Origin of the sequence: Enterovibrio sp. FF113 (assembly GCF_041439165.1) — a bacterium.
GTDB lineage: Bacteria > Pseudomonadota > Gammaproteobacteria > Enterobacterales > Vibrionaceae > Enterovibrio > Enterovibrio norvegicus_A.
Map to the genome: position 1 here is coordinate 115,343 of NZ_JBGONO010000006.1, position 57,671 is coordinate 173,013.

A 57,671-nucleotide genomic window follows, 5' to 3' on the forward strand; every position below is an offset into this window, starting at 1 on the left:
GCCAATGGAGTTAAGCTCTAAACGAACATGCTCATGAATACCCAACTCACGCCACAGGCGGGCTGTCATCATGATCAACTCTGCGTCAACATCAGGGCCATTCAGGCCAAAGACTTCAACACCAAACTGGTGGAACTGACGGTAACGACCTTTCTGAGGACGCTCATGACGGAACATTGGACCCATGTACCACAGGCGTTGTTCTTGGTTATACAGCAGACCATTTTCAATACCCGCACGGACACAGCTTGCGGTTCCTTCTGGACGCAAGGTTAGGCTGTCGCCATTGCGATCCTCAAAGGTATACATCTCTTTTTCAACCACATCGGTGACTTCACCGATAGCGCGACAAAACAGATGGGTCATTTCGACGATCGGCATACGCACTTCGCTGTAGCCGTACGCGCTGATCACGTCTTTAACTGTACCCTCAACTTTTTGCCAAAGTGGGGTTTGTGTTGGGAGGCAATCGTTCATGCCTCGAATCGCTTGAATTGTTTTCGCCACGTTTACTCTCGAAACCGATCTTTTATATTCTGTCTTGAAGCAAGCAGCTTGGCTTACTCCTGCGTGTTTACGTCAATGCGGTTGTTCTCATCCAGCATTGAAGCTTTAGCCCGGATCTTCGCTTCCAGCTCATCGATCAGGTTGTCATTATCAAAACGTTCTTTCTGGCGAATCCCGTCGTCATAGTAAGCACTGCGCTTATTGCTTCCGGCCACACCAATATGAGAGACCTCAGCTTCGCCGGGACCGTTAACCACACAACCTATAATGGACACGTCCATCGGTATCACAACATCTTCCAGACGCTGCTCTAGCGCGTTAACGGTGCCAATCACATCAAACTCCTGGCGGGAGCATGTTGGACAAGCAATAAAGTTAACACCGCGCGAACGAATGCGCAGCGATTTCAATATATCAAAGCCAACTTTAATTTCTTCAATTGGATCCGCCGCAAGCGAGATACGCAGAGTATCACCGATACCTTCGCTCAGCAGCATACCTAAACCAACCGCCGATTTCACGGCACCCGCGCGGGCGCCACCAGCTTCTGTAATACCCAGATGTAATGGCTGATCAATGCGTCTAGCCAATTGACGATAAGATTCTACTGCCAAGAAGACATCAGACGCTTTCACGCTCACTTTAAACTGGTCAAAGTTAAGGCGATCTAAAATATCAACATGGCGCATTGCCGATTCCACCAAAGCTTCTGGGGTTGGCTCGCCATATTTTTCTTGAATTTCACGTTCCAACGATCCGCCATTAACACCAATGCGGATTGGAATGTTTTTGTCACGAGCCGCATCAACCACAGATCGAATACGTTGCTCATTACCAATGTTACCTGGGTTGATACGAAGACAATCCACGCCATACTCGGCAACGCGCAAAGCAATGCGGTAATCGAAGTGGATATCAGCAACCAACGCCATGTTGGTTTGCTCGCGGATCAGTTTGAATGCTTCCGCCGCTTCCATGGTCGGTACTGAAACACGAACAATATCTGCACCCACTTTTTCCAGTGCATTAATTTGAGCGACAGTCGCTGCAACGTCTGTGGTTCGAGTATTCGTCATTGACTGAACGGCAATTGGTGCGCCATCGCCGATTGGCACGTTGCCCACATAAATACGCGTTGACGGGCGACGCTTAATAGGAGATTCGGTATGCATTAGGTGTACTCTGAATTACTTCGGAAGGCTCAAACGGGCTACCCGTCCAGAAGGGTAACTACTTAAATCAACTTTGTCGCCATTGTAGACAAGGTTTACAGCAGCGGGTGCGCCAAGCACTACTTTAAACGGCGCTTGACCAGACAGATCTACGTTCTCGCCCGCAGACTTAATTCCGGTCAACAAACGCTTACCACTGGCATCTCGAATGTCTACCCAGCAATCCCCCTTAAACGACAAAGAAAGCGTAGGCGGTTGATTAGCGGCTTCATTGCTGCTCGTCACGGCATTCGATGCGGTGGTCACAGGAGATGGTGTGTTGACCTCAGGGCTTGTTTCAACCTTTGGTTGAACATCAGCAGGAGCCGATGCCGTGATGCTATCTGTTTCGACAACCTCATCTTTTACGGCCATTTCAGGCACGACAACACCAGCGGCACTCACTTCGGCCTCTGGTTCCACAGGCGAGATCAGGGTTGTCTCTGTTTCTGATATTTGTTCATTGTTATCGGCGCTACTCTCCGATTGAGTAAACGCGACAAAATCATCAGACAACGACATCAAGGGATCATTTTGTTGGTTCTGCCACCACCAAAATGTAGTGATGCCAACAACAACGGCCAAAATCACCCAAGTTAAACTCATGACGCGGCTGTCATGCTTATCAAGGCGCGTTTTACGAGAAAAACTCTGCATTTTCTGCGAAGATTCTTCCGATTGTGGCGTTGCTTGATAGCCGCGAAGCAGATCATCTGCGTTCAAGCCAAGGAGTTTGGCATAAGAGCGAATATAGCCACGAGTAAACGTAGCTATTTGTTTGTTATCACAACAATTTTCTTCCAAGTCTCGAATAACGGAAACACGAAGTCTTAGACGATCTGCGACGTCTTGTTCGGAAAGACCTAACGCCTCACGGGCTTGTTTTAGTATCTTCCCCGGTTGAGTAAACTCAACCTCTAACACTTGCTCTTCGTTTTGTTCAGTATTCATTCGCTAAGTACTGTCTATATTCGTTAGATTCAGGATATTGTCTGGCCAACAAATTGGCATATCTTGCCACTTCGCTAGGGCGTTCAGCTTTATGCTCCAGCTCAATGAGTGTGTAGAGAGAGCCCGCTCGATAGCCGTACCGCTTATGAAATTTGAATAAGCGCAAACGTGCATCGTTGAACTGGTTATCTTTGACTTCCAGTCGCGCAAGCTGTACCGAAGATAAAGGTCGATTCGGTTCGTGATCGACAGCCTTGGCAAACCACAGCTTGGCATCCTCTGTTTTACCGGCTTTCAATGCGCAGAGTGCCGCATTTTCAAAGCTTCCAGACAACTTGTAATAGTAAGGCTGTGCAATGGCCTTCGCAAATGCCTTTTGCGCTTCATCATAACGTTCTTGGCGACATAAAAAGACGCCATAGTTATTCTGAACGTCCCCGTTTTTTGGAGAGTAGCGAAGGGCCGTGATGTACTGTTCTTCTGCCTGTTCGAACTCTTCTACTTGCTGCAAATAGTGAGCAAAGGAGATCAAAGAACGGTAATACCTAGGGGCAAACTGCACTGCCATTTCGAGGTTTTCCCTCGCCCGCTCCCACTGGCCTGCATTCAAATAAGCAATACCCAATGCGATTCGGGATTCAGCAGCATCAATACTATCAAACTTAACGTTACTTTGCTTATCCGTTACTGTGACACAGCCTGCTAATAATCCCATCAATAACAGTGTACTAAGCGTCCTTGCCATCATCCCATCCTATCAGTCTATGCGATCAGACTGATTTTACTGGGATTTGCTCCTCAACATTCAGTCTGCTCTGCGTACGTTTGGTGCGGTCAATAACATCACCAACAAGCTGACCACATGCTGCATCTATATCATCGCCTCGAGTTTTGCGCACGGTGACCGTGTAATTGTATTCCATCAATGTTTTCATGAAACGGTCAATGCGAGAGTTACTTGGCTTCTTGTATGGTGACCCAGGATAAGGGTTAAAAGGAATCAAGTTTATCTTTGCAGGGGTATCTTTTAACAGCTCTGCGAGTTGACGCGCATGGTCCATATCATCATTAACATGATCCAGAAGCACATATTCAACAGTCACTCGACCACGGTTCGCATTTGACGATGCGATGTAACGACGAACTGATTCCAAAAACGTCGCAATGTTATAACGATCGTTGATCGGCATAATCTGGCTACGCAACTCATCATTAGGTGCATGCAATGAAATGGCCAATGCCACATCAATTTTGTCTGTCATCTGATCCAAACCAGAAACCACACCCGATGTGGATACGGTGACACGACGCTTAGAAAGGCCGAACCCCAGATCATCGAGCATCAGATTAAGTGACGGGATCAGGTTTTTCATGTTAAGCAGTGGTTCGCCCATGCCCATCATTACGATATTGGTGATAGGACGACGACCTGTGTCCTTCTCGATACCAATCTCTTTCGCTGCACGCCATACCTGACCGATAATTTCAGACACTTTCAGGTTACGGTTGAAGCCTTGTTGAGCGGTCGAGCAGAATTTGCAGTCAAGCGCACAGCCTACTTGTGAAGAAACACATAACGTTGCGCGGTCTTCATCCGGGATATAAACGGTCTCTACGTCTTGGTTGCCGACACGCATTACCCATTTGATGGTGCCATCGCTTGAATGCTTTGCAAGCGTAACTTCTGGCGCGCGGATTTCGCATTTCGCTTTTAGTTTTTCACGAAGCTTTTTATTGATGTTGTTCATCTGATCGAAATCATCAACACCAAAATGGTACATCCACTTCATGATCTGATCAGCACGAAACGCCTTTTCGCCTAACTCGTCAGCGAAAAACGCTCGCATTGCTTGCCGATCAAAATCCAGTAGATTGATTTTTTCCGTTGTCATCAGATTGCCTCGTGAAACAGGTTATATACGGGTTGATAAGGGGCTTACAGCCTTAAATCAAGGCGCGAAATTGTACAGTCTTTGTGATCTGGATTCCACCTGTTACTTGTAGGCTTATTATATGCCAAAAATAAAAAAGGGAGCGCAAGCTCCCTTTTTCCTGTTCCTTCACAGTAGATTACGCTTTGCGAGGGCAAATCTCATCACTGGCGAAAAAATAGGCTATCTCACGTTCCGCAGAAGCTGGGGCGTCAGAACCGTGTACCGAGTTAAAACGCATGCTAACGGCATAATCTGCACGTAGTGTGCCGCATGCTGCTTCTTCAGGGTTGGTTTTGCCCATCAACTCTCGGTAATTTGCGATTGCATTTTCGCCTTCTAGAACCTGCACCATCACAGGGCCAGACGTCATAAATTCGACCAGATCATCAAAGAAAGGTTTGCCTTCATGCTCTGCGTAAAAGCCTTGCGCTTTTTCTTTGTTCAGGTGAAGCATTTTGGCTGCGACAACTCGCAGTCCAGCGGCTTCAATACGCTGATAGATAGCGCCAATCAGATTGCGTTCAACGGCGTCGGGCTTCACGATTGAAAAAGTGCGCTCAATAGTCATTCTATCTTCCTTATTATATTTTCAGACAGCAGGTAGAAAACGAGCTATCTGCTTGTAATGTCAAAGGTAGCCTACCAGAGCACAATGTCAGACCCTAGACTGACATTGCGGAACCGTTAACTGTGTTGATAATTCAAGGGAACTTTTGTTTGAATTATCGTGACGATTCATCCATCAAAATACGGGACAAAGACTTCACGCCCATGCCTGTTGCGCCTACGGCCCACTTATCGCTAGCGCCTTTCCGGTACGTACCTGAACAATCCAAGTGAATCCAACCGTTTTTGTAATCATCCACGAAATAGGACAAGAACGCCGCTGCGGTACTGGCACCCGGTGAGTATTGCCCTGCTCCTACGTTAGCGAGGTCTGCAAAACTTGACGGCAACATGTTGCGATGAAAATCTGCCACTGGCAGTTGCCACATGCCTTCGTTTTCCGCATCCGCCGCTGATAAGCAGCGTTGTGCCAATGATTGGTCAAAGCTGAACAGTGCGTGGTAGTCATTCCCCAGCGCCATTTTCGCCGAGCCGGTCAGTGTTGCACAATCAATCGTGAGGGCGGGTTTGAATTGGTTGGCATACAATAGGCCATCAGCCAGCACCAAACGCCCTTCAGCGTCAGAGTTGAGCACTTCAACCGTCACACCGTTTTTGTAGGTAATGATGTCACCTAGTTTATAGGCGTTACTCGAAATCATGTTCTCAGCGCAGCAAAGGATCAGCTTCACACGCTTGTTCAGGCCTTGAGCGATAGCCAAACCCAACCCCCCCGTGGCCATCGCCGCCCCGCCCATGTCTGCTTTCATTGCATCCATGAAGCTAGATTGCTTGATGCTGTACCCCCCCGAATCAAAGGTAATGCCTTTGCCGATAATACAGGCAAACACTTCCGCGTTTTCATCACCCGTTGGGTTGTAATCCAGTTGCAGCATAGCAGGCTTGCGGGCAGAGCCACGGCCTACCGTATGAACACCGACCCAACCATGCTCAAGCAAATCTGCGCCAGACACTATTTTGTAGCTAACATTCTCAGGGCTCGGCGCTTGTGATTTGATGAATTCCCCAGCACGCACAGCCAGTTGCTGTGGCCCCACTTCTTCTGCCGTCTCGTTGATAACCTGACACACCCAATCAATCGCAGTGATACGGTCATTCAAGGCTTTCAGTGATTTTTGTTCGAGCGCTGGCGGCTCAAACTCAAAACCTGATTTCGGGCCACGAAGTCCCTGATAGAAAGCCCACGCGGTTTCAAGATCCCAGTTATCACCCATCAGGCTGACTTTGCGAATGCCTTGTGACTCGAGCTTGCGCGCGGCTTGTTGTACAGGAGAAAGGGTATCTTCCCCAGTAGCGTGAACGGTGGCGCCATCTTGGCCAAAAGAAACAACGGCATTGGCGCCCCAAACATCTGCAGCAGATTCATGGGATAGCGCGATACGCATTTTGTCGGTCATGCTGAACTCCTTTTTCAACTCGCGTTGCCAATCTCGGGCAAGGCGTTTCTATTTTTTTGACTGATTATATTTTTTATTTTACGCCACTTGTATGACGTTTTTATCAGATAAAACAAAGCGGGCATTAGCCCGCTTCAATATGATCAATGTGCCTGCATTAAACGACTAACACAAGGGCTATACCCAAAGATTAATCCATTTCGTCCATCCAGCACAGGATGATCGCCTCCAATATTTTCTCATTGGAGTGATTAGGGTCATCAGAGAAGTCTTCCAGCTCCATCACCCAACGGTGCAGATCAGTAAAACGCACTGCTTTAGGGTCAGTTTCCGGAAATTTTTCTACAAGCTCAATCGCGATGTCGCGAGAGTCAATCCATTTTAAGCTCATTGTTCTGCTCCCTAGGGTTGAATTAGTGGTGCTCTGACGCGTGATTTAAGGTGTAGCGAGGTACTTCTACCACTAAATCTTTATCAGCCACTTTAGCCTGACAACCCAAACGTGATTCAGGCTCAAGACCCCATGCTTTATCAAGCATATCGTCTTCCAGCTCCTCACTTTCATTCAGAGAGTCAAAACCTTCACGAATGATCACATGACACGTAGTACATGCACACGATTTCTCACAAGCATGTTCAATCGCGATACCGTTACGCAGCGCTACATCCAGCACTGTCTCTCCAGTTTTCGCTTCCAACACCGCCCCTTCCGGACAGAGATCCTGGTGTGGCAGAACAACAATCTTTGGCATGTTTAAACCTCATCAATGGAATGGCCAGCCAGTGCTTCGCGGATGGATTTATCCATACGACGCGATGCAAATTCCTGACTCGCTTTGTCTGTATCTTTAATACCTTGCTCAATGGCTGCGGCATCGTCGCCGTTACGCAGCGCAATCAGTGCTTCAATCGCTTGCACCAAGGCTTTCTGTTCTATGTCTGTCAGCAATACTTGCGCATCAGCTTGAATGGCAACCAGCAGACCCTCGATCACGCGATCAGCTTCAACCCGCTGTTCGGCAAGGTAGCGAGCATCTTTGTCATCTTGCGCGTGAGTAAACGATGATTTGATCATGTTAACCACTTCATCATCACTCAAACCATAAGATGGCTTAACCTGAATCGATGACTGCACTTGCGTGCTTTTCTCCATCGCTGTGACAGAAAGCAAACCATCAGCATCCACTTGGTACGTCACGCGAACATGCGCAGCACCCGCGGTCATTGGCGGAATACCTTTCAAGGTAAAATTGGCGAGTGAGCGGCAATCATCGACCATCTCACGCTCGCCCTGTACCACATGCACTTTCATGCCAGTTTGACCGTCTTTAAACGTGGTGAACTCTTGAGCGCGCGCAACAGGAATGGTGGTATTGCGTGGAATGATTTTTTCCACCAAACCGCCCATGGTTTCAATGCCTAACGACAGAGGGATAACATCCAGCAGCAACATTTCGCCATCCGGCTTGTTGCCCACCAAAATATCAGCCTGAGTCGCTGCACCCAGCGCAACCACTTTGTCGGGATCAATACTGGTTAGTGGTGTGCGGTTAAAAAATTCACCCACTTGTTCGCGAACCAAAGGAACACGCGTTGAACCGCCGACCATCACCACTTCGAGTACTTCATCAGTACTGACACCAGCGTCTTTTAACGCACGGCGACAAGAAAGTAAGGTTTTCTTAACCAATGCGCCAATTAAATCATCAAACTGCGCACGAGTCAGTGAGCCTTTCCAACCCAGCACATCAATGTCAGTGCTGGCGTTGTCACTCAATGCCACTTTTGTAGCCGTCGCCACATTGTGTAGTCGACGACGATCATCGCCAGACAATTCGGCAAAGCCTGCTTGCTCAGCAATCCAATCTGCGACTAAGTGGTCAAAATCATCCCCACCTAACGCTGAATCACCGCCAGTCGCCAACACTTCAAACACGCCTTTAGACAGTCGAAGAATGGAGATATCAAAAGTGCCACCGCCCAAATCATAAACCGCTATCACACCTTCTTGGCCTGAATCTAGACCATAAGCAATCGCTGCAGCCGTGGGTTCATTGAGAAGGCGAAGAACGTTAAGACCTGCCAGTTTGGCAGCATCTTTCGTGCCCGCACGCTGCGCATCATCAAAGTAGGCAGGAACGGTAATCACCACGCCTTCAAGCTCACCACCTAATGACGCTTCCGCTCGTGCATTCACAGCACGCAATATATCGGCAGAAACTTCAATCGGGTTTTTTGCGCCTAAACGGGTATTGATCAGCGGTAAGCCATTTTCTGACGCAGACAGCTGGTAAGGCAGATGCGAATAGCGTGATTGAACGTCAGAGAGTGAGCGTCCCATCATGCGTTTAATAGAAATGATGGTATTGGCGCTGTCTGTTTCAGACATCGCCAGTGCGTCATAACCCACAGTGACGGTGTCGCCATAATGCACCACTGATGGGATCAGTGATCGGCCATCCAGATCATCAAGGGGTGTTGAGGTGCCGCTGCGAACTGATGCCACAAGCGTATTGGTTGTCCCGAGGTCGATACCCACTGCGAGCTTATGCTCATGCGGTGCAGCACTTTGACCAGGTTCTGCAATTTGTAACAGTGCCATGTTGGTTCCTGTAGCCTGATCTGCCACTGCGCCGTGAATTAACCCAGCAGCCGATCTTCGATTCGTTCGATTTCTTGCTTGAGTTTGACTAAGAATTTGAGCTTACGTACCGTCACTGCCGCATCTGGCCAATGCTGAGTATTGAGTTGTTCTATCAGTTCACTCAGCAGCGCTTGATGAAGTGTCGATACCTGCTTCTCAAAGTCAAACAACAATACATCCGGCTCATCACTATCTGCAATCTCTTCGAGCTCTTCACGCAGTTCCATTTGCTGCATTAAAAACTCAGGATCCTGCATTGTCTGCTGTTCGTCGCGCAGTTCTAGCCCATTCAGTGAAAGGAGGTATTCCGCGCGGCGAACGGGGTCGCGTAGCGTCTGATAGGCATCGTTGATTTGCGCCGCTTTCTGAACAGCTAGCAGGCGCTCTTGAGCTGAGGCCGTAGCAAATTTGTCCGGGTGAAAACGTCGTTGGAGTTCGCGATACTGCGAAGAAAGAGAGCTACCATCCAGTTCAAACTCAGATGATAGCCCGAATAGTTCGAAATGATTCATGTCATCTCACGTGTTAAACGTTAAAGCTTTCGCCGCAACCACACTCACTGTTTACGTTAGGGTTGTTGAATTGAAAGCCTTCATTCAAGCCTTCTTTTGCAAAGTCGAGCTCCGTACCTTCAAGATACAACATACTCTTGCTATCAACGATCACTTTCACGCCGTCATACTCAAACACTTGGTCTTCTTCTTGGAGTTCGTCAACGAACTCCAAAACATAAGCCATGCCTGAACAACCAGAGGTACGAACACCTAAACGTAGTCCGATGCCTTTACCTCGGCTTTCAAGAAAAGTGCGGACACGTGATGCCGCTGCGTCTGTCATAGTAATGGCCATAAGTACAACAACCCTTCTTACGTATTAAGCTTCGTGCTTTTTCTTGTAATCGCTAACAGCGGCTTTGATTGCGTCTTCCGCCAGAATTGAGCAGTGAACTTTCACTGGTGGCAATTCCAACTCTTCAGCAATTTCGGCGTTCTTGATAGAAGCCGCTTCGTCCAGAGATTTGCCTTTAACCCATTCTGTTACCAGAGAGCTAGATGCAATCGCAGAACCACAACCGTAAGTCTTGAACTTCGCATCTTCGATGATGCCTTGATCGTTCACTTTGATTTGTAGCTTCATCACATCGCCACACGCGGGGGCGCCAACCATGCCACTACCCACATTTGGGTCGTTTTTATCAAAGCCACCCACGTTACGTGGATTTTCATAGTGATCGATTACTTTTTCGCTGTAAGCCATGATCTATTCCTCAATATCCTTTGACCGATTAGTGATGTGCCCACTCAACGGTGTTTAAATCAATACCTTCTTTGTACATGTCCCAAAGAGGTGACATTTCACGAAGCTTGGTAACCGCTTTCAGTACCTGCTCAATCGCGTAGTCCACTTCTTCTTCCGTGGTAAAACGACCGAATGAGAAACGAATTGAGCTGTGTGCCAATTCATCGTTCAGGCCTAGAGCGCGCAGAACATAAGACGGTTCAAGGCTTGCAGATGTACATGCGGAACCTGAAGAAACAGCCAAATCTTTCAGTGCCATCAGCAGTGACTCACCTTCTACAAAGGCAAAGCTCACATTTAAGTTGGCGGCAACACGCTGTTCCAAATCACCGTTTACGTAAACGGCTTCTAAATCTTTTACGCCATCAAGGAAACGGTTACGCAATGCCAGTGAGTGTGCTTGATCTTTTTCAAGCTCTTCTTTTGCAATACGGAACGCTTCACCCATGCCCACGATTTGGTGGGTCGGTAGCGTACCTGAACGCATACCGCGCTCGTGACCACCACCGTGCATTTGTGCTTCTAGACGAATACGTGGCTTACGGCGTACATACAATGCGCCGATACCTTTAGGGCCATAGGCTTTGTGTGCACTCATCGATACCAAATCAACTTTGATTTCTTGCGTATCGAGTGGCAATTTGCCAACAGATTGCGCGGCATCAACGTGGAAAACCACTTTACGCTCACGACATAATTCGCCGATGGCTGCGATGTCCTGAATGACGCCAATTTCGTTGTTCACATGCATGATAGAAACAAGAATGGTGTCTTCGCGAATCGCGTCAGCCAATTTGTTCAAATCAACAATGCCGTTTGACTCAGGCTCAAGGTACGTGACTTCAAAACCTTCACGCTCTAGTTGACGGCAAGGGTCCAAAACCGCTTTATGCTCGGTTTTGCACGTAATAATGTGCTTACCTTTTTTGCCGTAAAAATGCGCAATACCTTTGATTGCCAAATTGTCTGATTCTGTTGCACCTGACGTGAAGACAATTTCACGTGGGTCAGCATTCAGATAGTTCGCAATGTTTTCACGTGCAGTATCAACCGCTTCTTCCGCTTGCCAACCGAAACGGTGCGAGCGAGATGCTGGGTTACCGAACACGCCATCCAGTGTCAGGTGTTGCATCATTAATTCTGCAACACGCGGATCTACTGGGCATGTTGCTGAATAGTCAAAATAAATTGGCAATTTCATTTGTGTCTCCAAGTACTCCGGCACGACTCATTACGAGCGAAAATTCACACCCATAGTGACTGAGTTTTCACTGCCACTGGAGTTTAAACCGTGTCTAACAATAGTGGTTGACTCACGAGTTGAGTCTTGACGCCCGGCGACCTGCTTGACTTCGTTGTCTTGCATGAGTTCGCCAAGCGTTATGTCATTTAAAAAGCTGCTAATACGCGAGCTTAAATCACGCCAAAGCGTGTGTGTCAGGCAGCGTGTTCCGCCTTGGCAGTCGCCTTTACCTTGACACTTAGTTGCATCTACCGATTCATCCACCGCCGCGATAACCATACCAACTGCGATTTCATTTGCGCTAACACCTAGGCGGTAACCACCACCAGGGCCGCGAACACTAGACACAAGTCCAGCTTTGCGAAGACGCGAGAAAAGCTGCTCAAGATATGACAAAGAGATACCTTGACGCTCAGAAATGTCAGCCAGAGGCACGGGCCCCATTTCGGAGTGCAGCGCGACATCAAGCATCGCTGTAACGGCATATCTGCCTTTAGAAGTCAGTCTCATAACATCCTACCTGTGAGCGAGTAATGCAATGAGTCTGACATACCCGACTAAAACGGTCAAGTATTTAACCTACCATTTTAGTCAAGCTTTTAGCCCTAACTAAAAAGCGGTTATTCTTGTGTCTTTTTGATTGTTTTTTCAACAGCAGAAAGCACACCACGCAATATATTTAGCTCCTGACTTTCAGGGCGCGCGCGATTAAACAGACGACGCAGTTTAGTCATCACCAAGCCTGGGTGTGATTTATTGATGAAGTCTGTTTTATCTAACACCTGCTCAAGGTGCGCATAGAAACGCTCTAAATCTTCAGCCATTGGATAAGGTTGTTCTTTCACTTCCCCTTGATAGGCTTGGCTGTCTAGCCATGCCATACGCGCTTCGTAACAAAGGGTTTGCACAGCCATCGCAAGGTTTAGCGAGCTGTATTCAGGATTGGCGGGGATCGCCACATGGAAATGACAAGCTTGAAGCTCTTCATTGGTTAATCCAGTGCGTTCTCGACCGAAGACCAAAGCGACGGGATGTTGGCTTGCTTCTTCAATGGCTTTTTTACCGCACTCGCGAGAATCCAACATTGGCCATTCAAGAGTTCGGCTTCGCGCACTTGTGCCGACGACCAAACCACAATCTGCGACGGCTTCTTCAATGGTATTTACAATGCGCGCATTGTTGGCAATATCGCTTGCACCCGCAGCGAGCGCGATAGCTTGACCGTCTACTGTGCAGTCGGGAGCAACGAGCACCATGTTTTTTAGCCCCATCACTTTCATGGCTCGGGCAGCCGAGCCAATGTTGCCAGAGTGGGTGGTGCCAATCAGTACAATTCGAATATTATCTAACATTTAGCGATCACTGAATTACGTCGGGGAATTCAACCCAAACGACCACCAAATGGCGTTTGAGCATTGAGCCGCGCGATTCTACCACACTGGTATTTGTTTTACCCTTTTTACACTACAGTACGAAAATGGGTGCGCAAAAATTCACCACTTCCCTTTTGGCCCAGCTCTGATATACTCGCCGCCGCTTTCCGTTCTTTAACATCCGTTGGGAAAATTGTATGCATCCAATGCTAAACATTGCCATTCGCGCTGCGCGAAAGGCTGGCGACTTTATCGCTAAATCTGCTGAAAACCCTGATAACGTAGAAGCCACTCAAAAAGGCACTAATGACTTCGTTACCAATATCGATACTTCTGCTGAGCACATTATTATCGATGTAATCAAGAAATCTTACCCTGACCACAGCATCGTTTCTGAAGAAGCGGGCGTGATTAAAGGGAAAGATGCTGATTACCAATGGATCATCGACCCACTGGATGGCACGTCAAACTTCATTAAAGGTATTCCTCACTTCTCAGTCTCTATTGCACTACGCATTAAAGGCCGTACTGAAGTCGCTTGTGTTTACGATCCAGTTCGTAATGAGTTGTTCTCTGCTCAGCGCGGTTCAGGCGCACAGCTAAACAGCAAACGTCTTCGCGTGAGCAGCCCTAAAGATTTGAATGGTACGATTCTGGCGACAGGTTTCCCTTATAAAGCGAAGCAACACTCAGAAGGCTTTATGAAAGTCGTTAGCGCACTGTTTGTTGATTGTGCTGACTTCCGTCGTACCGGCTCAGCAGCACTAGACCTTTGTTATGTTGCAGCTGCTCGCTTTGACGGTTTCTTCGAGCTTGGCTTGAAACCTTGGGACATGGCAGCAGGTGAGCTGATCGCACGTGAAGCGGGTGCACTTTGCACAGATTTCGCAGGTGGTACTGATTACATGCAAACCGGTAACATTATTTCTGCTAGCCCGAAAGTACTGAAAGGTATGCTGGCGAAAGTTCGCGATAACGCGAACGAAGCAATGAAGAAATAAGATTGTTCTGAATTAAAATACGGCGTCCTTCGGGACGCCGTTTTTGTTTGGGGAAAAGAATAGAAAAATGGAGCCTTTCGGCTCCATTTTTGTTACCACATAGGTATGCGTTACGGCATTGCGTCGAACTCTTCGCCTTCTTTATCCACTGGCGGTGGAGGAAGAAGGTGCTCACGGGTGATGCCCAATTTGAGCGCCAGTGCCGAAGCCACATAGATAGAAGAGTAAGTACCGATGGTAATACCAATCAACAATGCTGCTGCAAAGCCGTGGATCATCGCGCCGCCTTGCATAAACAAAGCGATAACCACGAACAAGGTTGTGCCTGACGTGATCAAAGTACGGCTCAATGTCTGTGACACTGAGGAGTTAATGATCTCAGCAGCGTCACCTTTACGCATTTTGCGGAAGTTCTCACGGATACGGTCATAAACAACAATCGTATCGTTCAAGGAGTACCCCACTACCGTCAGCAATGCTGCCACGATGGTTAGGTCCACTTCGATTTGCATGAACGAGAATATACCCAGCGTGATGATCACATCGTGCGCCAAAGACGTTACCGCACCTGCCGCTAGACGCCATTCAAAACGCACAGAGACATACAGCAAAATACACAGCAACGAAGCAATAATGGCCAAGCCACCCGCTTCGGTCAGTTCATCACCCACGTTCGGGCCAACAAACTCGATGCGGCGCATTTCAACGGCTTCACCTGTACCGGTTTTGATCGCTTCAAGGATTTGAGTCCCAAGCAGTTCACCCTTAACGTTTTCACGCGGGCGAAGGCGCACCATCACATCACGAGAAGTACCAAAGTTCTGAACAATCGCATCCCCAAAGCCTTCAGCTTGAAGAGAGTCGCGAATAAGTTGCAGATCAGCCGGTTTCTCAAAACCCACTTCAATCAGCGTACCGCCGGTAAAGTCGAGTCCCCAGTTCAACCACTTTGTTGACAAGCTGAACACAGACGCCGCAATCATCAAGGCCGAAAAAATAAAAGCCGGCTTGGACCAACGCATGAAATCGATATTCAGGTCGGGTTTTAAAAGTTGAAACATTTTAATGCCCCCTTAGATCGATAGCTTATCAATGCGCTTACCGCCGTAAACCAGGTTAACCAGGCAACGGGTTCCGATAATAGCAGTGAACATTGAAGTGAGAATACCGATAGACAGTGTCACAGCGAAACCTTTCACCGCACCCGTACCAACAGCAAACAGAATGATTGCCGTTATTAGGGTGGTGATGTTGGCATCAGCAATGGTGCTAAACGCATTCGCATAACCTTGAGAAATCGCTTGTTGAGGGTTTCGCCCTTCATGCAATTCTTCACGGATACGCTCAAAGATAAGCACGTTAGCATCGACCGCCATACCGACCGTGAGTACGATACCGGCAATACCTGGTAGCGTCATTGTCGCCCCCGGGATCATCGACATTACACCGATGATAAGCACGATGTTCGCTGCCAGTGCACAGTTAGCAAATAGACCAAATCGACGGTAATAAACCAAGGTGAAGAGCATGACCGCAACTAAGCCCCAAAGACAGGCTTTAATACCCATGTCGATGTTCTGTTGACCCATAGATGGACCAATGGTGCGTTCTTCAACAATCGAGATTGGCGCAATCAATGCACCTGCACGTAAAAGCAGTGCTAGGTTATGTGCTTCAGCTTGCGAATCGATACCAGTAATACGGAAGTTACGTCCCAGCGCCGTTTGAATGGTCGCTTGGTTAATCACTTCTTCATGCTTAGCAAGAATGATCTTACCGTTTTCATCACGCTTGCCGCTATCTTTGTATTCAGCAAACACTGTCGCCATCAATTTGCCGACATTGTTCTTACTGAACGCAGCCATCTTGCTACCGCCGTCACTGTCGAGCGAGATGTTAACTTGAGGACGGCTGTATTCATCAAAGCTAGAACTTGCATCCGTGATGCTTGAACCGCCCAGAATAACGCGTTTTTTCAATACTGCCGGACGACCGTCACGCGTGTATTTTATTTCGCTACCTGGCGGCACACGACCCGCTGCGGCTGCCGCTAAATCTGCACTGTCATCCACTTCGCGGAATTCCAGTGTTGCGGTCGCACCCAAAATTTCTTTTGCACGCGCGGTATCTTGAACACCTGGCAACTCAACCACGATACGGCTTGAACCTTGACGCTGAACCAATGGTTCGGCGACGCCCAATTCGTTAACGCGGTTACGTAGAATCGTAATGTTCTGATTCACAGCGTAGTTAAGGATTTCTTGAAGACGCGCTTCGGTGTAGGTCGCTGATACTGCAAAACGGGCACTGTCGGTGGTAAACACCATATCTGGGTGCAGTTTCGCGAGCTCTGTCTCCGCTTGATCCATATCGGCTTCATTGCGCAGCATGACTTCGACATTGTCGTTGCTGCCAACGCGAAGACCACGATAGCGGATTTTCGCTTCACGCAATTCGGTACGGAAAGTGTCTTCCTGCTGGGTAAGAAGCTTCTCCATCGCCGCGTCCATGTCCACTTCCATCAGGAAATGCACACCGCCGCGAAGATCCAACCCTAACTTCATTGGGTTTGCACCAATGACTTCAAGCCAATGAGGGGTGGCTGGCGCAAGGTTCAACGCAATAATCAAACCGTCGTCTTTGAGCGTGCTATTTAACGCGTCGCGGCCTTCAATTTGAACTTCAGTGTCGGAAAAGCGAACCAGTACTGTGCCGTTTTCTAGCGCAATAGATTTATAAGGAATGCTGTCTTTTTCGAGGGTGGTTTTTACGGTATCCAGAGTTGAAACATCAACCGAGGCGCCACGCGCCCCGGTGATTTGAACCGCTGGATCTTCACCGTAAATATTGGGAAGTGCATAAAGGGCGCCGACAAATAAGACCAACACCACCATGATGTACTTCCACAAAGGATAACGGTTTAGCACTGCTATGATCCTTTATGGTTATCAGATTACAGCGACTGAATCGTGCCTTTTGGCAGAACAGCAGTCACAAAATCCTTTTTGATAGTTACTTCGTTGTTGTCGTTAAGCGCGATAACGATGAAGTCGTTTTCTTCTGAAATCTTAGTGATTTTGCCAACTAGGCCGCCACCAGTAAGAACTTCATCCCCTTTACCCATCGCTGCCATCAGGTTTTTGTGTTCTTTAACACGTTTTGCCTGCGGACGATAAATCATGAAGTAGAAAATAACAGCAAACAGGCCAAGCATAATAAATAGCTGCATACCGCCACCCTGTGGTGCGCCTTCTGCTGCTGCATGAGCTTGTGAAATAAACATTCAGTCACGTCCTCGTATTAATTTGAATATTGTTGCGATTTTACCTCTCCCAAAGCGAACTTTCGAAGAGGCAGAACTTCTTAGTCTTCTTTCAACGGTGGCACTTCACGGCCACGACGTTCGTAGAATTCTTTAACGAAGGTATCTAATCTACCTTCGTCGATAGCGTTACGCAAACTCTCCATCAGACGCTGGTAATAGCGTAGGTTGTGGATAGTGTTGAGACGAGCGCCAAGAATTTCATTACAGCGATCAAGGTGATACAAATACGCCTTGCTGTAGTTGCGGCAAGTGTAACAGTCACACTCTGGATCCAGTGTAGTTGTGTCACTTTTATGCTTCGCATTACGGATCTTGATCACACCTCCAGTCACAAACAGGTGGCCATTACGCGCATTTCGGGTTGGCATCACGCAGTCAAACATGTCGACACCGCGGCGCACGCCTTCAACTAAATCTTCTGGCTTGCCCACACCCATCAGGTAGCGTGGCTTGTCTTCAGGCAGTTTTGGACAAGTATGTTCCAATACGCGATGCATATCTTCTTTTGGCTCACCGACCGCCAAACCGCCAACGGCATAGCCATCAAATCCAATCTTGGTGAGGCCTTCAACAGACACGTCACGCAAGTCTTCATAGACTGAACCTTGCACGATACCGAATAGAGCATTCTTGTTGCCCATTTTGTCGAAATGGTTACGGCTACGTTGTGCCCAACGCAAGCTCATTTCCATCGACTTTTTCGCTTCGTCATGGGTAGCAGGATATGGCGTACATTCGTCGAAAATCATCACAACGTCTGAACCCAAGTCGTACTGGATTTCCATTGATTTCTCAGCATCCATGAACACGCGGTCGCCGTTCACTGGATTACGGAAATGCACACCTTCTTCGGTGATTTTTCGCGTTTTACCCAAGCTGAAAACTTGGAAGCCGCCTGAATCGGTCAAGATAGGACCTTGCCAATGCATAAAATCGTGCAAGTCGCCGTGCGCGCGCATCACTTCCTGACCAGGACGCAACCAAAGGTGGAAAGTGTTACCTAGCAAGATTTCCGCACCGGTTTCAGCCACTTCTTCTGGCGTCATCCCTTTTACAGTGCCGTAGGTACCAACAGGCATAAATGCCGGGGTTTCCACTGTACCACGTTCAAAAACCAGACGGCCACGACGGGCGCGGCCATCTTTTTTAATCAGTTCGTATTTCACGATACCTCCGAAATGCCAGATAAACAGTCTGGCGAATATGTGTTTAATACCAATCGGATTAAGTAGGTGGTCATAAATTTGCGAAGGGAAAATCGTCAAGAGCCAGGAAGAGATTGCAGTAAGTAGTTACTCTACTTGCAAAATATCTGACGCAGCTATTGTCGATTTTAACCAGCAAGAATGACTGAATATTTAATCTGATTGGTATAATGACACAGAGACAAAACTGGCTGCCAACTTATTCAGTGGACAGCCAATCAAAAATTATCGTCCGTGTTTGCCAAGGTTTTCACGCAACAAACTTGGGCATTCTGACTTCAACCGCAGATTATACCTCAGTCTGGCGCGTGACAAACATCGCATCGCCATAACTAAAGAAGCGATATTCATTCTTTACCGCCTCATGGTAGGCATTAATGACATGATCGTAACCTGCAAACGACGATACCAGCATGATCAATGTCGATTCTGGTAAATGGAAATTGGTCACCAACGCATCGACTAACTGCCACTCATAACCTGGGTAGATGAAGATCTGCGTGTCATCGAAGAAAGGCTTAAGCGCTGTCCCCTCTTGCTTGGCACGCTGTGCGGCGCTTTCCAGAGAGCGGACTGACGTCGTGCCAACAGCAATCACACGGCTACCGCGCGCTTTTGCCGCAATCACTGCATCAACCACATCCTGTGGGACTTCGGCGTACTCTGAGTGCATGATGTGATCGTTAATATCGTCCACGCGCACTGGCTGGAATGTACCTGCCCCAACGTGCAAAGTAACAAAAGCGGTTTCAACGCCTTTCTCTTTTAGAGCAGCCAGCATTTTTTCGTCAAAGTGGAGACCAGCCGTTGGCGCAGCAACAGCACCTGGCTTTTGGTTATACACCGTCTGATAACGCTCTTTGTCAGAATCTTCATCTGGGCGATCAATGTATGGCGGCAGAGGCATGTGACCAACTTGATTCAGAATATCAAGCACGGCTTGATCGCCGCTGAAGCGGATCTCAAACAGCGCATCATGTCGCGCCACCATTTCCGCTTCGAATTCGTCATTTTCGCCAAGAAGCAACAGGTTGCCAGGCTTAGGGGATTTAGATGCACGCACATGCGCAAGGATCGATTTATCGTCCAGCACTCGCTCCACCAGCACTTCAATCTTGCCACCCGATGCTTTTCGCCCGAAGACTCGTGCAGGGATCACGCGGGTGTTGTTAAACACCATAAGATCGCCAGGTTCAACAAGGTCGAGGATATCAGTGAATTGCGTATGGCTCAGTTCACCGGTATTGCCGTTCAGTTGCAATAGACGGCTCGCCGTACGATCCGGTTGCGGATAACGTGCGATAAGTGAATCTGGAAGGTCAAAATGAAAATCGGATACTTGCATTGAAAAAGCCCCATTCTGCAGCAGCCCGCTAGTATAGGGACACACGCTGCAATATCAAGCAAGATGGAGCTTGCTCGCCGAAAATCTGGCGAGCAAATTTGTCAGGAATTATGAAAACGGTATGCGTCGGCGAAGCGCAACTGCACCCGCAAAAATGAACGAAAGCCAACCGAAAGCACCACCACCACCGCCAGATGAGGGGGGCACGACATTGTCATCGGATTCATCGGAAGGGTATTGAGGCTCAACTGGCGGGTTATCAAATGGATTGTAACCACTAGACTGATCAAAAATATCTTCTTTAAATGATGGGCTTGGCGATTGATAACCACCAATCATGTTTTGACCAATCCAATCGTAGTAAGTGCTAATTTGGGTAAAGCCATCTTCAGAACTGGTGCTGCCGCAACCATAATTACGATTAGAGAAACTCACAATGCCGACAGCTCGGTATCCACGGTCTGCATCACCAGCGTAATCTTTATCTTGCCAAACAAGCGGCCCACCAGAATCTCCCGAACAGATTCCCGCAGTGTATGATTGATCAGCACAAACATAAGCGGCTGAAAGTTCACCGCTCACTGCGCCCGATACCTTCGTCCAACTACAGGTATCATCACTCACGCCATTCATTGTTGTTTTTAATAACGCCTCGGTGACACTCCCACCCGTGTATGTCGCTCCCCACCCAGACACATATAAATTGTCTTGTGCAGCACCAACAAATTCTTGGTCTAAATCGTCTTGCCTATCCGGTAGAAGAACTTTGATCGGTTGGGCGTTAGAGGGAAGTCCTTCTGCTAATCGAACGAGTGCAATATCACCAGTCAACATTTCATCATCGTAGTCCGGATAAACCTTAACACTCGCGACAGCAATTCCAGTTCCTGCGAAGCTAAGCTGTTCAAAGCCTGCATAAACTCTAACGTCAGCAGCAGAGAATCCATTGACACAGTGAGCTGCCGTGATCACGTAGTCATCAGAAATAATGATACCGCCACATGCATAATAGCCAGTACGGCTATTGCCAATGCTAAGAAATGCCTGCCAAGGTGTCGATTCAATGGAGGCATAGCTGCCGCTGATTATTCTTGCTTCTTTCACGCCCTCGGCAAACACTGAGCCAGCCGCGCTCAACATCAAAAGAGCCAACGTTGCATTCCCTTGCCAACTTCTCATTATTATTCCTCGCCAACATTTTCTTTACCGCAATCAAGAACCGTATCTCAAGATTGCATAAAGAAAAAGCTGACAAGGTCGATCATGCGGTCTTTTTCTCGACTTTACAGCGATGTGTAAAAAGTAAGACTCACGACAAGGCGTCACAGATCTAATTAATGGAAGACGGAATAAGAAAACGCCCACTAAAAAGGAACGTTAGGGGTTATTCGAACAAAGAAGATCGCGAAGAAAGTATCTGCGGAAAACGATGATAACGAAAAGCCAAAGCAGTGCACTCAGCCCTACTTCCCCACCTCCACCACTCGACGGTGGAGAAACCGTCACCACCTGCGAGCTATTACTGGCACAACTACCATTCTGGCAACTGCTTATCCAGTTAGTATAGCTAGACACTTGTGTATACACATCAGGGAAGGCTGCGGCTGCGCATTGAAAGTTAACCCCGAAACTCACAATACCGACTAAGGTTGCCCCGCCATCCGAATCCGCAGCGCGGGAAGGATCAAACCACACCAAGGGGCCACCAGAATCGCCATTACACGCGCCTTTCCCTGGCGCCTGCGCACAGAAATATTTGGTTTGATAGCCAGAAACATCGGTTAATGTCGTGCCCCAACTAGAAGCGCAAGAAGCATCAGAGACAGTAGAGAGCGTCGCTTTTTGCAAGGCCGTCGTCGAGGTGCTGCGGTTAGCGTCGATATATCCCCAGCCTGTCAGTTGCAAATCTTGTTGGGATAAATCTGCTGTGGCATCGACGGCGGTTTGCACAGAGGTACTTGCAAGCACAACGCTTGACGCATTGGCATGAAGAGACGCTGAAAGTTTAATAAGGGCTATGTCATTAGCGAGTGTTTTCTTGTCATAACTGCTGTTGGCATAAATCGAATCAACCGTGGATTGATAGTTGGCAAAATCCGAACCATAGAGTTGCGTGGTTCCTGTGTAAACAGACACAGTATTGGCAGAAGCTAACTCAAACGGGTCATTCTCTTCGGCAGTGTCTAGGCAATGCGCAGCGGTAAGCACCCAGTCATCCGCAATAACCACGCCTCCACAATAGGAATTTCCTATACGGACAAATGCCTGCCATGGCGCATCAGCGATCTCAGCACTTGAACCACCCACCACATGCGGCGAACGTTCAGCACCATGAGTCAAAAATGGCAAAAAGAACATCAGTATTAAAGTGAATCGATTACACATCCCACAAAGCCCTCATCACAGTGTAAACATTAACGGCGACCACACGCCTGCATCGCGACTGCTGATGGAACGGCAAAAAAAAATCCTAAATACGTCAAACAGATCTTTGATTAGGGTCACCTTTCATGCGCCATAATTTGGCTACATTCGATATATGCCCCTTATTTTTATACGTCTTCTTGGAGGCCATATGCTTACTGTCAAAGAAATGATGACACCAGAACCCATCACCTTATCTTCTAAGCATACGATAAATGACGCAAAGCGCCTGATGGATTCAAAACGGGTCCGCCACATTCCCATCGTATCTGACACCCATCAATTGCAAGGTCTTGTCACACAAAGAGATGTGTTAGCAGCGCAAACCTCCAGCCTTGAAAAATCAGTGGGGAACGACGACCCAATGAAGGCGACACTTTCTCGATTTTTGACGCATTCGCTCTATACCGTCGCCCCAACAGCAGGGCTAAAATCTGCGGCACTTTTCATGCAAAAACATAAGATTGGCTGCTTACCCATTGTTGAAAACGAAAGGCTTATTGGCATTATCACGGATACCGACTTTGTCGCCATTGCCATTAATTTGCTAGAGATCCAAGAGGAAACTGAGCCAATGGAACTCGACGGCGAAAGCGCATAAATGCACTAGCAGTCGCGACAGCACTGTCATTCCTCGTCATAATCGATGGCACATCACCACATCGACCGCGCTTTATCTAAAAGCGCAGACCAAGGAAGACGGATTGAATTATCTTGCGCATTTGCATGTCGCATCCTGCTGCCAAAGCCAATTGTTGGGCAACCTGTTGGCGGATTTTGTTAGAGGCAAGCCGGACGGACGCTTTCAACCACAAACCGTCGACGGGATTTATCTGCATCGCTATGTCGATGGGTATATTGATGCGTTGGATGACATAAAGGTCTGTCGCGCACTGTTTCCGCCCGAGCTTTATCGCTATAGCGCCATTGCACTCGATATTTTCTGGGATCACGCACTGGTCACACACTGGGAAACTTTTCACGACGCACCATTGGAACTATTTGTTCAGCAAGCGGAAATTGCCTGCCAAAAAGCGTCTGATTTAGAACCCTCCCCGCTTCCTGATCGCTTTGCGTTTCTGTCCTCGAGAATGTGGCAAGAGCGTTGGATTCAATCCTACGCAGATATCAACACCCTGCCTTTTGTCTTAAAGCGCATGTCAACGCGAAGCCCAAGAATGGCGCCACTAGCCGATACCGCGGAAGTACTGATTGCCCACCAAGTTCAACTGCTCGACGCCTTTCCTTCCATATACCAACAAGTATTGAATGCCGCCTCGACGTTCAGTGAAATACAGCAGAGCAATACAAAGGGGTGAGTTTTTAGAAAGGCTTTTAGAAAGCGAGATACAAAGTTGAAGAAAAAGATGAAAAATGGTCATAAAAAAAGCGACCCGAAGGCCGCTTAAAGCGTGGATTATGAGGCTCGATTAAGTTGGCCCCTTTAGACTCGTTCTCGTCACACGTATTGGCTGTTTACGCGTCAATTAAAACTGATCTTCTTCCGTAGAACCTGTCAGTGCCGTCACTGACGAGTTGCCACCTTGAATGGTGTTCGTCATGGTATCAAAGTAACCCGTACCCACTTCCTGCTGGTGAGCCACGAACGTATAACCACGCTCAGCCGCTTCAAACTCAGGACGTTGTACTTTCTCAACGTAGTGGCGCATACCTTCACCCTGCGCATAAGCGTGGGACAATTCGAACATGTTGTACCACATGTTATGAATGCCAGCGAGCGTGATGAACTGGTACTTATAACCCATGTCTGACAGCTCTTGCTGGAAGCGCGCGATAGTATCTGCGTCCAGATTTTTCTCCCAGTTGAACGACGGCGAGCAGTTGTACGCCAGCAGTTGATCGGGGTATTTCGCATGAATAGCTTCCGCAAATTGACGCGCTTCTTCCAAATCAGGTTTTGCTGTTTCACACCAAATCAGGTCTGCATACGGCGCATAAGCCAAGCCGCGAGAAATCGCCTGCTCAATACCTGCACGTACTTTGTAGAAACCTTCAGACGTGCGCTCACCCATGATGAAGTCTTTATCGTATTCATCGCAATCAGAGGTAAGTAGGTCTGCAGCATTCGCATCAGTACGAGCGATCACAAGGGTGGTGGTGCCTGCAACATCAGCAGCAAGACGCGCTGCTACCAGTTTTTGAACGGCTTCTTGGGTAGGAACCAGCACCTTACCACCCATGTGACCACATTTTTTCACTGACGCTAGCTGATCTTCAAAGTGAACACCTGCCGCACCCGCTTCAATCATTGAACGCATAAGCTCGTAAGCATTCAAAACCCCACCAAAGCCCGCTTCAGCATCCGCAACGATAGGTAGGAAGTAATCCGTGCCTTCTTCTGGCGTAACGCCCTTCGACCATTGAATTTGGTCAGCGCGACGGAACGAGTTATTGATACGTTTAACCACGGCTGGCACAGAATCAACAGGGTACAATGACTGGTCCGGATACATGCTTGATGCAGTATTATTATCCGCTGCGACCTGCCAGCCTGACAGATAAACAGCCTCGATACCTGCTTTCGCTTGCTGAACAGCTTGACCACCCGTTAGCGCACCCAAACAGTTCACATACCCTTTTTTGGCAGAACCGTTCACCAGCTCCCACAGCTTGTCCGCACCGCGCTGAGCAATCGTCTGCTCAGGGATGAAAGAACCACGCAGTGCGACCACTTCTTCTGCTGTATAGGTACGTTTTACGTGTTTCCAGCGTGGGTTTTCTGCCCAATCTGTGTTCAACGCGTCGATTTGCTGCTGTCTTGTCAAAGTCATTGTGATTCCCTCTCTCAATGTAATTTTAAATCTTGGTTTCCATTTTCTTGGGCTTACATAATCTTGATGGTGCTTAATCCAGTAATTCGTATCCAGACAAGGTTAAGAAATCGGCCAGCTCATCACTGGTGGTCAGTTGTTCCATCAAACTGGCCGCCTGCTGGTACTTCCCTTGATTGAATACGTCTTCGCCTAGCTCGTCTTTCAGCACCGACATTTCTTCCGCAAGGCAAGCTCTGAAAAAGTCTGCCGTCACGGTTTTACCGTTGCTGAGTGTTTTTTGGTGTTTGATCCACTGCCAAATCGAAGCGCGTGAGATCTCTGCCGTTGCCGCATCTTCCATCAGGCCATAAATTGGCACACAGCCATTACCTGAGATCCATGCTTCGATGTATTGCACCGCAACACGAATATTGTGACGCATACCGTCTTCGGTGCGCTCACCGTCGCAAGGTGCCACCAGCTCAGTTGCCGTGATTGGTGCATCTTGCTCACGCATCACATCAAGCTGATTTTTACGCTCACCAAGTGCGGTATCGAATACTGCTTTGGCTGTGTCTGCCAGACCTGGGTGGGCAACCCAGGTACCGTCGTGACCATTCTTCGCTTCGAGCGATTTGTCAGACTGAATCTTGTCCAATACCCATGCGTTTTTCTCTGGGTCTTTCGATGGAATAAACGCTGCCATGCCACCCATCGCCATTGCACCACGGCGGTGACACGTTCTCACCAACAAGCGTGAATAGGCATTAAGAAAGGGTTTTTCCATCGTGACCACTTGGCGATCAGGTAAGACGCGGTCTGGATGGTTACGAAAGGTTTTGATATAGCTGAAAATGTAATCCCAACGACCGCAGTTCAGCGCCACAATGTGATCTTTCAGGCTATAAAGAATCTCATCCATTTCAAACACAGCGGGCAGCGTCTCGATCAACACGGTTGCTTTGATCGTGCCGCGCGGCAAGTCGAAATGATCTTCGGTGAAACAGAACACATCGCTCCACCACGCGGCTTCTTGATGCGACTGCAATTTCGGCAGGTAGAAATACGGGCCCGTTCCACTTTCCATTAGCGCTTTGTGGTTGCGATAAAAGTACAAACCGAAATCGAACAATGCACCCGGAATCGGCTTGCCACTTAGCAACACGTGCTTCTCTTTCAAGTGAAGGCCGCGAACACGACAGATAAGCACCGCAGGATCTTCGCTCAATGCGTATTGCTTACCATTGCCGGGATTTTCATAAGAGATGGTGCGATTAATCGCGTCAGTCAGGTTACGTTGACCTTGAAGCACCGGTCCCCACGCAGGAGAGAATGAATCTTCAAAATCTGCCATGAACACTTTCACGTTGGCGTTCAGTGCATTGATCACCATTTTTCGCTCTGGTGGCCCAGTGATCTCTAAGCGGCGGTCTTGTAAATCTTCAGGGATGCCACGAATCTTCCAAGACTCTTCGCGAATATTTGCCGTTTCAACAAGGAAGTCCGGTAACTCGCCAGCATCAAACTTCGCCTGACGTGCTTCTCGTGCGGTCAATAAAGCTGGAATACGGTCAGCAAAGCGCACCGCTAAGGTGTGAAGGAATGAAAGCGCATCATCAGTTAAAACATCAGATTCTTTCTGAGTGATCGGCGGAACGCATGAGAGTTCCTGTGAAACCTGTTGTGCATGTGTGTCCATAAACTGCCCTCCAATTCCATTTGTAACTAAATCACAACAATATCAATTGTTGTCGTACCGCTTCGATTTCTTTCATGTCGCCGAAACACAACACTAAACTGGCGTATTTAGCGTAACACGTCAACACGCCACGTCGCGTTAGACTTAAGTATTAAATGATCAATATACTTTAAAATCATTAGCTTATAATAAAATAGAGTTTTAACTCAAAACACTGAATTAAAACAAATCTCAGATTGTTCTTCCGTTTGTGATCTTTTCATCCTTTGGTGTCATTTTTGTAACCACTTACGAAATTAAATTACATAATGGGTTTCTAGGTTGAACTCAAAACAGACCTGTTTTAAACGTAGCAGTAGAACTGTGATTTTGCAGAAATTCTTTCTATAACAAAAAGTTAACAATAGTGAAAGATATCAACACCCAACAAAAGTTCTCGCTAAGTGGTTAATAATTGTCAAAAAATATGTCGCAATATAGACAGAATTTAATTTCAGAAATGCATCAGGATTACCAAACCGTTTTCGGAGTTATAGTCTGGTTAAATTGAAGAAATTAGAGGAATAAACCAAAGTTATAAGAAAAAGCAACGAGAGGTAAAGATTCTTGAAAAGTCAGAGGTAACTTCATCGTTTTGTGCATCTAGGCACATAACCAACGTAATCATTGACCTCTGACGTAAACCAACAAAACAGGAAACCGTGCAATATAGTGAGCAAGGCTAGAGCAGTGTTTTGACCAAATCCGCCAAAGCTTCAAAGGTCGGCTTACGGCTGGATGTAGGACGCCAAACCAAGCCAATATCACGATATGCCTTACGACCTGGCGGTTCGACGACAACCAAATCTAGGTTATCTAACAAACCATGATTAATCGCCATTTGAGGAATAAAGGTAGAGCCAAGGCCATTGGCAACCATTTGCACTAATGTATGCAAACTGGTGGCCGAGAACGGATTGATTTTTTCTGTGGTCGTTAACTGACAAGCAGATACCGCATGATCGGTTAAACAATGCTCGCGTTCGAGCAAAAATACGGATTCATCAGGAAGATCGGCATACCGTATTGGTACATTCACTTTTTCTGCCTGTGATTGACTGAGCACCATTTTGAATGCGTCCGCCCCGACAACACGGCTTTCCATGCCGCCAATCTCAACAGGCAAAGCCAAAATCAACACATCCATCTCACCGCTTTTCAACGCAGCAAGAAGGTTAACGGTGGTGTCTTCGCGCAACAGTAAATCCAACTCAGGAAAATGCTGATTCACCGCACGCACTAAATCACACAACAAAAACGGCGCAATGGTCGGAATGCAGCCCACACGCAGTTTTCCCTGCATGGGCAACTCACTCACTTTTGTCAGCTCCATCAGATCTTGGCTACGCGCCAAAATTTCCCGACTTCGCACCACCACATCTTCACCGATAGCAGAGAAAACCAGCGTTTTGTTATCGCGCTCAATAAGTTGAGTGCCAATGAGATCTTCTAAGTTCTGAATGCCGGAACTTAGTGTAGACTGACTAACGAAACACTGTTTGGCCGCCTCACCGAAATGGCGAGTTTCATGCAGTGTCACAAGATAATGGAGCTGTTTGAGAGAAGGGAATTTTGTCATCGATTTTTCCGATTGCAATAATCTATTAAATTCACTTTTTTCAATCTAACAGTTCCACTATAGTTTGTCCTGTTCATAGATGAATTAAGGCGTTCACGCCTGACAACGACACATTTTAGGAGCTGAGAAATGGTACTAGTAGGCCGTCAAGCCCCAGATTTTACTGCAGCAGCAGTACTGGGCAATGGTGAAATCGTAGATAACTTCAACATGAAAGAATTCACCAAAGGTAAGAAAACGGTTCTGTTCTTCTACCCACTGGATTTCACTTTCGTATGTCCTTCTGAGCTGATTGCTTTTGACAAGCGTCACGCAGACTTCCAAGCGAAAGGCGTTGAGGTTATCGGCGTTTCTATCGATTCTCAGTTCTCTCACAACGCATGGCGTAACACTGCTGTTGATGACGGCGGTATCGGTCAAGTTAAATACCCATTGGTTGCTGACGTTAAGCACGAAATCTGTAAAGCATACGACGTTGAGCACCCAGAAGCGGGTGTTGCTTTCCGTGGTTCTTTCCTGATCGACGAAGACGGTCTGGTACGTCACCAAGTGGTTAACGACCTGCCACTAGGCCGTAACATCGACGAGATGCTGCGCATGGTTGACGCATTGAACTTCCACCAGAAAAACGGTGAAGTTTGCCCAGCACAGTGGGAAGAAGGCAAAGCAGGCATGGACGCATCACCTAAAGGTGTTGCAGCTTACCTGTCTGAGCACACTGAAGACCTGTAATTTGGCTAACTGCTTCACCGCAGTTTCCCCCTAGCGCGAAAGCGTAAAGCCAAAGTCAGCGAAAAATAGAATGAGGCCCGGACCACCGGGCCCTTTTTTTACCAAAATTTTACACCCTCCCCGCTTCTCTTTCTGTTTCAACTCCCTGATGATGTTCGTCGTCTTTTAGTAAGGAACACGTAATGTCTGTATTGATCGAAGTCTGTATCGATAGCCTTGAGTCTCTTCCTATCGCCCAACGCGCTGGCGCTGGACGTATTGAACTTTGTAGCTCTTTAGCCACAGGTGGCTTAACTGCCAGCGCGGGTTACATGAAGCATGCCGCTCGCATTGCAACGGTTCCTGTATATGGCATTATTCGCCCGCGCGAAGGGGATTTTCTGTATTCCAGCGACGATGTTGACATCATGCTGGAGGATATTCATACCGCAAAATTGGCGGGATTAAACGGTGTGGTGATTGGCGCACTTGGTGCTGACGGAAAAATCGATGAGGTAGCGGTTAAAGCGATGTTCAACGCCGCCTCTGGCATGGGTATTACCTTCCATCGTGCCATTGACCATTGCTCTGCCCCGTTTGAGGCGCTGGAGTTTTTGATGGCTCATGGCGTAGAGCGCGTGCTGACCTCTGGACTTGCCAAGCGTGCCGACGAAGGCATTAACACGCTAAAAGACATGGTAAAGCTGACCCAAGGCCGACTCAGCATCATGCCGGGCGCAGGGGTTTCTCCAGAGAATGCAAAACGCATTATTGTCGAAACAGGCGCGACAGAAATTCACCTTTCCGGTAAGACCACGCGCCCATCCTTGATGAGTTACCGCAATGAGAAAGCGACCATGGGCAGCGGCGAAAGCGACTTCGCAATAACCGTGACCAACCCAGACACCATCTTACACATGGTTGCGGCGCTGCAATAAGCCAAGCTCGCACTTTTCCTGACGGGGGATTGCAATGCTCCCCCATCCTTCTTAGGGTGAACAAGACCAAGTAGCACGTCACCTATCGCTATAAGGCACCCGAACAAGCAGGAGCGACAGCAGCATGGCAAACGCAGACAAATCCAAAATTACCCCGAAAAAACGCAAACTCACCAAAGAAGCCTACGAAAATACGCTGGCCGATCTTCAAACTGAACTCGTAAAACTTCAAGAGTGGGTAAAACACCAAGGGCTAAAAGTCGTGGTGGTGTTTGAAGGGCGTGATGCCGCAGGAAAAGGTGGCGTGATCAAACGCATTACTGAAAAGCTCAACCCTCGCGTTTGTCGCATTGTCGCTCTGGATAAGCCCAACGAACGTGAACGCTCTCAATGGTATTTCCAACGTTACGTTTCGCACCTTCCTGGAGCGGGGGAAATCGTGTTGTTTGACCGCAGTTGGTATAACCGCGCAGGCGTGGAAAAAGTGATGGGATTTTGCAGCGACGACGAGTACGAAGAATTCTTCCGAACGTGTCCTGAGTTCGAGCGCATGCTGCAACGCTCTGGCATTATTTTGCTGAAATACTGGTTTTCAGTGTCTGATGAAGAACAAGAAAAACGCTTTCAAGAACGCATAGATACACCGATAAAACGCTGGAAGTTCAGCCCAATGGATTTAGAGTCTCGCAGCCGCTGGGTGGCTTATAGCGAAGCCAAAGATCGCATGTTCTCCTACACAGACACCAAAGAGTCACCGTGGTGGGTCGTCGACGCCGACAACAAAAAACGCGCACGCCTGAACTGCATTTCTCACCTTCTCTCGAGCATCCCCTATCAAGACATTCAATACGACAAAATCGCACTGCCTGAGATCAGCAAAGAGGGTTATGTCCGCGTGCCATTAGACAGCCAAAGCTTTGTGCCGGATGTGACAAGCAAGCAGGAATAACACCACGAACCTCAAACAAAAGGCGCAATCTGAAAGGGTTGTGCTTTTTTATCTGGCATTGCTTTATCCAGTATTGCTTTATCCAGCCTTGTTTTATCTGGCTTTTCTTTCTGTCTGCGCCCCTATTTAGGCATCGCCAAAAAGCCGTCTCCCCTCACAATGCTGTCGGTTATTTGGCGCTAATTTGCCCCCGCAGCCCATTCCGCACTGAGATTTGTGGGACTGCTTCAAATAACGGCCTGTTCTCATCACTCACGCGCTAATCCATCTATATATTCCCGCCCCATCGTTCACTAAGATCAATCACAAGCAGATGAAAAAGAAACAGTTAGCATGCCTGATCACGGCATTACTCGCGGGAGTTTGCAGCACAGCCGCATTCGCTAGCCCACCAAACGCTCAAACCGTTTACTTCAATCAAAAAGCCTTACCTTCTGATACTCAAGGCACGCTTGCTGCCAGCGTCAGCATGGCACAAAGCGTTATTATGCCGACCGTGCATGGCATAGAAGGTGATCGCCAGCCACACGTTGTCGCTTTGCGCAAAACGCTGGTGATTTTCGAACCCCATACGCAAGAAGCTCGCCAAGACGAAGAGATCACGGTTGTCGTGAAAAACCGCCAGGGCACCGAAGTACACCGAGCAACCATGCTCCCGCCTTCGGCACAGCCAAAACCCACAGGCCAAATTGACATAAACACGACCATTGTCGTGCCAGAGAGCTACGCACACCGCATCTCTTCACAGCATGCCATTAGCGCTATCGCTGGCACTCAGGGGCAAGCAGAATTTAACGCACTGCTAACCCAACATGGCACGCTTGAAGTCGCAACAAGCAATGGCAACTTTGCTTATGACTTTATGCTGCCTGAAGGCCAAGAGCTTGATGGAAAGATCGTGACCTTCTCCTCACAGGCTGGCTACAACTCGACCATTCGATACTCTCACGGCGTGGACACACTCAGCCAGGGCAATCGCATCACCTATAACAATGTGGGCGGGCTTTGGTACGCACAATCTGATGTTGATTATGGCAAGCTTGCCTACAGCGACAAAGCATACACCACGGTACTGCCTGCCGAAGTGATTGAGCCAGGGTTGAGCCTGACGTTCAGCAATGGTGATCGTGAAGGTGTCGTGGAAAGCATTAAGATCGGTGCAAATACCACACTGATCATCAACACGGTAGACGTGGGTCTGTTAACTGAGCCGCGTGGCGAGTTCCGTTTTATGACCGATGAGAAACTGCATCGTGACTATTTCCAGTCAATCCAAATCAGCAAACTTATCGTCAACCCTTACGCACCGATCCATCTTGAAGAAATTATGTTGCCGGATGGTCGCCTATTGGTCGATGTTGACCCCAGCGAGGCCGACGCTTACGGCAGTGACTCCCACTACCGTATTGCCCGCGAGCTGATATCTTCGGGTATCAACAGCGCCAACTACGGCGTAAACAGTGCTGATGTAATGAACAGTTCTGTGTGGAATATCAGTGCGCCCTATCATGCTGCGCAAGTTACCGTCAATAACGCCATCGGCAATTACAGCGATGGCCTCATCACACACGGCATGCTGGGTTCCTACGCAGGTGTGGCGTCGGTTGTTAGCTCAACGGGCAATGAATTCAGCCATGAAGTCGGCCACGAGTTTGGCGCTGGCACACACGCAGCAGCGCACTATCTGGGCGGATTTGCTGGCTCAGTGCATAACCGTTCAACCAACATCAATGCGACTTGGGGTTGGAACCTGTTCGACAACACCTTCCTCCCCAATCTCAGTAAAGGGCGAAACAACGGCTCATCGTGCTATGAAGGTCAATGCGCGGAACCGTTCGAAGGTCACAGCTTTGGCTGGGGAACCATGGCCGGTGGTTGGCCATTGCACCCGAATGGCAACGAGTACACACTTCACACCCCTTACGAACTGAATGTGTTTCAGGGCTTTATGGAAAGCAAAGCTAACTTTGACCCTTCATCACCGACCGGTTTCAGTAAGTGGGACAAAGAAACTCAAACCATGCAGCCTTGGGGCAATAACCTGTCCGATGATCTCAACCTTTCTGTGACTACCGTGAGCGGCAACAATGAGCTCGCAGCGTTTGGCCCAGACAATCGCAAGTTCCATGAACTGTTCGAGACCGTCAACGCGGTTCGCATTCAAACAGGCAACGGACACTGGGCGCGTGATTTCTACCTGCCTGCTGACAACGCCTTCGAAGGTAAAATCGTGGTACTTAGCTCCAGTGCGGGCTACAACTCCCATATCCACATTGGCGATACCTCCATTTTGCTGTCCAATGGCAACAAGCACGCATTCCGTTTCGCGTCAGGCCAATGGACCGCCGTTGAGAATGACATACTTGATAAAACCGTAGCCCGCATACCAGAGAAACAAGGAGTTGCTGTCACCACCCTTGTCGGTTACTACGACCCAGAAAACACACTACCTAGTTACCTTTACCCTGCCCTTCACGGCGCTTATGGCGCAGTGTATGTCGATAACTTCAGCGCTTCCTCGTGCCAGCTGGACGTACTGACACAGAAAGGCGGCACCAAGACCTACAACCTGCACAACCGCCGTTTCAAAGAAGGCCTGATGAACCGCTTCCATATCAATGTGGAAAGCGCGCTGTCTCCTTATCGCGCCGAGGTTTACTGTGACAATCAGCTACTCACCAGCATAACGATCAGTGCGCCACAAACCGCATTGAAAGCGGGCATTGTAACCACAGAGCTGGGCGAAGCACCGACGATTTCAGGCGTTAGCGATATCACGCTTCAACAAGGTGACGTGTTTAACGCACTCGATAGGGTTACTGCGTTTGATGCGGAAGATGGCGACATGACGGCCAACATTGAGGTTTTCGGCAACGTTGATCCCCAAACGCCGGGCAGCTATGTACTGACGTATCGCGTGACTGACAGCGAAGGCCAGACGGTTTCAGTGACTCGCACGGTAACCGTTGAAGCAAGTGCGGCTTGTATCGCCAACTGGGGAAAACACACCATTTACGTGAGCGGCGACAAAGTTTCACACAACCATGTCGTATGGTTAGCCGGTTGGTGGACCAACGGTGAAGAGCCGGGCACGACGGGCGAATGGGGCGTTTGGAAACAAACCGACGACAACAGTTGCGGCGCCCCAGAACCCACGCCTGATCCAGATCCAGAAGTGACACCACCACCGCCAGGTGAATACCCAACGTATCAACCGGGCTTAGCGTATCAAGAAGGGGATATCGTGAAAGGCAGTGACAACAAACTGTATCAGTGCAAGCCGTGGCCAAACTCCGGATGGTGCTCAAACCCTAGCTATGCGCCGGGTACAACACCGTATTGGCAAGATGCCTGGAACTCGTTCATCTAAATAGAGAAAGCGGAACAAAAAAGCGGTGACCATGTTCACCGCTTTTCTTTATCTTTCTCTTTAACCGAATGTTAGTTGAAATCCGGTTACTCACCTTTTCGCATCGGGTTGAGCTTTCCGCCCGTCACTGGGTCAGATTTACCTTCCGCAATCATGCGTTCAGCACGGCGGCGACGGATCTCTTTGGGATCAGCCATCAAAGGACGATAGATTTCAATGCGATCGCCATCGTGGACCAGCGCATCCAGCTTCACCAAGCGGCTAAACACACCCACTTTGTTCTGTTTCAGATCAATCTCAGGGTATGCATCCAAAATGCCAGAATGACGAATAATGTCTTCCACATGCATATCAGGTGTCACAATCGACTTAAACACACGCTGCACGTCGGGCAACGCGTAAATCACTTCAATATGCAGCAGCTTTTCATCGCTCATACACGACTCTCGCCCTTTGCGTAAACGCTGTCACCATGTTGACCGCTAACTCGTTAAACACCCGGCCAAACGCCATTTCCACCAAACCATTGGTAAATTCAAAATCCAGATTCAGCTCGATTTTGCATGCCTCTGCATCCAGCGACGTAAAATGCCACCCGCCGACTAATTTACGGAACGGGCCATCGACCAGCTCCATCTTAATCGCTTGCCCTTCCACCAACTCATTGCGAGTCGTGAAGGTTTTACGGATACCCGCTTTAGCCACATCCACCGATGCTGTCATCGCACTGCCAGTCGCTTCTAACACGCGAGATCCAGAGCAACCCGGCACAAACGCAGGGTAAGCTTCTACATCATTAACAAGCTTAAACATTTGTTCAGCACTGAACGGCACAAGTGCAGAACGTGTAATTCGCGGCATACCATCTCCTCATTGCCTGATGTCACATCATATCATCGGAGCGTATTTATCCCCAAACGTCTTAAAAAAGCAGAAGATAGGCTGTGTTTTAGCCATCCAACCCCTCCTTTATGTGAACGAAACTGGCGAGAATCCAAAAATCCCATAAAAACTATATCGCCCGTCACTACCACTACGTATAATGCCGCCATTATGGTAAAGAAAAATTCAAAGAATAAAGCGGGCGCCAATACAATTGCGCAGAACCGCCAAGCTCGCCACGACTACTTCATTCAAGATGACATTGAAGTCGGGCTTGAGCTACAAGGTTGGGAAGTGAAAGCCCTACGAGCCGGTAAGGTCAACATCGCGGAAAGCTACGTGTTTTTCAAAGATGGCGAAGCTTACATGTCGGGTGCCACTATTACTCCTCTTAACGTTGCTTCTACGCATGTAGTGGCAGACCCTACGCGTATCCGCAAATTATTGCTGAAACGTCGTGAACTAGACACACTGATGGGCAAGGTAAACCGTGAAGGTTACACTCTTGTTGCTTTATCTATGTACTGGAAACAGTCATGGGCTAAACTTAAGGTAGGTCTGGCGAAAGGTAAAAAACTTCATGACAAACGTGATTCTTCAAAAGATCGCGATTGGGAACGCGATAAAGCGCGTATCATGAAGCATTCAACCAGATAATCATTGACGCAGCAGGGCTTTATGCTAACATCTGCGTCAGAAAAAATCCGGGGCTGATTCAGGATTCGACAGGATCAAGAAGGCTCGTGGAGCATGCCGAGGGGCGGTTTGCCTCGTTAAAAGCCGCAAAACTATAGTCGCAAACGACGAAAACTACGCACTAGCAGCTTAATAACCTGCTAGAGCCTGCCCTCCATAGCCTCTGTCTGTAGGACGTGGATCAAGGGCAGTCAAACCCAAACAGAATCGCGTGGAGGCTTACACCTAATAGCCAAAGCGTTAAAACTAAATTAGGTATGTCATTACATAGCGTGTCTATTCGCAGTGTGGTGCCGAGAATAAAGATAGACTAAGCATGTAGCGCCATTAGTTAGACTGATTTTGGACGCGGGTTCAACTCCCGCCAGCTCCACCAAACGTTTGGAAAGGGCTATAACTCATTGAGTTATAGCCCTTTTTGTATTTATACATCTAGGTTTAGGCTGTTTGTACTAAGTTTTGGTACTAAAACATGCGCTATCTACACATTTCAAAATCTGGCATTTGGCAATTTCGTTACCAAATCCCACCTCATCATCGGCACCTTTTCAGTGATCGCCGTGAGATCAAACGCTCTCTTAAAACATCAGATAAAGCCGAGGCCGCTATCATAGCTCTTGAGCTTGAAATACAGGTTCGCAAGACTATCTTGACGCCAGCGACATCAACATCAACATCACTTGATAAACACCCTTCCACACCTATCATTTCGCAAGTAAAGACCCAAACAACAAACGAAGTCTCGTGTTATGGCGCGCTAGAACGCTTTTGTAAGTACAAAGCAGAGCATATCTCATCTAAGGCGGCAACGATGTTAGAAGCCAAGTGCAGGATTGTTCTTAATCTTATTGGTAAGCCTCAATTGAGAGCGATTCGACGCTCCGATGCAGAAGAGGTCGCCTCCCTCCTACGCAACTATCCAACCAATCTCAAAAAGCACAAACAATTTAAAGGTCTATCAGGTCATGACGCCATCGAGTTAAATAATAGCTTGGGGCTACCTACACTGAGCGATGAGTCCGTCAAAGACTATTGCCAGAAGATGTCTGGATTTTTTGAGTGGTGAATAGCCACCGACTCAGTAGACACCTTTGAGCCTTTCTTCGTACTGCTTTTCATACTCTACAGGTGACATTTGGTCGTTGGAACCGTGCCGACGTTTTACGTTGTAGAACATCTCAATATATTCAAAGATATTCATACGTGCCTCTTCTCTCGTTGAGTAGATTTTTCGCTTGATACGTTCTCGTTTCAATAACTGGAAGAAGCTTTCTGCAACAGCATTGTCATGACAGTTGCCTCTGCGGCTCATACTTGACACCAAGCCATGCTGAGTCAGGAATTTATCCCAATCATGACTGGTGTACTGACTGCCCTGATCAGAATGTACAAGTACTTTCTCTTTCGGGGAACGACGCCAAATCGCCATCAGCAACGCATCTAACACCAACTCTTTGGTTATCCGACTCTTCATCGACCACCCAATCACGCGTCTTGAGAACAAATCGATGACCACTGCCAAATACAACCAGCCTTCATGTGTTTTGATGTAAGTAATGTCTGTTACCCACGATTGATTCGGTGCCGTAGGATTAAACTCCCGTGCCAACTTGTTGGCGGCGACAATATTTTCAGTACCTCCTCGAGGACGAGGCTTTCTATATCCTCGTTGAGACTGTAAACCCTCCCGTTTCATCAAACGATGAACGAGATTAATTCCGCAGGACTCTCCGTCATCTCGCAAGTCACTGTAAATTTTCCGATAGCCATAGACACTACCAGACTCAAGCCAGAACTGTTTAATACGTCCGAGGAGATATTTCCGCCGCTGCTCCTGTTGGCAATCAGGGTTTTGAACCCAGGCGTAATAACCACTGGGATGAATGCCGAGGACGTGACACATCAATCTGATAGGCCAAATCGCTTGGTGAGCACGGATAAAGGCGTACCTCAGTCGGACTGGCTTGCGAAGTACACCGCGGCTTTTTTCAATATGTCGCGCTCTTCTGTGACGCGTTTCAGCTCCTTTTTGAGGCGACGAATTTCTTCGCTTTCATCAGACTTAGCTTGATGATGAGAAGCATCAGGGCCATAGCGTTTTATCCACGCATAAAGGCTATGCATTGTTGTCCCTAAACGATGGGCAACATCCGCAACAGGGTGGCCTTTTTCGGTGACCTGCTTTACTGCTTCGATTTTGAATTCTTCTGGAAATCTCTTACCGCTCATAAACACCTCTCTGTTAGTCATCATGTCTAACTCAAGTGTGTCTATCAAGTCGGTGGCTATTCAATATGGTGAAAAAATGCGCACTAAATTAAACCTACAGACAAAATAATCAAGTAAGAAAAAAATATCTCCCACAAAAAAACGAAGTATACTGGTGGTATTTGTAAGAAACTTGAGCTGAGGTTGAAATTAATGACAAACCCAAGATTAGTTAAGGTAGCAGCAAACGCTCGTGCTGATTGGTCTGCGCGAATAGATAAGTTTGGCAAAGAAAGGCCTGAAGCGTTTTCCTCAGCCCAAGAGATCTATGATCTTTTCCAGAAGCATCGTTTTGTTTGTGCATGTGCAGAGACCCAGATGGGGAAAACAACTATTTGTCGTCTACTAGCAAAGAAGTGGCTTTTAGATCTTGATGACGAAATTGCTGGAAGTATGGACAACAAGATCATTGTTTACATTGAGAATGTTGCCAACAATGACCTTGCCACTCAAGCTGAAGAAAACTTTAGCCATTTGGAAACACACGTAAAAGTCGTCTCGATTACAAAAGCAGAGAATTACCTACTGGAAATGAACCCTAAAACGGAAAGTCTTTTCATTATCGACGAATCCCATATGGGTAGTGACCAATTAGCTAAGCGTTTGAGTAATGTATTGGCCGTCATTGAAGAGCGAAGCAACAGAAACGACCGTATTTTACTCGTATCAGCCACTGGTTTCTCCTCAATTTACGAAGCATCACGTGAACGCAGCATTATGGGTTACAGCGCAGCAATCAACGTAGTTAAACAACCTACAGCCTATCGCGGAATTAGTAGCTTTATTAAGAATGACCAAGTAATTGATAACAGCGTAGCTACTTGTTTACTAGAAGCAAAAACTGTAACTCCAGATACGTATATCAGATTCATTGAAACTTTATATGGTGACGAGGGAGGGCTACATATTATACGTTCGAGCGCCAATCGTTCACAAGAAACACTAGAGCATCTACTTAGTCTAATTGACCCAGAAACTGGTGCTCCTGCTCTTCTCCCGCAGAATATCAAAATCGTCGCCAGTAGCTTGAATGATGTTGACCAAAGCGAGCTAACCGCATGGAGCAATGTCTTGAGTCAATATCAAAACTACCGTATTCGTGGTGAAAAGTTAGTGATCATTGTTAGAGGCTTCCTCCGTGTCGGTATCGCGATGCATGAAGAAATGAAAGCAGAGTTGATGTCCACTTGGGATGGAACGTCTTCAGCGGTTTCTTCAGTAGTTCAGGCTCTTATCGGAAGGGCTTGCGGATACCACAACAACACGAAAGTGCTTCACTTTGCCAATAAAAGAATGCTAGAAGCGCATACAGAACTCTCTGAAAAACTCAACCTACTGTCAAAAGATTCTGAAGTAACACTCAACAATCTTGCTTTAGCCATCGACAATATCACCACCAAGTATGGTGTCAAAAATTGGGACCCAGGTTTGGCTGGTATTGATAGTGACAGAAAGGTCAGTGCTGCGGAAAAAAGAACAAAAGAAGCGCAATTTAAGGTGAGAAACTTCGCGGCTTATTCCTTTGACCCTCTGACCGAGCAAAAATCCAAAGATGATCACTTTGATGAGGGTATTACCAAAGAACTCGCACAACAACTGCATGGAGCTGAAGTAGATTTATCTGACCAAAAAATAAAGCTGACACAACTTCTACTGAAAGTACATAAGGAGTATCACACCATCCGTGGGGAAGTTCGCCGAAAAAGTAGGCAACTTAGAGGTATCCCCTTTGCTTATGGTCAATTTATAAATAGAAATACTTTTCTCAAACCTGAACATGGGAATCGTAAAGCGCTCGAACGAGCTATGTCAGAGCTAATGCGTGAAGATGGTAAGCCAGTGTCTTTCAATGGGCTAAAAAAGCAAGGTGGCGGTGAAAGGAATATTGAGAATGTAGACTACGTAGTTTATGTGGTCTCTTCGTATAATTCGACCCAAAAAAGCCCCAAAGAAAGTCTGGAAGACACAATCCTATCTGAGGCAACAGTTCGTAACTTCTGTAAAACGTATGATATAAAAGAGAATAATACTGTCGTGATTTTGTTCAGTAAGGGTGAGCGGTATACAGAACTAGAAAGACAGTTGAAACTGGACTTCGAGAAAGCACAAGCTCGCAAGAAAAAGAGCGGTAATGTTGTGCCTACAAGTGTTTACACTGTCGAACATGAAAAGGAAATTATATAAACACTGAATACTCGCACATAAAATTGCAACATACGCAACTATAAGCACAATTATTTTACTGATGAAAATCAGTAAATGGCGCTTTCTATGTATTTAGCTACCAGGGATTAAGACGTCTTTTCTCGCCCCTAAAGATTGACTAACCTATTACTAAGTATATAGTTAGAGGGATCTTTCAACCATGCCCGGATGAACGGATCATGGAGAGCCTTCACGGGCTCTCCACTTTCACCTCACGGAATCATTGAGAGCGATTAAATTCTAACAACAAAGCCTGTTTTTGCTGAGCTTTCACTTCATCCCAAGACTCACCGTCTTTTCGTTTAGTAACACGCTCCGCGTACTTTTTATGAACTCGTTCAAAAACGGCAGCTTTATCTATTCTACCTTCCAGCTCAAGATGTTCCAGGGAGCAAACGAAATTCCAAAGCAAATCTCCAAGCTCATCCTCTAAGAAACACTGGCGCTTTAAACATAGCTCCTCTTTCACTTCAGCCACTTCATTCACCAAGGCATCAAGATAAGTAACACTGCCTTTGAACCAAGTACCTTCAAGATCTCTCTCCGCTTTTACTTTCGCTATCAATTGAAGCTGTTCTAAGAATTTTCCTGAATCATTTACCATATGCTTTCTCAAAGTTACTAATGAATGCATCTGATTTGGTAACCTTTTCTGAATCCAATACAACCTCAAACTCTTCCTTAACTATCTCTTCAACAATAGAAGGTAGGACTTTATAGAGCTCATCTAAGGCATTGGTATACCCGGTTAGAATCGCATAGAAGCTCCGCCCATCAATCTGCCGAATATCTTCGCGTAGCACTCTGTTCTGCTGCGTTTTATTATCGGAAGGGGTAAAAGGAACATTGTAGGCTTTCTGACCTTTTGGAAGAATTTCAACATAGTAACCAACATAACCTGGACGTTTATCCAATTCTTTTGCCAAATCATCATAGATAGCGACTTTGTGGTTCCCCTTAGTCGTATTGTGTTTATTTTTAATTTCAGCGATAAGTTTCTTGCCGATAGAAACCACATCGATCACATTCCCAACAGCCAATTTCGTAACTGCGGGGATAGAGCCAATGATATCTTCATGAAGCGACCCAATCGCATTTTGCTTTGTTTTCTGGACCTGGCGTTCTTTTTCTTGTAGCATCCAATCATCAAGGCTGATGCCTTGAACGACAGCGTCAATAGAAGCAGAAAAGCAGTCTAACGTATTGCGGTAAAGATCTAGTTCTACAGTCTGAGCCACATAAACTCGCTTAACACTGCCACGAACAGCTTCTTTAAGTTGGTTTCTATCAAATGCTTTCACTTCTAACCTCCTGACATAAAACAGCATTATTGATCAAGATGTCAGTAATTAGTATGAGTAAAAAAAAACCGTTAAAATAGTGAAATTCAGCAAAAGTGACTGTATATTTAAACAGTACCCTAACTCATTGTGGAAGCGTCATATGTTTGATGTCCAAATCGAAAAATCAGAAATCAAGTACAGCATTGAAGTTCTAGCTGACATTCTTTCTCAATCTAAAGCAACTATGGAGTCACGTATCAAACGTGGTGAACTTTCGGTATGTAAAGAGTCAGGAAAGATCCCTCTAGAGCAAGTTGACCACTTTCCAGAAATTCAAACGATGCTCACCTCCAAGTGGGACGAAGAGCATTCGATTAAACCTAACAGAGACTACAAACTAGTCGAATTGTTTGCGGGTGGCGGCGGTTTAGCTTTGGGTATGGAGCAGGCAGGGCTTGATAGTGTTTTCCTCAATGAATGGGACAAACACGCATGTGCCACCTTGCGACACAACCGCCCAGAATGGAATGTTGTGGAAGGCGATATTTCGAAAATAGACTTTACCAAAATAGCAGATGACGTTGACATTTTAACTGGAGGCTTCCCCTGCCAAGCGTTCTCTTATGCCGGAAAAAGTCTAGGATTCGAAGATACTCGCGGCACGTTGTTTTTTGAAATGGCGCGTGCAATTAAAGAGCTGCAACCAAAAGTCTTTATGGCCGAAAACGTTCGTGCACTATTGACTCATGAAAATGGCGAAACATTAAGTACCATCAAACATGTTATTGATGAGTTAGGCTACGAATTGGTAGAGCCGCGTGTACTGAAAGCCATTTTCTATAAAGTCCCGCAAAAGCGTGAACGCGTAATTTTAGTAGGAATACGGAAAGACCTCGCTCAAGGCATTAAATTTCACTGGCCATCCCCATATCGTAAAGTTATGACTTTGCGTGATGCATTCTATGCAGGTGAACTTTACGAAACCGATGTACCAGAATCGCCAGGCCAAGAATATCCTGAGCGAAAACGCGAGATCATGAAATATGTTCCACAAGGAGGTTACTGGCGTAATCTTCCTGATGACCTACAGCGTGAATACATGCAAAAAAGCTACTTTCTAGGCGGTGGAAAAACGGGCATGGCTCGACGCTTATCACTAGAGGAGCCTAGCTTGACCCTGACAACATCACCAGCGCAAAAACAAACTGAACGCTGTCATCCACTCGAGACTCGACCACTGCAAGTTCGAGAGTATGCACGCATTCAAACATTCCCGGATAATTGGGAATTTCAGGGTTCAAAAAATGCAGCATATAAACAAATCGGCAATGCTGTACCAGTAAACATGGCAGCTGCACTTGGTTTTTCATTAGTGAAACTATTGAATGATATTGAAGAGCAAACATCGGCGAAAATAGACAAGAATACCGAGATAACCCAACCACCAGAAAAATCCTGCAATATCTCGCCAGATCGACAGCTCAAAGAGATAGAAGCTGAAAATGAAGCACTCAAAGCCGATAATAATGAGTTAAGAGAGCAATTAGCAAATCAAGAGAAAAAGCTTCATAAATTGAGAGATGCTCTTATTTAATTTAAATTTCCGCGACAAGCATAGGGGCTTAGCCCCTATGTTTTAATTATTCAAAGTGATGTAGAAACTGTTCACCAAAGTGAGTTCCCAATCGTTTAAAGGTCAGCTCAATAAGGTGGGTTGTGTCATTAACACCAGTCAACTTATCCCAAAACTCATTACCCACCAAAGCTTCTCGAGATGGAATCAAAGGTGAAACCTTACCTTTTTCTTTCATCCAGAAACTACCTTTATGCGGGTCAAATGGGAACGCTAAATAGCAAAACACTGGTTTTCTTATTCCCATCAATGCAAGATATGTATACCAATAAATAAAATTCTTTAGGAACTTAGGCCCACCACCCACATTTATTTGATTGGTTTTTATATCAAAAAAGTAGAACTCATTATCACGTACCAATATAACATCAACACCCTGACCTTTAGGGATTTTTTGATACTCAAGGCCGCTCACATCAATATTTTCATCAACGTATTCACAAACATCCAACCAGGAATCATGAAGAGGGATATGTGGATCCTTTATTTTTTTCGCCTCCCAAAGTGATATAAATTTCAAAACATCTTCAGGTATAATCGGAACTGACTGGTTGAAAAAATCATCTTCATCTAGCACATGATAGGCATTACCTTCTGCAAAGGCCTTCGCGATTGGCTCCCACACCCGAGTTCCCATAGAGGTTTCTAGACCTCCGATCAGAGAGCGAATTTTTCGCTCTCTTGGGAAAATATGATCCAGTAAATGGGTTACTTTCACTTCTTTACCATCAAAAAAACAGTGAAAATTTTTACTCACCGTATTTTCGATGATGTCTCCAATTCCCTGCTCTGTGAGCATAGGTAAATCTCCCGCTAGCCAATGAGATTTAAAGCTAGCAATATTTAAACCCTTTTAAATGATAAATTTATCACTTTACACGCTAACTCACATATTTAGATAACTGTATTTCCTTGTATTATAAAACATACCCCAATCAACAGTTAAAATTATCCCTAGTCTTGAATTCAGAATTGACTATGACCACCATCTCTATGCTGAGACTGTCTCAATTGGAGCTTTCTGCTATTTTTCATTAAATCAAGATATTCCATATGTGCATCAATAAAAATGAGCTTTATATAAGCTTGATGTGATAGTTCCTTTTAAATATTGACCGTCCACACGAACATCTAGCTAATTGTCCAATTTTATAATTGGCAATCCTGTAATTAACCCTACGTGTGAAGTCTATTTTCACTAGCGGAATTCACTTTCGAGCAAGCCTTGGCACCGTTAGGTATAACAGCTCTACAAGCTCTCTTCTCCCCTCACTGAAATGCAAGGCTCGGTGACAGTTTGGACAGACTGCAACTGCGTTTTCGATGCAGTCTGAACCACCATCCGCCAAGCGACGTACATGATGAATTTCCAAATAAGGTTCGCCACTATCTTTGATAAACGGAGCTCGCTTGCCACAGCATTCACAATCTCCGTTGGCTTGCCTAAGAACCCAATCTCGTACCGCATCACTTCTAGAATAGATGGTTACTTGCGACTGACCAGCCTTGGGCTCTCGCTCTCCAAGTGGCTTGCTTTTTACTACATACCCACCAGATAACTGATCCCATCCGCTTTCGTTGATCTGTTGCCGTGCTACTTCGTGTTTTAAAATTAACCCTTCGATCTGTTTTTCTGTCTTCTCACCTACATTTTTCGCAGGCTTCAAACCATTAATCCACGAACGTCCCATCAGGTTAAGAACATGCGATATATTTTGAAAGCGATATTCATACGCCTTTGCTGTTCTTCCGTACCTGTCAGAAAGTGACTGATAGATATGCTTTTTTATTACCTTCTTACCTGCTTTCTCTTGTGTTTGAATATCCAGATAGGAAAGAACGGCTGCTTCTAACTCTTCGTGACTCCAGCTTGAACTCATAAACCGACAACTTCATCAATAACCGTGAATGCAAGCTATTCAAACTCTAAAGTATTCACAATGATGCTTATCAATAACTCGAGTCACATTTCAAAATAGACGCTGATAAGTCGGGTAATTCAGGCCAAATCATAGTATTGCTTTGTGACTTATAGTCCGTAGACTCCCTTTTATTTCGTTGCCAAACTTGGATAAAAAGGAGCTGACCATGACAAACATTTACTCGCAAGAAGACGAATTTGTGTACGAAGGCTTCTCGATTTTCGTTGAAGAAAATGCTGACCAATATTGTGGTGGTTTTGAGTTCACTGTAATTGATGCAAGTGGCATCATTAAATCAGGTATCGCTTTTTCCCAGCAAGATGCATTCAACAAAGCCATACGTTGGATTGATCAGAATACACCTCACCACTCCCCCACCAGCAACCGACTCTGAACTCCTGCCACTTGTAACTTCATGGCTTCAAACACGGCGTCAAAGCCTCTTTCGTTTGTGCCGATGTTCGGGAGTGACAGCACGGCTTCGCTGAAAAAGCGGGTTTTATCGTGCTCGCTTTCCCATGCCAGTTGCCAGAAATCGAGGATCAGCGGCTTGGCTTTTTGCAGGCGTTGCTTGGATGGCACCCGATTGAGCTTGGTGAGGTTTTCTTTTTCCGTGGTGGGAAACAGGTTCCATCTGTCGTTATTCGGCCAATACGCAAACGGCAGACAATGATCGACATGATATTGATCGTTCAGCTTGGTGTTGCTCCACACACTGACGATTTGATGCTGGTTTTCACGCAACAATGCAATGCGTTTTCGCACATCTCGCGTGTCGTGGCTGGCATCTATCCACGCTAAACAATCGTGATAGGTTTGCAGTGAAATCGCGCGGCGCTGGTTTAGCTCATAGCGCTTCATTTCCGCTATCCATTGGTTCACCACCAGCGGCTCTATCCAACTGGCGTAGAGCCTCAAGCAATCCCACAGGCTTTCTTCTAAGGTGAATACCCCGAAGCTTTGCAAAAACTCACTGTCAATAATAAAGCTAGATTTGGCGTGAACCTTGGTGCGCTCCATCTCAAACAAAGGTCGGGTGATATCACCACGATAGGTGAATTTGACCGGCCCCGCTTTGAGTGTGTAGATGGTATGCCGCATCGCTTTTTGCAATGCTTGTGCATCTTCACCTGTGAAAAACGCCCCGATAGAAAGATCGTCCGGCGTCAGGTGTTTTAATTTGTGCCAACCCTCGTCTTTAACAAACCCCAATCCTTTATTGGCGTCGCTGTTTTGTTGAATCCCTTGTCCGTCCCCCACGTCCGTATCAAGCAGGCGTTTGTACTGGCGCATCCAATACAGTGCGACCAAGCCCAATGGAATGGCAATACGCTTATCAGAACGATCAATCACCGCGCCGGGATGTGCATCGGCAATGCGCAGCAAGGTGCGAAGCAATGCAAGCTTGTAAGTGGCGGACTTGCTGTCGTTGACGATCACATGGCGCACGGTAAGCAAATCGCCTGAGCCATCATCCGGCAAGGTTAATACGACGGTTTGCCACTTCACGTCATCACGCCCGAGCACATCCGCCTGCAAAGGGGTTTGCAGCCTTATCTGAAGCGCATGATCTTTGGCGAACTGCGCAATTTCTTCAACGGAAACAGGGTGAGCTTGCCTTGCATCATCAAAGCCGCCGTGGCGAAGCGTGATCACCAGTCGCCCATTGGGTGCTAACAGGTTCGCCAGTTTTCGAAATGCACGTTCTCTGTCGCTCAGCGCGATGTGCATCCACACGGCAGAAAGCAAGATACAGTCAAAGCGAAGGCTAAGTTGATTCACCACTTTCAGTTCTGGCAGGGTGTCTGAAAGCCAAGTGATAGGAAGGGATTGCGTGCCTGATTCGCCAATCGCCCGAAAGCTATCGGCAGGCTCTACCGCATAAACATCACAGCCTTGGTTCGCGAACCACGTGGCATCCGCGCCATTGCCTGCGCCCACATCCAGCACTTTGCAGGAGCCATTGCTGCCATCAGGCCAATAAGATCGCCAGCTCTCATGAACCTGCTCAAAGCTCACTTGCTGATACTGGTTATCCAGCTGTTCTGAATGTTGATGGTAAAACTGGATAGTTCGGTTCATAAGAGATGGGTTTATGTGTGGTTTGTCAATTGTACGTTGTATGAACTTTTATGCACGTCTGAAAAAGGAAAAACGCGACCGTGGCTGCCGGATCTAAGAGCAGTGGCACTGAACAAAGACAGCAGGCCATCAAGCCCTTATCACATATCGGCACGGGTCATTTTCCCCCTACAATTGAAACCTACTCGCTTAGTTGCCATCATTACGTTTGTGCGTTCTAAGTTTGGTGCGCGGAAATGCAAGCGATGGAGAGCGGCGGTGCGACATTGGGTCTTGGGGTTATTGTTTGTAGTCTTTGCAGCGCCGACGTTAGCAGCATGGGACGACACCGCCTATGTGAAAAAGGCATTCAAGATTATTGCCCTCAACAATGAGTATGATGATAAAACCCACCCCATCCGTAAGTGGCACCAGCCAATACGGGTTTTCATTGATCACCGCGTGGGTGATGACAAGCTTCACACCATGCTCACCACCATTCAGATCAACGATTTAGCGCGCGCCACAGGGCATGACATCAAACTGGTCGATGATCCGGAAGAAGCCAACATTCGGATGGTGTTTACCCGCCAAGGCCGTTGGCAAGATGAAACCCGAGAATTGTGGCCGACAGCGGAAAACTTCCCTTTTCATGGCGCGATCTGTATGGCGCATATTTCGGTGACGCCAAAGACGGAAGTCCGAAAGGCGCTGATTGTTATTCCTGTCGACCTTGCCCGTGAACGCGGCAAACTGTTTGCCTGCGTGGTCGAAGAAATCACTCAGGTGATGGGGCTGCCGAACGATTCAGATAAGGTCTTCCCCTCCATTTTTAACGATGCCTCGAAGAACAACCTGATGACGCCACTAGACATCACGTTACTTCGGTTGCTCTATTCATCTGAGGTTCGCGCTGGCATGAGTGAAAAACAGGTGATGCCGTTGCTGGACGACTGGTTCAAAAAAAACCCTAATTGGTCAAAGCAATCGACTGATCTCTACCTTCAAAGTAAATTCATTACGGAGTTTGGGTTGAATTGAAGGGCGACGACGTTCAATTTTGATACAACCTTAGTAAATGTTGTCTAAGTGCTTGTACATACTGCATCTTTAACCAATAATGTTACGGTAACATTATTGGTTGGCTCAATGTATGAATCAAAATTTTAAAAAGAATCGCGCAACACTGCAAGACGTAGCAGATACGATTGGTATCACGAAGATGACGGTCTCTCGTTATCTTCGAAACCCCGACACGGTCGCCGCAAAAACCCGAGAGAAAATAGCGCAAGCCATTGAAGAGCTTGGCTACATTGAAAACAAAGCACCGGCGATGCTATCAAAATCGTCCAGCCGTGCGATTGGCATTTTGCTTCCCTCTCTGTCCAATCAAATCTTTGCCTCTTTCGTTCAAGGAATAGAATCCGTCACGAAAGCGCATGGCTATGAAACCCTGCTGGCTCACTTCAGCTATGACGAAGTAGAAGAAGAACAAAAAATTGCCTCTCTCCTTTCTTATCAAGTCGATGGGCTTATCTTAACCGAGAGCCATCACACACAGAAAACCCTGCAGATGATCGAGAATGCAGGCATACCTGTGGTGGAAACCATGGAACTGCCAGACACCCCCATTGATATGGCTGTAGGCCTTGATCATATTGCCGCATCGTATGACGTTGTGAATCGCATGATTGCTTCAGGCAAACGTTCAATTGCCTATTTTGGTGCTCGCCTTGATTCACGCACCCAATTACGAATGGCGGGTTACGATAAAGCATTGAAAGAGGCAGGATTAGCGCCAAAGCATATTCTGACAGGTGAGCATTCCAGCTATTCATTGGCCGCTGGCCTTCTTAGCCGTGCGTTAGAAGCACATCCAGATTTGGATGGTGTGTTTTGCACCAATGACGATATTGCCATCGGTACGTTACTGAGCGCACAGCAACGGGGGCTGAAAGTACCAGAGCAATTGTCGATTGTAGGATACAACGCGTTAGATATTGGCCAAACCGTCATGCCAAAGCTGACGAGTGTGGATACACCTCGTTATGACATTGGCGAGAAAAGTGCAGAGCTTTTGCTGGCAAGGCTGAGAGGTGATGAGATTGAAAACAAGGTTGTCGACCTCGGCTATCAAATTACGAATGGTGAAAGCCATTAACTGAAAACACACAGGGCGGCTATTTGGCCGCCCTGTGGTTATTGGCATCACTGATGCGCTCAGTATCAGAGAATGAAGCTTGCGCCTTCCTCTGCACTTGTCACGCTCTGACGCATCACTTTAAACATGTTTCGTCCCCACGTTTGCTGTAAGGCTTCGGTATCAAGTTCAATCTGCGTTCTGCCTTGGGTATCAGCCAAGTTGTTCAACTCGCCCGTTTCGCAGTTCACAGAAATTATATCGCCTTCATGCACCAGACCGATCGCCCCACCACGAATGGCTTCCGGTGAAACGTGAATGGCTGAAGGGACCTTACCCGATGCGCCCGACAAGCGCCCATCCGTTACCAGCGCCACGCTAAAGCCGGCTTTTTGAATGTTACCTAGGATTGGCATCAGTTTGTGCAGCTCAGGCATACCGTTTGCCGCAGGGCCATTGTGCGTTAACACCACAATGCAATCTTTGTTCAGCTCGCCACGCTGGTAGGCGGCTTCCACTTCATGCTGACAACGGAACACGGCCGCTGGCGCTTCAATAATGCGCTGATCACTTTTCAGCGCGGACACTTTAACAACCGCACGTCCAAGGTTGCCATCAAGAACACGCGTGCCGCCGGTGCTTTCAAACACTTCACCGCTCGCCGCGATAACCAACCCATTCATTGAACCGTTGCACGCCTGCCAGCTCAGTTTGCCGTCATGAAGGATTGGCAATGACAGTTGGTCTTCAAAAGAACCAAATACAGGAACCACATCAGAATGCACCAACTGCGCTTCGTGCAGACGATGCATCAACGCGGGCACGCCGCCCGCTTGTTGGAACGCATTCATGTCTGCAGGGCCATTTGGATACACTTTGGCCAACAACGGAACAACGTTCGACAAGTCGCTAATGTCTTGCCACGTCAGCATAATACCCGCCGCACGAGCGACAGCCAGCATATGAATAGTGTGGTTGGTACTGCCACCTGATGCTAAGAGCGCGATCACGCCGTTGATCAGGCTCTTCTCTGTCACGACCTCAGAAAGCGGACGGTATTGCGCAGAATCTTTGGTCATTGACGCGATCTTTGATGCTGCATGATCAGTCAATGCCGTGCGCATGGCTGAATGCGGGTGAATAAACGCAGAGCCCGGAAGCATCAAACCCATTGCTTCAAACACCAACTGGTTGGTATTCGCGGTGCCATAGAAGGTACAGGTGCCCGGCGCGTGGTAGGCGCTACATTCCATATCTAGCAAGGCTTCTTTGCCCACTTCACCCGCCGCATAACGCTGACGCACATCCACTTTTTCTTCGTTACTGATCCCTGTCGCCATCAAGCCTGCTGGCACAAACGCGGTCGGTAAGTGCGCATAGGCCAATGCGCCCATGAGCTGCCCTGGTGCGATCTTGTCACAGATACCCAGCAGCAAGGTGGCGTCATAGCTATTGTGGCTTAGTGACAGTGCGGTTGACTGCGCGATGAGATCGCGAGAAAACAACGACATGTCCATGCCTGGCTGGCCTTGTGTCACGCCATCACACATCGCAGGCACGCAACCTGCAACTTGTGCGGTGTGGCCTTGTAATGCCAGCGTTTGTTTAATTTGGTCTGGGTAATCTTTGTAAGGCTGGTGCGCACTTAGCATGTCATTGTATGCACTGATCAGTGCCACGTTAGCGCGAGTCAGATCGAGAATTGATTTTTTCTCAGAGGCACAAGACGCAGCCACTGCGTGCGCTAAGTTGCCGCAGGAAAGTTGATTGCGCCCTTTTCCCGCATCCGCCTGCGCTTGAATATGAGCAAGGAACGTCTCGCGTGTGGCGCGACTGCGTTCAATCAAACGCTCGGTCACTTTTTTGACGACAAAATGGATCATGCAAACACCTCATTCCTTTCCAACACAGCTTGTGCGGCATGCTCGACCACACTCTGAATATCGCATTTGATGCTGACAACAATCGTTTGTGGCTCGTTATCGGGGCGGTCTAAGGCTTCAAACTGGCTTTTCACCATGTTCTCTTTCATAAAGTGACCTTTGCGGGCGCGCATACGCGCCATGATCAATTCAAAGTCGCCATCAAGAAACAGGAAGGTCACGTTACTGTTTCCTTCGCGTATCTGATCACGGTACTTTTTTTTCAATGCTGAGCACACGATCACACCATGCTCATTCTTGCTTTCTAGACTGTAAGCTGCATCGCGAATACGCTCTAGCCAAGGTTTGCGGTCATCATCATTGAGCGGCTCACCTGATGACATTTTTTGAATATTGGCGCGTGGATGGAGATCGTCTCCATCGATGAATTTGCGATCAAGCCGTTTAGCGAGTAACTCTCCAATGGTGGTTTTTCCACTGGCACAAACGCCCATCACGATGACACTACTTCCAGCCATGACTCATCCTCTTTACCAAATTTGCGCGTGCTCTCAATTTTGGAATTCACTTTGAAATATGGGTTTATCTTACGAATGTTATCGGTAACATGTTACCGGTAACGTAAACAAATGTGAACTCACACACAAACAATAACAATGCTAGAAAAGGTGTAACTATGGAGCAGTTAGTTCAACCCTCAGATCCTACGTTTTTGTTAACCATTGCTGTGTTCGCTATCGCGGCACTTTTGGTATTGATCATTAAATTGAAAGTGCATGCGTTTGCCTCCCTGACCATTGTCAGCTTGGGCACAGCGATTGCGACTGGCGTTGCGTCAGAACAAGTGGTACCGACCATGATGAGTGGTTTTGGTGGCACATTGGCTTCCGTCGCGCTCCTTGTTGGTCTTGGCGCGATGATTGGTAAAATCCTCGAAGTGACGGGGGGTGCGCAGGTTTTGGCTGACACGCTGATCGGTCGATTCGGCAAAGACAAAGCGCCTCTCGCCCTTGGTATTGCCTCACTGCTGTTCGGTTTCCCTATTTTCTTTGACGCTGGCCTTGTGGTGATGATGCCTATCATCCTGAGTGTTGCGAGCCGTTTCGGTGGTTCTCCGCTGAAATACGCACTGCCATCAGCCGGCGCATTTGCTGTCATGCATGGCTTCGTTCCCCCTCACCCAGGCCCAGTTGCGGCGGCAGAGTTTCTCGGCGCAAACATCGGTCTACTGTTGGTTGTTGGCCTGCTTGTGGCCATTCCAACATGGTACTTGGGCGCGTATCTTTTCGGCCTGTACGCGGGTAAGAAGTTCGATATTCCTTTGTCTAAAGCCTTCTTCAACGGCGATACCGTCGTTGATGAATCAAAGCTGCCAAAATTTGCCACGGTAATGAGCATTCTGGTGCTGCCTGTGGTACTTATCTGTCTCGACACAGGTCTGCACACGCTATCTGTTGCTGGGATCATTGACGGCAACACGCCGGTCATTGAATTCCTGCGCATGCTAGGTAAAACACCCGTTGCATTGCTTATCACTTTGCTGGTCTGTTTGGTGGTGTTTGCCAAAGACTACGGCATGGCAAAACTTGAAAAACTGTGTGGTGATTCACTCGCACCAATCTGTGGCGTGGTGCTGGTCACTGGTGCTGGCGGTATGTTCGGTGGCGTATTGCGTGCAAGTGGCATTGGCGATGCATTGGCAGGCGTACTAACAGACACAGGCATGCCCGTGATTGTGGCGGCATTCGTTATCTCAACGTGTCTTCGCGTTGCACAAGGTTCAGCGACCGTTGCACTGACAACCACCGCAGCACTGATTGCCCCAGTGGTTGCATCGACGGTAGGCCTTAGCGAACTCGATTTATGCTTTATCGTTATCGCCATTGCGAGTGGCGCGACGGTACTTTCACACTTCAACGATTCAGGCTTTTGGTTGGTATCTCGTCTACTCGATATGGATGAGAAGACCACGCTGAAAACATGGACCGTGATGGAAACATTGTTAGGCGGTATTGCATTTATTATCGTCGCAACACTTAGCTTTATTTTGTAGAGGTAAACAATGAAAACGATTGAACAGCGACTAAAAGAAATCCAAATCGTCCCAGTTATTGCGATTAACGATGTCGCTCACGCTCTGCCTCTGGCAAAAGTGTTGGTAGAAAACGGCCTGCCATGTGCTGAAGTCACTTTCCGCACAGAAGCGGCAGCGGAATCTATTCGTATTATGCGTGACGCCTACCCTGAGCTACTGATTGGTGCGGGCACGGTACTGACGACGGAACAGGTCGACATCGCGATTGACGCGGGTGTGGATTTCATCGTGAGCCCGGGCTTCAACCCGACCACCGTGAAATACTGTCAGCAGCGCAACATGCCAATCGTACCGGGTGTGAACAACCCAAGTTTGGTTGAGCAAGCCATGGAAATGGGCCTGAAGACATTGAAGTTCTTCCCTGCTGAGCCTTCTGGTGGCGTTAACATGCTAAAAGCACTCGGTGCGGTTTACCCAGTGAGCTTTATGCCAACAGGTGGCGTTAGCCCAGCCAACGTTGATCAGTATCTTGCGCTAAAAAGTGTTGTCGCATGCGGCGGTACGTGGATGGTACCGACTGACATGATGGACAACGGCGACTGGGACGGCATTGCCGCGCTGGTAAAAGCGGTTTCCGAGCGTTAATCGCCAAACAGAACGCAAACCTAAGCCGAGCTCACCGCTCGGCTTTTCTCTATCAAATCACCCCGCATCAAATACGCAATTCAGTGCCCATTTCGAGCAAGAAATTGCCCCCGCATGATCTGCCTTTCGCTTTTGGTTTCGCGTCATTGTAATCACCTCGTTTGTTCGGTATTTAACCTACAAACAAAAATCATCAGGGAAGAATCAGTGGCGTACAGGGTTGTGAAAATGTCCGAACTCGCATCGTATGAGTTCGGTCAGGTTGAGGGGGCGTTTTCGACGTTAGATGAAAGAGCGCTGGCCGCGGTGTTGCCGCAGGATATGGCGTTAGATAAATTCAAATCGAAACTTGAAGTTGGCGAATTTGTATTGCTAAGCGACGCGCCGATCACGCCTGCTCTCAGAGCGTCCAACACCTCCTATGGTGACAAAGTCTGGCAAGTTAACCCTGCTGCTGAATCTCACTTTTCACCCCAGGCAAAAACGGCGTTTGTGTCTCGCTCCAAATCCTCTGGCTTTACCTCTCGCTCAGGCTCTGAATCTCAATCTGCCCCTGATGTGCCTTACCCCCCCGAACCCAAGGCCGTAGAAAAAACAAAAAAACCTGATCAAGATTATGAGTATCTGTTTGAGATTGCCTGCACTGAGGCCGTGCTCGCCAGTGACATCGGTTGCCAGTTTGCATTGGGTAAAACGCCCAAAGAAGCCAGTATTGTCAGTTGGCAGACCAAGCTTTCTGAAATAGGCACAATTTTCTCTGCCAAGGCCACGGATGACACGCCCCGCAGGCTCATCGCTAAAGTCGCGGCAACTGAAAAAGGCGTGAGTAGCCAGCCTCCTGTGAAGTTAAAACCCAAAGGCACTGATGCGGTTCGGGAAGCGTTTATTCCTATTGTCCCTGCCATGCAGTTAGGGTCGCGTTTATTCCTATTGTCCCTGCCATGCAGTTAGGGTCGCGTTTAGGCTTTCCGACTGAAGGTTACTTCTACCATTTCCACGAAAAGAAGCTGGTTCAGGAATACAAAATACTCGGAGAAGGCCGCTGGGCATTTCAGGCGACTCGCTCTACCCATACCGCGCTCAACACTGAGCCGGGGCTGAATAAGTATCAAGGCGCTATCCTGCTTTATTGGAAAATCGACAGCAAAGTCGTCACCAACCAGCACCTTGTGCACCTTGGTTCCCCTATCACGCGGGAACAACTCGATAACCTCAATGAAGATTGGCTAGCTGAAAACGGCGTCGCGATTGATATACCAGCCCTGCTTGCTGTCATAAAAACCACCACAGCCACCGAGAAGCCTTACAAGCCACAAACTTACAATACCCATGCAGATGTTACTTATGAGCACAAAGAACGCCTGCTGATGGGTTCGACGCTGAAAGCGATAAACAATACGCGCTTGGTCGAGAGTGGCTTGCCCGTGGTGAATGTTAAGACATGGGGAGTAGCCCAGTTGGCGTTCGATTTGGGCTATTGCCAGATTGAAGAAACCCAACCATTGGAACAGTTCTGGAGCAACCTGTTTTCAGACGAAACACCCACTGACATTCAGGAACTTATCAAGAAATACAATGAGCATTTGAACAATCCCGCCAGACAGGGGGAGATTGTTGTTCTGCCGACAGCAGAGCCAGAGACCGAGAAAGAAAGAAGCCGTCTTGATGCACTGATTGAAGAAGCGAAAGCGGCAAGTAAAGAGCTGGGCAAACTGACGGATGATGCAGTGGCTACCGTAAACCGTCACTTTGAGCTTTTGGACTACTATGCGTCGGAAACATTAAAAACAGTTAAGGAAGATGGACTTCCATCAGATGCTTACGCGCATGCCTCATTGGGAGTTGGGGCTATAGCTGCAGGTATTGGACAGCATCTTGATAACATTAATGGCATATTACTGGAAATTAATAGCTTGTATGTATCGCATGTGGCAATGGCAAACCGTGTTGGTGGGATAAACTATGGAGCCTTCGTCACCGAGCGAGCTGCTCTATTTAAAAAATTGGATGGGTCTTTCGCTGCCCTTTCGAAAGGCAGTGTCAAAGTCCCAGCCTATTTGCAAGTTCGAAAGAACTTAAAACTGTCCACTAAGTCGGTTATCCATAATGCCAATGAAATTATCGCGAAAGGCGTTGTCCCAAATCTGGGCAAGCGCATGGCAAATGTAGCAGTGGGCATCTCAGCGTCAAAAGGGCTTGGTTATATAGGTCTCATATTAGGTGGTGCAAGCGCCATTAAGAACATCTACGTGGCTTGTTCATCTGACTCTAATGGCAACTGTGGAAAAGTGACAACTAGAGAGTTGGGAGGATTTTTAGGAGGTATTGGCGGAGGAACTGTTGGAGGGAGCCTGGCAGCAGGTGGAGTTGCTCTGCTACTTGGAGTTGTCGGTGTCGTGTCTGCTCCAGTGCTGGCAATAGCTACGATAGGGGCATTTGTCGCAGGAGGTACAGTTGGCGGTATAGCCGGCTCTACTGCTGGAAAAGTATCTGGAGAGGTTTTGTATGAATATACATCCCAGACAGTCGATGTGATAAAGGATCTGTTGTAATGGAAATGTTTGAAAAAATAATAGTTATCATGGTTGGTCTGTTGGGTTTTTACGCTGTTTTGTGGGCGATTCCAGGCGTTATTATGGGAGCAATTGTTTCCCTGGGAGATACCAAACACATCACTTTCATTGATAGTCAGCTGTCTAAAAAGCGCAGAAATATGCAATTAAGTTTTCCAAAAATGCATTTTGCTCATATCGCGACACGATTATATGGTTATTGGCTTGCATATCCTTTCATTCGAAATAGAGCCACTGTTAGCTCTAAGAAATTCAGATTTTTCATGTGGGTGAACTGCATTGGTATGTGGAGCTGGTTACTTTTCTTCTGCATCATGCTTTATAGAAGTGCTTTAAGCGTTGAGATCGGCGGAAACTGAACCAGACATGTCCAGCGAATATTTTAACATAATGAGTCAAGTTATCTCTTGGTATATGCTTTTATGGATAACCCCATGCTTAATAGCAGGGATTGTTCTTGCTTTTGGTGACTCAAGCCGAATCAAATGGATCGATAATCAACTTGCTAAAGACTCAGACAAGCTATCAAAAGACGATCAAAGCGCACTTCCATTCAAGGTAATACCACGCTTTATGGATTACTGCATCGCGTTTCTTTTTATTCAAAATCGGCGCACATCTAACTCTCCAAGGTTCAGAGCTGCCATGTGGTATTTATCTGTTGGACGGTGGCTTTTCTTTGTGATTCTTGCTTATTCAATGTTTAATTAAGTCGCTTTCACCCATCATGACAGAATCTGACATAACACTCGTAATACTTGCCATTGTAGGGACGCTATCTCTCGCTTGGATTATTCCGGGCATTATCTCTTTTTGCGTTGTTTCTCTGGGGAGTTTTAAACACATCATTTATCTTGATAGCCAGCTAAGCAGAAAATTAAACGAGCTTTATGATGAGGA

55 protein-coding genes and 1 other RNA gene (1 of these 56 cut by a window edge) are annotated in these 57,671 nt (G+C 47.3%); 20 read left to right on the forward strand and 36 right to left on the reverse strand.

What is annotated here, in order from left to right; all coding sequences use genetic code 11:
• The 16 genes from hisS to trmJ form a co-directional block, all read right to left on the reverse strand.
• Positions 1–507: the 5' portion of a histidine--tRNA ligase gene (gene hisS, locus ACED36_RS06515; RefSeq protein ID WP_017004665.1), read on the reverse strand. It extends 762 nt beyond the left edge of the window; the window shows 507 of its 1,269 coding nt (coding positions 1–507); the start codon lies at positions 505–507; its stop codon lies off the left edge, out of view.
• Between the two features lie 53 nt (positions 508–560).
• Positions 561–1,679 (reverse strand): flavodoxin-dependent (E)-4-hydroxy-3-methylbut-2-enyl-diphosphate synthase, encoded by a 1,119-nt coding sequence (ispG, locus tag ACED36_RS06520; protein WP_016960896.1) that lies wholly within the window; start codon positions 1,677–1,679, stop codon positions 561–563.
• A gap of 15 nt (positions 1,680–1,694) precedes the next feature.
• Positions 1,695–2,669, reverse strand: coding sequence for a cytoskeleton protein RodZ (gene rodZ / locus ACED36_RS06525; RefSeq protein WP_371732960.1), 975 nt, complete (start codon positions 2,667–2,669; stop codon positions 1,695–1,697).
• Entirely contained in the window at positions 2,659–3,414 is a 756-nt protein-coding gene (pilW, locus tag ACED36_RS06530) for a type IV pilus biogenesis/stability protein PilW (RefSeq protein WP_016960894.1), read from the reverse strand. Before pilW ends, rodZ begins: the two co-directional genes overlap by 11 nt.
• Before the next feature lie 25 nt (positions 3,415–3,439).
• Entirely contained in the window at positions 3,440–4,561 is a 1,122-nt protein-coding gene (locus ACED36_RS06535; protein ID WP_016960893.1) for a bifunctional tRNA (adenosine(37)-C2)-methyltransferase TrmG/ribosomal RNA large subunit methyltransferase RlmN, read from the reverse strand.
• A 178-nt stretch (positions 4,562–4,739) separates the two neighbouring features.
• On the reverse strand, positions 4,740–5,171 hold the full coding sequence (gene ndk / locus ACED36_RS06540; RefSeq protein ID WP_016960892.1) for a nucleoside-diphosphate kinase: 432 nt from the start codon (positions 5,169–5,171) through the stop codon (positions 4,740–4,742).
• Between the two features lie 154 nt (positions 5,172–5,325).
• Complete coding sequence (pepB, locus tag ACED36_RS06545; protein WP_016960891.1) at positions 5,326–6,627, reverse strand: aminopeptidase PepB; 1,302 nt, start codon at positions 6,625–6,627, stop codon at positions 5,326–5,328.
• A 190-nt stretch (positions 6,628–6,817) separates the two neighbouring features.
• Positions 6,818–7,018, reverse strand: coding sequence for a Fe-S cluster assembly protein IscX (gene iscX / locus ACED36_RS06550; protein WP_016960890.1), 201 nt, complete (start codon positions 7,016–7,018; stop codon positions 6,818–6,820).
• 22 nt (positions 7,019–7,040) lie between these two features.
• Positions 7,041–7,379 carry an ISC system 2Fe-2S type ferredoxin gene (gene fdx, locus ACED36_RS06555; protein ID WP_016960889.1) on the reverse strand — a complete coding sequence of 113 codons (339 nt, stop codon included), beginning with the start codon at positions 7,377–7,379 and terminating at the stop codon, positions 7,041–7,043.
• Between the two features lie 2 nt (positions 7,380–7,381).
• Positions 7,382–9,229 (reverse strand): Fe-S protein assembly chaperone HscA, encoded by a 1,848-nt coding sequence (gene hscA / locus ACED36_RS06560; protein WP_371732961.1) that lies wholly within the window; start codon positions 9,227–9,229, stop codon positions 7,382–7,384.
• 38 nt (positions 9,230–9,267) lie between these two features.
• On the reverse strand, positions 9,268–9,783 hold the full coding sequence (gene hscB / locus ACED36_RS06565; protein WP_016960887.1) for a co-chaperone HscB: 516 nt from the start codon (positions 9,781–9,783) through the stop codon (positions 9,268–9,270).
• A 13-nt stretch (positions 9,784–9,796) separates the two neighbouring features.
• Positions 9,797–10,120, reverse strand: coding sequence for an iron-sulfur cluster assembly protein IscA (gene iscA, locus ACED36_RS06570; RefSeq protein WP_017004663.1), 324 nt, complete (start codon positions 10,118–10,120; stop codon positions 9,797–9,799).
• A gap of 24 nt (positions 10,121–10,144) precedes the next feature.
• Complete coding sequence (iscU, locus tag ACED36_RS06575; protein ID WP_016960885.1) at positions 10,145–10,528, reverse strand: Fe-S cluster assembly scaffold IscU; 384 nt, start codon at positions 10,526–10,528, stop codon at positions 10,145–10,147.
• 28 nt (positions 10,529–10,556) lie between these two features.
• On the reverse strand, positions 10,557–11,771 hold the full coding sequence (locus ACED36_RS06580; protein WP_371732962.1) for an IscS subfamily cysteine desulfurase: 1,215 nt from the start codon (positions 11,769–11,771) through the stop codon (positions 10,557–10,559).
• A gap of 30 nt (positions 11,772–11,801) precedes the next feature.
• Positions 11,802–12,323, reverse strand: a complete 522-nt coding sequence (iscR, locus tag ACED36_RS06585) for a Fe-S cluster assembly transcriptional regulator IscR (RefSeq protein WP_016960883.1) — start codon at positions 12,321–12,323, stop codon at positions 11,802–11,804.
• A 110-nt stretch (positions 12,324–12,433) separates the two neighbouring features.
• Positions 12,434–13,165 (reverse strand): tRNA (cytosine(32)/uridine(32)-2'-O)-methyltransferase TrmJ, encoded by a 732-nt coding sequence (gene trmJ / locus ACED36_RS06590; protein ID WP_016960882.1) that lies wholly within the window; start codon positions 13,163–13,165, stop codon positions 12,434–12,436.
• Positions 13,166–13,383: 218 nt separating this feature from the next.
• Here trmJ and suhB point away from each other — a divergent pair, with 218 nt between their 5' ends.
• Complete coding sequence (gene suhB, locus ACED36_RS06595; RefSeq protein ID WP_016960881.1) at positions 13,384–14,187, forward strand: inositol-1-monophosphatase; 804 nt, start codon at positions 13,384–13,386, stop codon at positions 14,185–14,187.
• 110 nt (positions 14,188–14,297) lie between these two features.
• On the opposite strand, the gene secF is transcribed toward suhB, so the two are convergent.
• The 7 genes from secF to ACED36_RS06630 all read right to left on the reverse strand — a co-directional run bounded on the left by secF (position 14,298) and on the right by ACED36_RS06630 (position 22,447).
• Positions 14,298–15,248, reverse strand: coding sequence for a protein translocase subunit SecF (gene secF / locus ACED36_RS06600; RefSeq protein WP_016960880.1), 951 nt, complete (start codon positions 15,246–15,248; stop codon positions 14,298–14,300).
• A gap of 12 nt (positions 15,249–15,260) precedes the next feature.
• Positions 15,261–17,114 (reverse strand): protein translocase subunit SecD, encoded by a 1,854-nt coding sequence (gene secD, locus ACED36_RS06605; RefSeq protein ID WP_016960879.1) that lies wholly within the window; start codon positions 17,112–17,114, stop codon positions 15,261–15,263.
• A gap of 26 nt (positions 17,115–17,140) precedes the next feature.
• Entirely contained in the window at positions 17,141–17,470 is a 330-nt protein-coding gene (yajC, locus tag ACED36_RS06610; RefSeq protein ID WP_016960878.1) for a preprotein translocase subunit YajC, read from the reverse strand.
• Positions 17,471–17,550: 80 nt separating this feature from the next.
• The gene (gene tgt / locus ACED36_RS06615; protein WP_016960877.1) at positions 17,551–18,678 is read right to left on the reverse strand and encodes a tRNA guanosine(34) transglycosylase Tgt; all 1,128 of its coding nucleotides are present in this window, start codon (positions 18,676–18,678) and stop codon (positions 17,551–17,553) included.
• A gap of 328 nt (positions 18,679–19,006) precedes the next feature.
• Complete coding sequence (gene queA, locus ACED36_RS06620; RefSeq protein WP_016960876.1) at positions 19,007–20,062, reverse strand: tRNA preQ1(34) S-adenosylmethionine ribosyltransferase-isomerase QueA; 1,056 nt, start codon at positions 20,060–20,062, stop codon at positions 19,007–19,009.
• A 108-nt stretch (positions 20,063–20,170) separates the two neighbouring features.
• Entirely contained in the window at positions 20,171–21,241 is a 1,071-nt protein-coding gene (locus ACED36_RS06625; protein ID WP_371732963.1) for a trypsin-like serine protease, read from the reverse strand.
• Positions 21,242–21,439: 198 nt separating this feature from the next.
• Positions 21,440–22,447: a serine protease gene (locus ACED36_RS06630; RefSeq protein WP_371732964.1), complete on the reverse strand. Its 1,008-nt coding sequence runs from the start codon at positions 22,445–22,447 to the stop codon at positions 21,440–21,442.
• Positions 22,448–22,637: 190 nt separating this feature from the next.
• Between ACED36_RS06630 and ACED36_RS06635 the strand changes: the two genes are divergently transcribed.
• Positions 22,638–23,087 (forward strand): CBS domain-containing protein, encoded by a 450-nt coding sequence (locus ACED36_RS06635; RefSeq protein ID WP_371732965.1) that lies wholly within the window; start codon positions 22,638–22,640, stop codon positions 23,085–23,087.
• A gap of 103 nt (positions 23,088–23,190) precedes the next feature.
• Positions 23,191–23,805 carry an ACP phosphodiesterase gene (locus tag ACED36_RS06640; RefSeq protein ID WP_371732966.1) on the forward strand — a complete coding sequence of 205 codons (615 nt, stop codon included), beginning with the start codon at positions 23,191–23,193 and terminating at the stop codon, positions 23,803–23,805.
• Between the two features lie 168 nt (positions 23,806–23,973).
• Here ACED36_RS06640 and aceA read toward each other — a convergent pair whose 3' ends face one another.
• The 3 genes from aceA to ACED36_RS06655 form a co-directional block, all read right to left on the reverse strand.
• On the reverse strand, positions 23,974–25,278 hold the full coding sequence (aceA, locus tag ACED36_RS06645) for an isocitrate lyase (protein ID WP_016960871.1): 1,305 nt from the start codon (positions 25,276–25,278) through the stop codon (positions 23,974–23,976).
• Between the two features lie 73 nt (positions 25,279–25,351).
• The gene (aceB, locus tag ACED36_RS06650) at positions 25,352–26,959 is read right to left on the reverse strand and encodes a malate synthase A (RefSeq protein WP_371732967.1); all 1,608 of its coding nucleotides are present in this window, start codon (positions 26,957–26,959) and stop codon (positions 25,352–25,354) included.
• Between the two features lie 721 nt (positions 26,960–27,680).
• Positions 27,681–28,577 (reverse strand): hydrogen peroxide-inducible genes activator, encoded by an 897-nt coding sequence (locus tag ACED36_RS06655; protein ID WP_016960869.1) that lies wholly within the window; start codon positions 28,575–28,577, stop codon positions 27,681–27,683.
• Positions 28,578–28,706: 129 nt separating this feature from the next.
• Between ACED36_RS06655 and ACED36_RS06660 the strand changes: the two genes are divergently transcribed.
• The 4 genes from ACED36_RS06660 (at position 28,707) to ACED36_RS06675 (ending at position 34,545) form a co-directional block, all read left to right on the forward strand.
• Complete coding sequence (locus ACED36_RS06660) at positions 28,707–29,309, forward strand: peroxiredoxin C (protein WP_016960868.1); 603 nt, start codon at positions 28,707–28,709, stop codon at positions 29,307–29,309.
• A 182-nt stretch (positions 29,310–29,491) separates the two neighbouring features.
• Complete coding sequence (locus ACED36_RS06665; protein WP_371732968.1) at positions 29,492–30,226, forward strand: copper homeostasis protein CutC; 735 nt, start codon at positions 29,492–29,494, stop codon at positions 30,224–30,226.
• 124 nt (positions 30,227–30,350) lie between these two features.
• A complete protein-coding gene (gene ppk2, locus ACED36_RS06670; protein WP_017005893.1) occupies positions 30,351–31,175 on the forward strand; it encodes a polyphosphate kinase 2 in 825 nt (274 codons plus the stop codon).
• A 313-nt stretch (positions 31,176–31,488) separates the two neighbouring features.
• Positions 31,489–34,545 carry a M66 family metalloprotease gene (locus ACED36_RS06675; protein WP_371732970.1) on the forward strand — a complete coding sequence of 1,019 codons (3,057 nt, stop codon included), beginning with the start codon at positions 31,489–31,491 and terminating at the stop codon, positions 34,543–34,545.
• 86 nt (positions 34,546–34,631) lie between these two features.
• Here the strand turns inward: ACED36_RS06675 and ACED36_RS06680 are convergent, their stop codons facing one another.
• Complete coding sequence (locus ACED36_RS06680) at positions 34,632–34,982, reverse strand: RnfH family protein (RefSeq protein ID WP_017005682.1); 351 nt, start codon at positions 34,980–34,982, stop codon at positions 34,632–34,634.
• Positions 34,972–35,406 carry an SRPBCC family protein gene (locus ACED36_RS06685; RefSeq protein WP_017005680.1) on the reverse strand — a complete coding sequence of 145 codons (435 nt, stop codon included), beginning with the start codon at positions 35,404–35,406 and terminating at the stop codon, positions 34,972–34,974. Before ACED36_RS06685 ends, ACED36_RS06680 begins: the two co-directional genes overlap by 11 nt.
• A 192-nt stretch (positions 35,407–35,598) precedes the next feature.
• Between ACED36_RS06685 and smpB the strand changes: the two genes are divergently transcribed.
• From smpB to ACED36_RS06700, 3 genes are all read left to right on the forward strand, one after another.
• Positions 35,599–36,084, forward strand: coding sequence for an SsrA-binding protein SmpB (smpB, locus tag ACED36_RS06690; protein ID WP_017004654.1), 486 nt, complete (start codon positions 35,599–35,601; stop codon positions 36,082–36,084).
• A gap of 49 nt (positions 36,085–36,133) precedes the next feature.
• Positions 36,134–36,499, forward strand: a transfer-messenger RNA (tmRNA) gene (gene ssrA, locus ACED36_RS06695).
• A gap of 96 nt (positions 36,500–36,595) precedes the next feature.
• On the forward strand, positions 36,596–37,189 hold the full coding sequence (locus ACED36_RS06700) for a DUF6538 domain-containing protein (protein ID WP_371732971.1): 594 nt from the start codon (positions 36,596–36,598) through the stop codon (positions 37,187–37,189).
• Between the two features lie 12 nt (positions 37,190–37,201).
• Here the strand turns inward: ACED36_RS06700 and ACED36_RS06705 are convergent.
• Positions 37,202–38,352 (reverse strand): IS3 family transposase gene (locus ACED36_RS06705; protein WP_371732998.1). Its coding sequence is split into 2 segments (ribosomal slippage): positions 37,202–38,106 and positions 38,106–38,352, totalling 1,152 coding nucleotides; the frame shifts between segments, so codons are not numbered across the junction.
• Between the two features lie 192 nt (positions 38,353–38,544).
• Between ACED36_RS06705 and ACED36_RS06710 the strand changes: the two genes are divergently transcribed.
• Positions 38,545–40,575: a DEAD/DEAH box helicase family protein gene (locus ACED36_RS06710; RefSeq protein WP_371732972.1), complete on the forward strand. Its 2,031-nt coding sequence runs from the start codon at positions 38,545–38,547 to the stop codon at positions 40,573–40,575.
• A gap of 241 nt (positions 40,576–40,816) precedes the next feature.
• On the opposite strand, the gene ACED36_RS06715 is transcribed toward ACED36_RS06710, so the two are convergent.
• A complete protein-coding gene (locus tag ACED36_RS06715) occupies positions 40,817–41,200 on the reverse strand; it encodes a MazG nucleotide pyrophosphohydrolase domain-containing protein (protein WP_371732973.1) in 384 nt (127 codons plus the stop codon).
• Positions 41,190–41,897 (reverse strand): Eco47II family restriction endonuclease, encoded by a 708-nt coding sequence (locus ACED36_RS06720; protein ID WP_371732974.1) that lies wholly within the window; start codon positions 41,895–41,897, stop codon positions 41,190–41,192. The genes ACED36_RS06715 and ACED36_RS06720 overlap by 11 nt, the downstream gene beginning before the upstream one ends.
• 142 nt (positions 41,898–42,039) lie before the next feature.
• Here ACED36_RS06720 and ACED36_RS06725 point away from each other — a divergent pair, with 142 nt between their 5' ends.
• On the forward strand, positions 42,040–43,473 hold the full coding sequence (locus ACED36_RS06725) for a DNA cytosine methyltransferase (protein ID WP_371732975.1): 1,434 nt from the start codon (positions 42,040–42,042) through the stop codon (positions 43,471–43,473).
• A 46-nt stretch (positions 43,474–43,519) separates the two neighbouring features.
• On the opposite strand, the gene ACED36_RS06730 is transcribed toward ACED36_RS06725, so the two are convergent.
• Both ACED36_RS06730 and ACED36_RS06735 read right to left on the reverse strand, forming a co-directional pair.
• Complete coding sequence (locus ACED36_RS06730; RefSeq protein WP_371732976.1) at positions 43,520–44,311, reverse strand: TdeIII family type II restriction endonuclease; 792 nt, start codon at positions 44,309–44,311, stop codon at positions 43,520–43,522.
• Between the two features lie 409 nt (positions 44,312–44,720).
• On the reverse strand, positions 44,721–45,392 hold the full coding sequence (locus ACED36_RS06735; RefSeq protein ID WP_371732977.1) for an HNH endonuclease: 672 nt from the start codon (positions 45,390–45,392) through the stop codon (positions 44,721–44,723).
• Positions 45,393–45,600: 208 nt separating this feature from the next.
• Here ACED36_RS06735 and ACED36_RS06740 point away from each other — a divergent pair, with 208 nt between their 5' ends.
• Positions 45,601–45,828, forward strand: coding sequence for a hypothetical protein (locus ACED36_RS06740; protein WP_371732978.1), 228 nt, complete (start codon positions 45,601–45,603; stop codon positions 45,826–45,828).
• On the opposite strand, the gene ACED36_RS06745 is transcribed toward ACED36_RS06740, so the two are convergent.
• Positions 45,798–47,516, reverse strand: a complete 1,719-nt coding sequence (locus tag ACED36_RS06745; RefSeq protein ID WP_371732979.1) for a methyltransferase domain-containing protein — start codon at positions 47,514–47,516, stop codon at positions 45,798–45,800. The two genes, ACED36_RS06740 and ACED36_RS06745, sit on opposite strands and share 31 nt — an antisense overlap.
• Before the next feature lie 258 nt (positions 47,517–47,774).
• On the opposite strand from ACED36_RS06745, the gene ACED36_RS06750 reads away from it, so the two are divergent.
• Together ACED36_RS06750 and ACED36_RS06755 are read left to right on the forward strand one after the other, a co-directional pair.
• Positions 47,775–48,536, forward strand: coding sequence for a DUF2927 domain-containing protein (locus ACED36_RS06750; protein ID WP_371732980.1), 762 nt, complete (start codon positions 47,775–47,777; stop codon positions 48,534–48,536).
• Between the two features lie 112 nt (positions 48,537–48,648).
• On the forward strand, positions 48,649–49,656 hold the full coding sequence (locus ACED36_RS06755) for a LacI family DNA-binding transcriptional regulator (protein WP_017007458.1): 1,008 nt from the start codon (positions 48,649–48,651) through the stop codon (positions 49,654–49,656).
• A gap of 65 nt (positions 49,657–49,721) precedes the next feature.
• Here ACED36_RS06755 and edd read toward each other — a convergent pair whose 3' ends face one another.
• Both edd and ACED36_RS06765 read right to left on the reverse strand, forming a co-directional pair.
• A complete protein-coding gene (gene edd / locus ACED36_RS06760; protein WP_371732981.1) occupies positions 49,722–51,518 on the reverse strand; it encodes a phosphogluconate dehydratase in 1,797 nt (598 codons plus the stop codon).
• On the reverse strand, positions 51,515–52,036 hold the full coding sequence (locus ACED36_RS06765) for a gluconokinase (RefSeq protein WP_371732982.1): 522 nt from the start codon (positions 52,034–52,036) through the stop codon (positions 51,515–51,517). Before ACED36_RS06765 ends, edd begins: the two co-directional genes overlap by 4 nt.
• A 158-nt stretch (positions 52,037–52,194) precedes the next feature.
• Here ACED36_RS06765 and ACED36_RS06770 point away from each other — a divergent pair, with 158 nt between their 5' ends.
• From ACED36_RS06770 to ACED36_RS06790, 5 genes are all read left to right on the forward strand, one after another.
• Positions 52,195–53,571 (forward strand): GntP family permease, encoded by a 1,377-nt coding sequence (locus tag ACED36_RS06770; protein ID WP_371732983.1) that lies wholly within the window; start codon positions 52,195–52,197, stop codon positions 53,569–53,571.
• Between the two features lie 9 nt (positions 53,572–53,580).
• Positions 53,581–54,198, forward strand: coding sequence for a bifunctional 4-hydroxy-2-oxoglutarate aldolase/2-dehydro-3-deoxy-phosphogluconate aldolase (locus ACED36_RS06775; protein WP_016959772.1), 618 nt, complete (start codon positions 53,581–53,583; stop codon positions 54,196–54,198).
• Between the two features lie 228 nt (positions 54,199–54,426).
• Positions 54,427–55,149, forward strand: coding sequence for a hypothetical protein (locus ACED36_RS06780; protein WP_371732984.1), 723 nt, complete (start codon positions 54,427–54,429; stop codon positions 55,147–55,149).
• Entirely contained in the window at positions 55,140–56,750 is a 1,611-nt protein-coding gene (locus ACED36_RS06785; protein WP_371732985.1) for a hypothetical protein, read from the forward strand. Before ACED36_RS06780 ends, ACED36_RS06785 begins: the two co-directional genes overlap by 10 nt.
• A complete protein-coding gene (locus tag ACED36_RS06790; RefSeq protein ID WP_016959770.1) occupies positions 56,750–57,130 on the forward strand; it encodes a hypothetical protein in 381 nt (126 codons plus the stop codon). The genes ACED36_RS06785 and ACED36_RS06790 overlap by 1 nt, the downstream gene beginning before the upstream one ends.
• Positions 57,131–57,671: the final 541 nt, after the last annotated feature.

Excerpts from the sequence above, each read along its gene's own strand:
- rodZ (WP_371732960.1), bottom strand. The coding sequence starts at position 2,669 with ATGAATACTGAACAAAACGAAGAGCAAGTGTTAGAGGTTGAGTTTACT.
- ACED36_RS06770 (WP_371732983.1), top strand. The coding sequence starts at position 52,195 with ATGGAGCAGTTAGTTCAACCCTCAGATCCTACGTTTTTGTTAACCATT.
- ACED36_RS06755 (WP_017007458.1), top strand. The coding sequence starts at position 48,649 with ATGAATCAAAATTTTAAAAAGAATCGCGCAACACTGCAAGACGTAGCA.
- ACED36_RS06580 (WP_371732962.1), bottom strand. The coding sequence starts at position 11,771 with ATGAAATTGCCAATTTATTTTGACTATTCAGCAACATGCCCAGTAGAT.
- aceB (WP_371732967.1), bottom strand. The coding sequence starts at position 26,959 with ATGGACACACATGCACAACAGGTTTCACAGGAACTCTCATGCGTTCCG.
- ACED36_RS06735 (WP_371732977.1), bottom strand. The coding sequence starts at position 45,392 with ATGAGTTCAAGCTGGAGTCACGAAGAGTTAGAAGCAGCCGTTCTTTCC.
- ACED36_RS06700 (WP_371732971.1), top strand. The coding sequence starts at position 36,596 with ATGCGCTATCTACACATTTCAAAATCTGGCATTTGGCAATTTCGTTAC.
- ndk (WP_016960892.1), bottom strand. The coding sequence starts at position 5,171 with ATGACTATTGAGCGCACTTTTTCAATCGTGAAGCCCGACGCCGTTGAA.
- ACED36_RS06790 (WP_016959770.1), top strand. The coding sequence starts at position 56,750 with ATGGAAATGTTTGAAAAAATAATAGTTATCATGGTTGGTCTGTTGGGT.
- ACED36_RS06635 (WP_371732965.1), top strand. The coding sequence starts at position 22,638 with ATGCTTACTGTCAAAGAAATGATGACACCAGAACCCATCACCTTATCT.
- ACED36_RS06765 (WP_371732982.1), bottom strand. The coding sequence starts at position 52,036 with ATGGCTGGAAGTAGTGTCATCGTGATGGGCGTTTGTGCCAGTGGAAAA.
- suhB (WP_016960881.1), top strand. The coding sequence starts at position 13,384 with ATGCATCCAATGCTAAACATTGCCATTCGCGCTGCGCGAAAGGCTGGC.
- ACED36_RS06710 (WP_371732972.1), top strand. The coding sequence starts at position 38,545 with ATGACAAACCCAAGATTAGTTAAGGTAGCAGCAAACGCTCGTGCTGAT.
- queA (WP_016960876.1), bottom strand. The coding sequence starts at position 20,062 with ATGCAAGTATCCGATTTTCATTTTGACCTTCCAGATTCACTTATCGCA.
- aceA (WP_016960871.1), bottom strand. The coding sequence starts at position 25,278 with ATGACTTTGACAAGACAGCAGCAAATCGACGCGTTGAACACAGATTGG.
- yajC (WP_016960878.1), bottom strand. The coding sequence starts at position 17,470 with ATGTTTATTTCACAAGCTCATGCAGCAGCAGAAGGCGCACCACAGGGT.
- ACED36_RS06655 (WP_016960869.1), bottom strand. The coding sequence starts at position 28,577 with ATGACAAAATTCCCTTCTCTCAAACAGCTCCATTATCTTGTGACACTG.
- ACED36_RS06740 (WP_371732978.1), top strand. The coding sequence starts at position 45,601 with ATGACAAACATTTACTCGCAAGAAGACGAATTTGTGTACGAAGGCTTC.
- ACED36_RS06630 (WP_371732964.1), bottom strand. The coding sequence starts at position 22,447 with ATGTGTAATCGATTCACTTTAATACTGATGTTCTTTTTGCCATTTTTG.
- ACED36_RS06725 (WP_371732975.1), top strand. The coding sequence starts at position 42,040 with ATGTTTGATGTCCAAATCGAAAAATCAGAAATCAAGTACAGCATTGAA.
- ACED36_RS06685 (WP_017005680.1), bottom strand. The coding sequence starts at position 35,406 with ATGCCGCGAATTACACGTTCTGCACTTGTGCCGTTCAGTGCTGAACAA.
- ACED36_RS06775 (WP_016959772.1), top strand. The coding sequence starts at position 53,581 with ATGAAAACGATTGAACAGCGACTAAAAGAAATCCAAATCGTCCCAGTT.
- ispG (WP_016960896.1), bottom strand. The coding sequence starts at position 1,679 with ATGCATACCGAATCTCCTATTAAGCGTCGCCCGTCAACGCGTATTTAT.
- hscA (WP_371732961.1), bottom strand. The coding sequence starts at position 9,229 with ATGGCACTGTTACAAATTGCAGAACCTGGTCAAAGTGCTGCACCGCAT.
- pilW (WP_016960894.1), bottom strand. The coding sequence starts at position 3,414 with ATGGCAAGGACGCTTAGTACACTGTTATTGATGGGATTATTAGCAGGC.
- ACED36_RS06780 (WP_371732984.1), top strand. The coding sequence starts at position 54,427 with ATGTCCGAACTCGCATCGTATGAGTTCGGTCAGGTTGAGGGGGCGTTT.
- iscX (WP_016960890.1), bottom strand. The coding sequence starts at position 7,018 with ATGAGCTTAAAATGGATTGACTCTCGCGACATCGCGATTGAGCTTGTA.
- smpB (WP_017004654.1), top strand. The coding sequence starts at position 35,599 with ATGGTAAAGAAAAATTCAAAGAATAAAGCGGGCGCCAATACAATTGCG.
- ACED36_RS06675 (WP_371732970.1), top strand. The coding sequence starts at position 31,489 with ATGAAAAAGAAACAGTTAGCATGCCTGATCACGGCATTACTCGCGGGA.
- pepB (WP_016960891.1), bottom strand. The coding sequence starts at position 6,627 with ATGACCGACAAAATGCGTATCGCGCTATCCCATGAATCTGCTGCAGAT.
- ACED36_RS06535 (WP_016960893.1), bottom strand. The coding sequence starts at position 4,561 with ATGACAACGGAAAAAATCAATCTACTGGATTTTGATCGGCAAGCAATG.
- iscR (WP_016960883.1), bottom strand. The coding sequence starts at position 12,323 with ATGAGACTGACTTCTAAAGGCAGATATGCCGTTACAGCGATGCTTGAT.
- secF (WP_016960880.1), bottom strand. The coding sequence starts at position 15,248 with ATGTTTCAACTTTTAAAACCCGACCTGAATATCGATTTCATGCGTTGG.
- ACED36_RS06745 (WP_371732979.1), bottom strand. The coding sequence starts at position 47,516 with ATGAACCGAACTATCCAGTTTTACCATCAACATTCAGAACAGCTGGAT.
- iscU (WP_016960885.1), bottom strand. The coding sequence starts at position 10,528 with ATGGCTTACAGCGAAAAAGTAATCGATCACTATGAAAATCCACGTAAC.
- fdx (WP_016960889.1), bottom strand. The coding sequence starts at position 7,379 with ATGCCAAAGATTGTTGTTCTGCCACACCAGGATCTCTGTCCGGAAGGG.
- ACED36_RS06715 (WP_371732973.1), bottom strand. The coding sequence starts at position 41,200 with ATGGTAAATGATTCAGGAAAATTCTTAGAACAGCTTCAATTGATAGCG.
- ACED36_RS06680 (WP_017005682.1), bottom strand. The coding sequence starts at position 34,982 with ATGAGCGATGAAAAGCTGCTGCATATTGAAGTGATTTACGCGTTGCCC.
- hscB (WP_016960887.1), bottom strand. The coding sequence starts at position 9,783 with ATGAATCATTTCGAACTATTCGGGCTATCATCTGAGTTTGAACTGGAT.
- ACED36_RS06665 (WP_371732968.1), top strand. The coding sequence starts at position 29,492 with ATGTCTGTATTGATCGAAGTCTGTATCGATAGCCTTGAGTCTCTTCCT.
- ACED36_RS06785 (WP_371732985.1), top strand. The coding sequence starts at position 55,140 with ATGCAGTTAGGGTCGCGTTTAGGCTTTCCGACTGAAGGTTACTTCTAC.
- ACED36_RS06730 (WP_371732976.1), bottom strand. The coding sequence starts at position 44,311 with ATGCTCACAGAGCAGGGAATTGGAGACATCATCGAAAATACGGTGAGT.
- ACED36_RS06625 (WP_371732963.1), bottom strand. The coding sequence starts at position 21,241 with ATGAGAAGTTGGCAAGGGAATGCAACGTTGGCTCTTTTGATGTTGAGC.
- trmJ (WP_016960882.1), bottom strand. The coding sequence starts at position 13,165 with ATGTTAGATAATATTCGAATTGTACTGATTGGCACCACCCACTCTGGC.
- iscA (WP_017004663.1), bottom strand. The coding sequence starts at position 10,120 with ATGGCCATTACTATGACAGACGCAGCGGCATCACGTGTCCGCACTTTT.
- edd (WP_371732981.1), bottom strand. The coding sequence starts at position 51,518 with ATGATCCATTTTGTCGTCAAAAAAGTGACCGAGCGTTTGATTGAACGC.
- ppk2 (WP_017005893.1), top strand. The coding sequence starts at position 30,351 with ATGGCAAACGCAGACAAATCCAAAATTACCCCGAAAAAACGCAAACTC.
- ACED36_RS06660 (WP_016960868.1), top strand. The coding sequence starts at position 28,707 with ATGGTACTAGTAGGCCGTCAAGCCCCAGATTTTACTGCAGCAGCAGTA.